The sequence below is a fragment of the Sorangium sp. So ce296 genome, from assembly GCF_051529605.1.
Taxonomy (GTDB): domain Bacteria; phylum Myxococcota_A; class Polyangia; order Polyangiales; family Polyangiaceae; genus Sorangium; species Sorangium cellulosum_D.
Window position 1 is genome coordinate 2,533,046 of the sequence record NZ_CP150325.1, and the last position, 57,671, is coordinate 2,590,716.

19 protein-coding genes (1 of these 19 cut by a window edge) are annotated in these 57,671 nt (G+C 71.7%); 6 read left to right on the plus strand and 13 right to left on the minus strand.

Translation table 11 applies throughout. From position 1 onward, the window contains the following. Window positions 1-1,533 carry the 3' portion of an ATP-binding protein gene (locus WME98_RS09705; protein WP_437951034.1) on the plus strand. 699 nt of this gene lie to the left of the window's left edge, so 1,533 of the gene's 2,232 nt are visible here — the last part of the coding sequence; its start codon lies off the left edge, out of view; its stop codon occupies window positions 1,531-1,533. 524 nt (window positions 1,534-2,057) lie between these two features. On the opposite strand, the gene WME98_RS09710 is transcribed toward WME98_RS09705, so the two are convergent. The 9 genes from WME98_RS09710 to WME98_RS09750 all read right to left on the minus strand — a co-directional run bounded on the left by WME98_RS09710 (window position 2,058) and on the right by WME98_RS09750 (window position 31,770). Continuing rightward, window positions 2,058-2,891, minus strand: coding sequence for a hypothetical protein (locus tag WME98_RS09710; protein WP_437951035.1), 834 nt, complete (start codon window positions 2,889-2,891; stop codon window positions 2,058-2,060). 1,063 nt (window positions 2,892-3,954) lie between these two features. Continuing rightward, window positions 3,955-4,239 carry a hypothetical protein gene (locus tag WME98_RS09715; protein WP_437951036.1) on the minus strand — a complete coding sequence of 95 codons (285 nt, stop codon included), beginning with the start codon at window positions 4,237-4,239 and terminating at the stop codon, window positions 3,955-3,957. Window positions 4,240-4,567: 328 nt separating this feature from the next. Further along, complete coding sequence (locus tag WME98_RS09720; RefSeq protein ID WP_437951037.1) at window positions 4,568-6,142, minus strand: tetratricopeptide repeat protein; 1,575 nt, start codon at window positions 6,140-6,142, stop codon at window positions 4,568-4,570. Between the two features lie 416 nt (window positions 6,143-6,558). Continuing rightward, on the minus strand, window positions 6,559-7,926 hold the full coding sequence (locus tag WME98_RS09725) for a hypothetical protein (protein ID WP_437951038.1): 1,368 nt from the start codon (window positions 7,924-7,926) through the stop codon (window positions 6,559-6,561). A gap of 198 nt (window positions 7,927-8,124) precedes the next feature. Then, window positions 8,125-10,386, minus strand: coding sequence for a DUF3160 domain-containing protein (locus tag WME98_RS09730; protein WP_437951039.1), 2,262 nt, complete (start codon window positions 10,384-10,386; stop codon window positions 8,125-8,127). Window positions 10,387-10,486: 100 nt separating this feature from the next. Further along, complete coding sequence (locus WME98_RS09735) at window positions 10,487-11,593, minus strand: PAS domain S-box protein (RefSeq protein ID WP_437951041.1); 1,107 nt, start codon at window positions 11,591-11,593, stop codon at window positions 10,487-10,489. Continuing rightward, complete coding sequence (locus WME98_RS09740) at window positions 11,590-11,997, minus strand: DUF7793 family protein (RefSeq protein ID WP_437951042.1); 408 nt, start codon at window positions 11,995-11,997, stop codon at window positions 11,590-11,592. Before WME98_RS09740 ends, WME98_RS09735 begins: the two co-directional genes overlap by 4 nt. A gap of 247 nt (window positions 11,998-12,244) precedes the next feature. Then, the gene (locus WME98_RS09745; protein ID WP_437951043.1) at window positions 12,245-16,213 is read right to left on the minus strand and encodes a type I polyketide synthase; all 3,969 of its coding nucleotides are present in this window, start codon (window positions 16,211-16,213) and stop codon (window positions 12,245-12,247) included. Continuing rightward, window positions 16,210-31,770 (minus strand): SDR family NAD(P)-dependent oxidoreductase, encoded by a 15,561-nt coding sequence (locus WME98_RS09750; protein ID WP_437951044.1) that lies wholly within the window; start codon window positions 31,768-31,770, stop codon window positions 16,210-16,212. The genes WME98_RS09745 and WME98_RS09750 overlap by 4 nt, the downstream gene beginning before the upstream one ends. An 850-nt stretch (window positions 31,771-32,620) precedes the next feature. Between WME98_RS09750 and WME98_RS09755 the strand changes: the two genes are divergently transcribed. The 5 genes from WME98_RS09755 to WME98_RS09775 all read left to right on the plus strand — a co-directional run bounded on the left by WME98_RS09755 (window position 32,621) and on the right by WME98_RS09775 (window position 38,828). Next, window positions 32,621-33,247 (plus strand): glutathione S-transferase family protein, encoded by a 627-nt coding sequence (locus tag WME98_RS09755; protein ID WP_437951046.1) that lies wholly within the window; start codon window positions 32,621-32,623, stop codon window positions 33,245-33,247. A 158-nt stretch (window positions 33,248-33,405) separates the two neighbouring features. Further along, entirely contained in the window at window positions 33,406-35,535 is a 2,130-nt protein-coding gene (locus tag WME98_RS09760; protein ID WP_437951048.1) for an ABC-F family ATP-binding cassette domain-containing protein, read from the plus strand. A 26-nt stretch (window positions 35,536-35,561) separates the two neighbouring features. Further along, the gene (locus WME98_RS09765; RefSeq protein ID WP_437951049.1) at window positions 35,562-36,365 is read left to right on the plus strand and encodes a glutaredoxin domain-containing protein; all 804 of its coding nucleotides are present in this window, start codon (window positions 35,562-35,564) and stop codon (window positions 36,363-36,365) included. Between the two features lie 502 nt (window positions 36,366-36,867). Beyond that, window positions 36,868-37,470, plus strand: coding sequence for a hypothetical protein (locus WME98_RS09770; protein WP_437951050.1), 603 nt, complete (start codon window positions 36,868-36,870; stop codon window positions 37,468-37,470). Beyond that, window positions 37,449-38,828: a hypothetical protein gene (locus WME98_RS09775; protein WP_437951052.1), complete on the plus strand. Its 1,380-nt coding sequence runs from the start codon at window positions 37,449-37,451 to the stop codon at window positions 38,826-38,828. Before WME98_RS09770 ends, WME98_RS09775 begins: the two co-directional genes overlap by 22 nt. 779 nt (window positions 38,829-39,607) lie before the next feature. Here the strand turns inward: WME98_RS09775 and WME98_RS09780 are convergent. The 4 genes from WME98_RS09780 to WME98_RS09795 form a co-directional block, all read right to left on the minus strand. Beyond that, complete coding sequence (locus WME98_RS09780; RefSeq protein WP_437951053.1) at window positions 39,608-40,012, minus strand: DUF6210 family protein; 405 nt, start codon at window positions 40,010-40,012, stop codon at window positions 39,608-39,610. 58 nt (window positions 40,013-40,070) lie between these two features. After that, complete coding sequence (locus WME98_RS09785; RefSeq protein WP_437951054.1) at window positions 40,071-47,381, minus strand: SpvB/TcaC N-terminal domain-containing protein; 7,311 nt, start codon at window positions 47,379-47,381, stop codon at window positions 40,071-40,073. A gap of 193 nt (window positions 47,382-47,574) precedes the next feature. Continuing rightward, on the minus strand, window positions 47,575-48,126 hold the full coding sequence (locus tag WME98_RS09790; protein ID WP_437951055.1) for a hypothetical protein: 552 nt from the start codon (window positions 48,124-48,126) through the stop codon (window positions 47,575-47,577). 46 nt (window positions 48,127-48,172) lie between these two features. Next, window positions 48,173-57,133 (minus strand): neuraminidase-like domain-containing protein, encoded by an 8,961-nt coding sequence (locus WME98_RS09795; protein ID WP_437951056.1) that lies wholly within the window; start codon window positions 57,131-57,133, stop codon window positions 48,173-48,175. Window positions 57,134-57,671 lie beyond the last annotated feature (538 nt).

Consider the following 57,671-nt stretch of genomic DNA (forward strand, 5'->3'; position numbering starts at 1 on the left):
GCCGTGGCGCGGATCTACGTCGACGGCGCGCTCGTCAACACGGCGCGGGCGCGCCTCCGCCGCGCCGCCGAGGTGCCGCTCCGGCTCCCGCCGTCGGGCGAGCTCTGCGGCGCGATCGAGCTCCTCGTGGGCCGGGGCGAAGGCGTCGAGCCGCAGCTCACGATCACCCAGAAGGGGCTCACGGTGGCGGCGCGGATCGACCCCTTCCCCGGCCCCGAGCTCGGGCTGCACCGGGAGCTCGCGCGCGCGATCACGGCGGCGGGCTTCGGCCTCGTCGCGGAGCTGCCGCTCGCGGTGCCGCTCAACAAGGGCCGCTCGGCGGTCGCGGCGAGCGCGTCCACGGCCGTCGAGGCGGCGCTCGTGGCCGCGTTCGAGCGCTTCATCCTGCGCGACGCCCTGTACGACCGCGAGCTCTTGCGCGCGGTGGATCACCGGCTCTCGTCGGTGCTCGACCGGCTCGTGCAGGCGGCGCTGCTCGGCGAGAGCGTCACGATCGCCTCCGCCCAGCCGGTGGACGAGCTCGATCCGGGCGCGCGCACCCCCACGGTGGCGGCCCCCGAGCAGGTCATCCGGTTCGCGAGCGGGCTGCTCGACGCGCCGCTCTTCCGGTCGATCGTGGTCGACGCCGGCCCGCGGCCCCCTGGGGCGGCGCTGTCCCCGCTGCTCGGCCAGCTCCACGCCCGGAGCGCGCCGCTCACGCTGCGCGAGCTGCTCAAGGCGCACCGGGACGGCGTGCTCCGCCCGCTCGAGGGCTCCCCGCCGGGGCCCGGGCGAAGCGCCGCCCGCGCGCCGCTCGGCGCCGCCGCGGCGCCCGAGGCTGCCGGGCGGGAGGCGCCCGGGGCGCGGCCGGGCGAGCTCGTGTACCTCGCGATCGACGAGCCGCTCGCGCAGGCGTTCTGGCGGCGGCTCGCGACCGAGGGCGCGGCCTCGCCGCCGCTCGCCGAGGCCGCCGCGGCGGCGCCGCAGCGGCCGGCGAGCGCGGCGCCGTGCCCGATGCCCCGCACCTCGCGCGACGCGCTCCTCTCGATCGCGGCCGAGGTGCCCGGCGTCCGCGCCGTGGCCGCGGCCATGACGGTCATCGAGCGGCTCGAGGCGGCGATCTCGGAGGCGGCAGACCTGCCGACGTCGCCGATCTGGGTGCACCAGGATCTCTACGGCCCCGACGAGATGGCGCACACCGACGGGAGCGGGATCAGCGTGAACCTCGCCTCGTCGCGGGTGCGGACGCTGCTCACGGCGGTGCTCCTGCGGGACGACGCGGTCGCGTTCACGGCGCTCACCGATCTGCTGCTCCACGAGAAGACGCACGTCTCGCTGGCGAGCTACGTCCCGCGCCCGACGGCCGAGCACGGCACGAGCTTCTACCGCCGCAAGGACTGGATGCGCCGCCGCCTGCTCGCCGCGATCGCGAGCGGCGCGGTCGCCGACCCGATGCGCTGGCTCGCGGTGGCGCGGCGCGGCCTCGCGAGCGCGGCGCTCCCGGCGCCGGCGGAGCTGTCGCGGGCGTTCCAGTCGGCCGCGGCGGCGGCGTGAGGGGCGGGCGGGGGGCGGCGCGCGCGGGGGGAGGCGTTCAGCGCGAGCCGAGGGGTGTCCGGCGGCGCCGGGGTGAATTGAAATTCAGACCGTGGCTGTCCGGAGCCTCGGGGGTGAATTGAATTCAAACCGGCGGCTGTCCGGAGCCTCGGGGGTGGATTGAAATTCAAACCGGCGGCTGTCCGGAGCCTCGGGGGTGAATTGAAATTCAAACCGGCGGCTGTCCGGAGGCGCCGGGGTGAATTGAAATTCAGACCGAGGCTGTCCGGAGCCTCGGGGGTGAATTGAAATTCAAACCGGCGGCTGTCCGGGGTGGTGCCCTACTTAGGGCAGACCTGCGCGCGACCTCTTGGCCGCCGCTCAGTTCGGCGTGACCTGCTCGTCATCATCCAGCCGGTCGATCTGATGCCGCTCCCCACGCTCGGGTGGTGTCCGGAGCCACACCGGCACCAGCCGCGTTGCGGATACCTGCACGGCACATTCCGGACACCATATTCCATTGAATGGCTCATGGGCGCCATCATCTATTTCGGAGCACTCACGATAGTGCCGAGCGTGCTATTGTTGGTCCAGTAGACGCGATCCGCATCTATGGTGATGCCTAATGCTGCTGCCTGGCGGTCGGTGACGGTTCCGATGACACCGTTTGGTAATGCCCGCATGATTCGACCTGAGTTCATGTCCGCCCAGTAGACGCCGGTACGGTCGGCGGCGATGCCCCGCGGGACCTCCCGTCCGCTAACGAGCGTCGTAACCTCCCCGCCGGTCTTGGCCACACGCATGACGGTTCCGATCGTGGGGGTCGTCCAGTAAACGTACGTGTCGTCGATCGCGATCTCGTACGGATCGCCTTGCTCGGTCGCGAGCGTAGTAAATGGGCCCTCGCCGGTGGATCCCTTGGGCGCGGACATGACACGGCCGCCGCGGTCTTGGACGGTCCAGTAAACACGGGTGTCGTCTACCGCGATAGCCCATGGCATCCCCGCGTCGCTCGAGATGGTCACGAGCGGTTCGCTGCCGTCTGAGTCCTTCCTCGCGCGGACCACGGGACCACCTTCGTTCGTCCAGTAGACAAAATCGTCGTCGATAGCTACGTGTAGCGGCTTCGGCTGTCCTGTAGCGATCGCGGTTGGCTCCTGGCCTCCGCCAACGGGCACCCTCATCACCTGGCCGGTGCTCCCGCTTTCGTCCCCACGGTTAACCCAGAAAACGTGGGCACCATCGGACTTGATGCCTATCGGCCCCCATTGGCGTGATGCGAGGGTGATTATGGTGTTGCCGCTGTGTGACCATTGCATCACGGAATCCCCTCCCCAATTGGTCCAGAACACGTTGCCTTCAGCGACGGCAACGTACATTGGCTCGTTCTGGTCGCGAGCGTGTGTGATTGTCGGACCGCAGACACTATCGTGACATACGTAGTCGCATAGAATGGCGCAAGTACCGCAGTGGTAGGCATCATTCGTTACGTTGGTCTCGCAGCCGTTGTCGGCGTTCCCGTCGCAGTCGACGTAGGTGTCTCCGCAGATCGGCGACTCGACAACCACGGGCCCACCGCCTCCGCTAGCGCCTCCTTCACCCGCGCCGCCGCTGCCTTGCGCTGGATCTCCGCCGATTCCACCAACCCCGGTCCCCTGCTCGCCGCCCGCGGCGCCACCGATGCCGCCCTGACCTCCGGGTCCGCTGCTATTTGCCGGGCCGCCTACGCCGCCGGTCCCTTCGGCCGCTGCGTACTCGTCCCAGTGTGCGCCGATGAACTGAGCGCAACCTACGGAAGTAGCCGCAGCCGCAACCCATAGCAGCATTGTCCACGCCGCCGCCGATGTCCTGCCCTGCATGACGCGGAGCATCTTGCGGCGCGCTATCGGCGTCAAGGTGTGGTTAGCGTACACGCTCGGAGATCCGCAAAGACGACCGAATCCACCGCGCGTGCCTCGGGTAGCTCCACGCGCTTCTTGATGCGTGCCCGCCGTGTTCCAGGATGAGCCGCACGCGCAGCCTGCGACCATACCACGGGCCCGCCGAGGTCCGGAGACCTCGACGAGCAGCACTCCTGGTGCCGCAAGCGCCAGAACAAGGTGGACGCCGCGAAGGACGACGCGGCGGCCGTCGGCGAGCAGTGGACATGGGCGGCGATCTGCCGCACCAGCAAGCTGATTATCGCGTGGCACGTCGGGAAGCGCGACCAGGAGAGCGCCGACGCGCTGGTCGAGGACGTGCGCGCGCGGCTCGTGGTGATGCCGCAGATCACGCCAGCACCGGTCCGGCTGGGTCGTCTCGCGTGCGTGCTGCGCGTCGAGGGCGTATCTTCCCGTGTGGAAAGGGTGTCCCATGCCCTCCAGCGCGACGCCCGCAAGCATGGGCATCGTGCCGCGCCTCGGAGACTGTGGCGGTCTCTGGGGCGTTCCGCTTTCTGGGGCTCTAGGGCTCGGTCTCCTTCGACTGGTTGTCCTCCTCGCGATGCGTCACGAGCCCCTTCTGGTCGCGGAGGTAGTACAGGATGCTGCGGACGGTCTTCCTGGGCTCCAGGCGCTCCATGGTCGTGCCAGCGACGCGCTGCCTTCGCGCGAGGCCGTACGTCGTGCTCGGGTGCGAGCCGTACTCGAAGTTGGTGATGGTCGTCTTCGAGACGTCCATCGCGGCGGCAAGGCATACCCAGCCGCCGAAGAGGGTGCGCAGGCTGCGCAGCGCAGCGCGGAGGCGCATGGCCTCCGCTGGCGTGAGGGACGTGGAACGGGGTCGGCGGGGCGCGGGCGCACCTTCGCCTTGCCTCGCATCAGGGTGGATGAGATACAGGTGCACTGTTCGGCTCCGGGTGAACGGGGTCGGACTACGCAGCCCGGTGCGTTGGCGCGCACGCGGGCTGCACTACTTCCGGCGGAGCCTAACCGCTCACGCGAGACTCGGAGTCAAACTAGGACAGGAGAAGGCTAATTAGGGCACCACCCAGTCCGGAGCCTCGGGGGTGAATTGAAATTTCAACCCCAGCCGTCGCGAGCAGGCCCTGGTGTGAGGACCCATACCGAACCGAGCTTCAGGCGTCGAGCCCGACAATGCGCAAGAGATGGGGCTCCGTTCCCCTCCGGACCGGATCCTGCTCCTCAAACTCGGCGCGGAGCGCGTCGAGGGCCTGCTGTGCCGTCTCGCGCGCGTCCGGCCGGCCGAGCGCCGCGCGGCTTTCGGCCAGCCGGCAGAGCGCCAGCACCCCATCGCACGAAGCGCTGCTGCCGTGAAGGCGCGCAATCTCCAGGGCCTTCGTGGCGAGCGGTTCGGCTTCCGCATGGCGCCCCTGCTCGGCGAGCATGTCAGCAAGCCCCGTCAGCATCTGGACGATGAGTTGCGGGCTCACGTGTGCCTCGAGCGCGAGCGCTTGACGTAGCTGGTCCTCGGCCTCGGCGAATCGCCCTTGCACGGCGAGGGCTTCCGCCAAAACCCGGTGCGCGACGAATTGCTTCCACAACGCTTCCTCGAGCGCGTGAGTCCGCATTCTTTCTCGAAGGCGCCGCTCGACCATCACAGCATCGAGCTCCGCGAGCTGCAACAACCATTCGAGTTGTTCCGACGTCATTGACTGTCGCTTATCCCAGTTCACGAGGCGCTCGAACAGGCGCTCGCCTTCGCCCGCTCGGCCTGCTGCCAACGCAGCTCGGGCAACTCGGAAGACAACCCTGTCGTAATACTCGTCGTTGCCTCCGATGAGCGTGTCGTCCTCCCGAATCTCATCCACGGCGCGAAGAGCGGCATCCACGTCGCGGTCGGCGAGGGCGTATTGCGCCGCAAGGATGCACTCGAAGAAGGTGCGCCGAGCCACGCTTCCCGTCGAGCCGGAGCCTCGCGTCGACCAGTACGCCGCGACGTCGTGCGCCTGAACGTTGCGCGCAGCCGCGATCATCGCATCCCACGCTTGCGCAGATACCGTTCCAGCGCGCAGCAGCGGTTCGACGTCTTCCATCGTCGCATCCAGGGTGGTGCTCACGCGCTCGCGGAGCCGCGCGAGCGTCGCGGCCCGCTCGCTCGCATGGCGCTTGCGCGCTCCTCTGTCCATCGCCAACGCGCGCCGCGCAGGCGGCGCGACCTCCAATCGCTCCTCGAGGACGAGCGACGAGGCTGATCTCCAGGCGAGCCGCGCGACCGCTGCGCCAGGGTCGCTGCTCTCGCGCGCCGCCTCCTCCACGGATGCGCTGCTCACGCCGGCCTTGAGCAGCGCGACCGCGAGCCGGATCGCCTCCGGCTCGAGGTCGAGGAGCGCGGCGAGCCGCCCGGGGGCCCGCGCGCCCGCGGCGCCGAGGACCTCCCTCGCGTAGTGGAGATTCATCAGCTGCCCGTGGACGAGCCAGTAGTCCTTCACGGGGGAGCGCAGCTCGTCATGGACGACCCGCGGCGCGTCCAGCACCACGCGCCCTCGCCGGCCCGCCTCGGCCATGGCCCACCGCACCCGGTAGAGGTCTCGCTCGCTGTAGATCTCCGACCACGCGAGCCAGCCGCGCCCCGCGCCCTTCGTGGCCTCGACCAGCGCGTCGTACGGGAGATCGGCGCGCACGCGGACGAGCGGGCGGCCGGGAAACGCCGCCTCGAACGACGCGTCGAGCTCCGGACCGCGCCAGCGCACGCCGGGCGCCCGGGCGCACAGCGCCGCCCGCAGGCCGAGGATCGCCTGCCGTGGAACGCCGCCGGGACACTCGAACCTCCGCGACGTCCAGTCGAGGAAGTCGGGCGCTTCCTTCGCCAGGGTCGCGGTCACCTCCGCCGTGCTCCACAGCACGACCTTGAGCCCGCGCTCGCGGAAGATCGGGCGCGTGTAGTTGAGCCAGAGCGCGTCCACCGCCCGCGCGGCGAGCACGACGAGCGCCCCGCGAGGCACGTCCTCGACGCGCGGCGCCTCGGTGAGGACATCCAGCTCCGGGTGCCCCACGGCGAGGCCGCGGACGAGCTCGCCGAGCCTGGCGTTCGTCGCATGGTCGACGAGCACGATGAGGCCTCGATCGATCCCGCGGAAGGCCCGCGCGATCCGATCCACCCACGGCGCTACAGGCGGACCTTGCTGATCATGAGCAGCGGGTGCGGGTAGAACCATTCCGACTCGTTGGGGTACGGCAGCAGCCGAGCGTACGTCAGGAGCTCCCGCGCCGTCTGGTTGTCGGGGAGCTCGTGCTTCGGATCGCGAGCGACGGACTCGAGCAGCGCGACGTGGCCCTTGTCGACACCTCCTTCGATCAGCTGGCGCGCCTCCTTGATCACCTCTTCGACCATCGCCTCCGTGGCCACGGGCGCCGCGTCGTCGTACCCGTAGTCGGCGAGCATTCGAATGGTCCTCACGAAGTCGCGCGCGCGACCGCCCGAGTAGTAGGCGAGCCGCTCCAGGAGCGGCTGCGGGACGAGGTGCTCCGCGCCCAGCCCGTGGACCCGGCGCTGGAACAGGTCGCGGAAGAAGGCCACGCCGGGGCCCGGTCGCGTCGGATCGGCGTGGTCGAGCACCGGGACGTTGTGGAGGATACGGGGCTTGAACCGCCGCACCTCGCTCGTGGCCAGGTGGTTTCTGAGCGCGAACGGAGCGCAGACGACGAGCGGAGCCTGCAGGCGGGCGAGCATCTGGGAATGCAGGAACAGCGCCTCGGCCCGCTCGAAGCTGACGATACGATCGAGCCCGTCGATGACGAAGAGCACCGGGCGACTCCACTGCCGGAACTCGCCCAGCAGCACGTTCACCCGATCGACGAGGCTCTGCATCAGCGGATCCTGGTCCTCGATCCGCCTCGTGTCCTTCTTCGCCATCGGCAGCGACCACTTGCCCGCGCTCGCGAGCTCGGCGAGCGACTTGACCACCGTCACCGCCGCCCCCGCCTCGGGCGCGAGGGCCGACGCCGCCGTCGACGCGAAGAGCACCATGGACTTCGCGGCGGCGAACACATCGATGCTCGGCGGCGCGGCGCCAGGCGGCAGCGCCACGCCGGCGAGCGCCGACCAGGCGTCAGCGAGCCCTTGAACGCTGTCCGGACTCCATCGATACCCTTGATCCTGCGCCGCCCGGATCAGCGCGACGCCGCAGAGAAAGCACACCTCCCAGGAGCTGATGTGCTGCAGCGCCTCGGTCGATCCGAAGGCGTTCTGGAAGTGGCGGACCAGATCGACGAACACCACGAGCTCGGCGCCCGCCCGGGCTCGCTCGTCGGCGATCCTCCACAGCTCGGTGCTCTTGCCCGTGCCGATCGTTCCAGACAGGAGGAACATCGGCGCGGTCCGCGGCGCGGCGGGGCGGTCCAGCTCCCGGAGGATCTTTCCGGCAGGGCTGTCCGTCCGGTCCGCGCGCCACTCGTCCGGGATCTGCCACTCTTCCACGTCGAAGCGCGTGCGTAGCTCGTTCCAGACGTCCCGCACCGACGTGCCCCTCACCATGCACCGACGCTACCACACGGCGTGCGACCTGCCCGGCGGAGAGCGCCGCGCGCTCGTCCGCGGCGCCCTCGTCGCGACGGCTCGACAGGCTGCACGCCAGGCCGTGATCGCCCTGTCGCACCGGCGCCCTCGGCCGGCACACCACGGCACACATCCCACGAAGGCCAGCTCGCGCCCGCGTGGCCCCGGGCCGCGCGATCAGCGGGCGACGATGTCCTTCATCCAGGCGACGTCGTCGGGGGTCGCCCCCACGATCTCGCCGGCCCACTGCTCGTCGGTCATGCGCTCGAAATTCCCGGTGATCTTCTCGAAGTACGACGACACGAGCCCCACGTACGCGCGCGGCGTGCCGCACGGGTCGGCGGTGACGACCATGAGCCGCGGCAGGCCGGTGCCCACGTGCAGCACGCGGCCGACCATCGCCCCGAGCTCGTCGGTCGGCTGGGTGTGCACGTCGGCGATCGTCGGGTCCTGCTTCGCGCCGAGGACGGGCTGGTAGAAGAGATCGGCATACCAGCCCTCGACGCCCTCGGGCGAGCCGCAGCCGTACTGGATCCGGACGGCCTGGTTGATAAAAGCGAGGTGCTCCTCGGTGAGGGGCAGCCCGGCGCGCTGGTTCTCCGCCATCTCGCCGAGCGTCGTCGCGACGCCCTGCAGCCGCGCGAAGTACGCCGACAGCGCCGTCTCGATCGCGGGAAAGGCCGATAGATCGAGCGACTCGACGACCCTGCCGCCGTGCTCGGCCAGCTCGGCGATGCGCGCGTAGAACGCCGGGTACGGGTCGACGTAGGCGTCCGGGAACTCGCACGTGGTGCCGCCCGTGTACGACTGCTTGGCGTAGAGGATCGTGTCGTGCCGGAGCTCCGCCCAGGAGGCGAGCTGCGTGTTGAGCAGGCGCCGGCCCCACGCCTCGGTCTTCGCCACCCCGGGCAGCCCCTCGGCCTCGGCGAGCGCCCGCGACGGCGACAGCTCGCGCAGCGCGCCGAGCCAGCGGTTGTAGAGGTTCTTGCCCCAGAAATCGGCCGGGTGCGCGTCGACGAGCACGCGCATCATGTGCAGGTCGGGCGCGTAGGAGAACTGCCCGAGCTCAGGCGCGAGCAGGAGGCCCGCGTGGTCGTTGCCGAGCGCGGCGAAGCCCACGTCGAGCGGGCTCGGCATCATGCGCTTGACGGCGCCGCCCTGCACCCGGTCGTAGACCACGTTCGAGAAGACGTGCGAGTCGACGACATACCGCTGGCCGAGCAGCGCGAAGCTCGCCGACAGGGGCAGCGTGCCCTTGTCGAGCCCGTTGATCATGATGTGGCTCGAGATCCGCTGCGCCCCGTAGCCCTTCTTCCCGACGACCGCGACGATCGTATCGTCCGCGACGCCGGCGAGGCCGGCGGCGTCGTCGAGGCCGAGGTCCGCGAGCAAGGCGTCGAGCTCGGGGAGCGTCATATAGTCGCTCTCGCCGACGAACGCCTGGATCGCGTCGTCGATGCGCGTGTAACGGTCGAGGGTCTTCCCCTCGGCGAGAGCGCGCAGCGCGTAAGCGCCCTCGAGCTGCCGCCGGTGGAAGACCTGCTCGCCGTTCTCCTGGGTCTCGAGGAAGCGGAAATCCACGCGGCCGAGCCACATCATGCTGCGGAAGTAGCGCCCGAGCTCGGGCGTGTCGGCGTAGTGGCCGCGCGGCTCGAACTGGGAGAAGTCCATGAGCCGGTCGACGCCGAAGAGGCGCACCTCGCCCACGCCCTGGTGGGCCTTGGCGCCCGCCACGAGCTCGTCGATCTTCGCCGCGTCGGCGCCCGCGACGGGCGCGACGGGCTCGTCGTTCAGGAGCGCGAGCGCCACGGCCGTGAAGAGGTCGGCGTCGGCGCGCGCCTCGGCGCCGAGCTCGCCGCCCGCGCCCGCCGCGAGCCGCGCGCGCATCTCCTCGAGCATCGTCCCGAGCTCGGAGGACAGCGAGGCGACCTCCAGGAGCTTCAGGATCGCGTCGTAGGAGCGGTGGACCGCGTACAGGATGGAGTCGGCCGACACGTAGAGCGGCAGGTCGAGCGCGTAGATGCTCTCGTAGCCGTACACGAAGGTCGGGAAGGTCCTCTTCTCGGAGATGACGAAGCCGTTCGCGGACAGCTTCGCGAGCTCGTCGTCGTCGAGCCGGAACGTGGAGCCCTGGATCAGCGACAGGTTGTCGGCGTCCGCGGGCGCGTACGAGAGGCCCGACGCGAAGTCGACGCGGTACTTCGAGGCGAAGTCCGCGGCGGTCATGCGCGCCGAGGACTCCCGCTCCGCGAGCAGCGCGCCGAGCTCCGCCTGCTGCTCGGGCCCGAGCGGCGCTGACGGCGATGTCGGCGACGGCGATGGCGGCTGCTCCGACGGCGCACCGCCGGCGTCGGACGGCGGCAGGCCATCGCTGGAGCAGCCGCCTGCAAAGGCCAGGAGGAGCGGGAGGATGGAAACGTGAAGGGACGTCCTGGGCATCGTGTTCCCCTTTCGGAGCGCGCCTCCCCGGAGGCGCGGCGAGCCCGACGCGGGCAAGGACGATGCCGCGCTCGCCGGCGCGGCATCGTGGCCTGTCAGGTCACGCCGGCTTCGGCTTCTGGAGCTGCTTCATGGCGTATCCGATGCCGGTCTGCAGCGAGCCAAACGTGTAAATGCCGCCGAGATTGAACTCGAGCTCCATGAGCGCCACCGCGACCTCCGGCCGGATGCCGGTCAGCACCACCTGGGCGCCGAGGAGCTTCACCGCCTTCACCGCGTTGACGATGCCCTGCACCGCCCGCGCGTCGATCTTCCGCACGCCGGTGATGTCGATGATGACGATCCGCGCCTCGCGCGCCACGACGCCGTTGAGCAGCGTCTCCATGATCTGGGTCGAGCGGCGATCGTCCACGGAGCCGATCACCGGCATGGCCAGGATCTGATCCGCGATCGGCATGAGCGGCGTCGAGAGCTCCTCGAGCAGGAGCGCCTGGGTCTGCACCACCTGCTCGAGGCGCTGGCGCTCCTCCTCCTCGAGGCGCTTGCGCTCGGTGAGATCGCGCGCGACGCAGACGAGCCCCTGGCTCTCCCCGAGGCCGCCGGTGATCACGGACGTCGAGAGGGAGACAGGGACGACCTCCCCCGTCTTCTTCTGGAACGCCGTCTCCTCCAGGAGGACGCTGCTCTCGTCGTCGCCCATGACGCAGGGGAACGCGCCCGGAAAGATGGTGCTGGCGGGCGCGCCGACGAGCTCCTCGGCGGTGTAGCCCGACAGGCGGCACGCCGCGGTGTTCACGCTGGTGATGGAGCCCGCCTTGTCCACGACGACGAGCAGATCGCTCATCGATTGGAGGATGTTGTCGACGTACTCCTTGGACACCACCCTGGAGGCGAGCTCCTCGGCCACCATGTTCAGGCCGAGCGCGAGCGCGTCCCAGGCGTCGCCTTGATCGCTGACCTGCGCCCGCTTCGTGAAGTCGAACGACACGATGGAGTTGAGCATCACCATGATGTCGTTGAGCCGGCGCTCCAGCCGCTCCTCCCTCGCCCGCCGCTCGATCATCTCCTGCACCAGCGCCTCGGCGGCGCGCTTCGCCAGGTCGATGCTGGCCTCGCCCGGGGCCTCGCCCAGCGCCGGATTCGCCCCGAGGAGGATCGAGCAAAGCTCGGCAACGCGAGAGTCGGTCGACGGCTCTCCTTCGCTCACGAGCGGAACCCTTTCAACCACTCGACCGCGGCCGCCTCGTCGGAGAAGATCTTGTACGGTTTGGCGCGCTTGCCGTGAATCGCGCTGAAGACCGCCAGCCAGATGTTCGCGATCGTCGTGCTCAAGGGCGAGTCGGCCAGCATCGCCACAGCAGGCCAGCTCGCCGTCGCCTCGGCGCTTCCGTAGTAGGACCGGGCGTCGCGCTCGATCACCTTCACGTGGGTGAGATCGACGAGCACCGGCCAGCGCCCGCCGCTGGTGGTCGAGTTGATACCGGCGATGACCTCGCGGGCGATCTGGAGCGTCTGTTGGGTCCCTGGCGCGAACTCGACCCGCACAATCCCGTTCGCATCGTCAAGCCAGATTCGTCCCGACGAGAAGGTTACCGCCGTGCTGTTCTCCATCCCTGTCCTCCTCACGCCGGCTGACCGCTCGAACGAGACCACCCAGCCGTGGCACCAGAGCGGCGGCTCCGCCCAGGTTGCCCCCCTGATCTCCTATCGTAATTCGATGGGGGCGTGTAGCGTTTCATTGCAGACGCATCAGGAACGCCGGCGCAGCTGCACACCCGAGCAGACACCGGGCGAAAGCTCACAGCGGCCTCCGATGTGCTCCGATCTGCCCTCGCCAGGCCTGACCGTCCCGCTCGCCTCAGCGGGGGCAGACGTCCGCGGCCCGCAAGCGCTCCCTGAGCCGCTCTGCCAGGACCCGGACGTGAGGCTCCCGGAGCATCGTGTGGTGAGATCCCGGGACATCATGGATCTCGATCGGCTGTGACGAGATCCCAGACATGGGCTGATAGAGGGCCCCGTAGGGCTCCGTCACCGGACCGAAGGGGCCGGGCGGCGGCTGCTGCGCTGCCCGGAAATAGACCACACGACCCCCATAACAGGGCATCGCGTAGGAGCGCGTGGCCCGCCCGTGAGCCGCCCCGAGCCGCTTGACCGCATCGGCGAAGCCCGGCGCCACGCCGCGCGCTGCGCCGAGGACGAGCCCCGTCAGCTCGCCCTCGTCGAGCCGGCGGAGCTCATCGTACGCCATCTCGGGGCGGGCCATCCTCGCGGTCTCGACGAGCTGCCACAGCCGGCGCTCACGGGTGCTCGGGCTCGCGATGTAGCCATCGATCATGGCCAGCAGGGCGACGCGCTCGCCGCACCGCACGAGCTGGTGCGCCATCTCGAACGCGACGAGCCCGCCGAGGGACCAGCCGCCGAGCAGGTAGGGGCCAGCCGGCCTCACGGACCGGATGGCCTCGAGATAACGCGCGGCCATGTCCTCGATCCGCTCATCGGGCGCGGCGCCATCGTCCAGCCCGATCGCCTGGAGGCCGTAGAAGGGCCGCTCCGTTCCCAGGTGGCGGGCGAGCTCGGTGTAGCAGAGCACCGGCCCGCCGAACGGGTGGACACAGAAGAACGGCGACCCCTCGCCAGCGGGCTGGATCGCGACGAGCGGCGACCTCGGTCGCGCTCCGCCATCCTGCCGGCCGCGCTCGCCGCCCGGCGTCGCGGGCAAGCTCAGCGCGTCCAGCGCGCGCTCGGCGAGCGCAGCGACGGTCGGATGCTCGAGCAGCAGGTTGACCGGCAGCTTGATGTCGAGGCCCTGCGCGATCCGGTCGCGGAGCTCCAGGCTCATCAGCGAGTCGAGCCCGAGGTCGAGCAGGCTCGCGCCCGGCGCGATCTTCTCCGGAGCGTCCAGCCCCAGCGTCTGCGCCGCGGAGGTCTTCAGCCACCCCTCGAGCACCCGCCGGCGCTCGTCGGGCGTCACCGCCCTGAGGCGCTCGACCAGGGCGACCGCCGCCGGCGCGCCCACGTCGACCGCCGCCGGCGCGCCGCCGGACGCGCGCGGCGCGACCGGGGCGTCCGGCGCCTCCGGTCGCTCGCGCTGGATCCAGTGCCGCGTCCGCTGCCAGGCATACGTCGGCAACGAGACGCAGCGCCCTCCCGCCGGGTAGAGGCGCTTCCAGGCGACGGCCTGGCCGTGCGCGTGGAGCGCCCCGAGCGACTGCAGCAGGCACCGCCGCGCCGGGTGCTCTCGCCGGAGCGAGAAGACCGCATGAGCGTCCGCCCCCCGCGCGGAGAAGCACTGCCGGAGGTGGCCAGAGAGGACGGGATGCGGGCCGACCTCGAGGAAGATCCGGTACCCCGCGGCCAGCGCCGCGTCCACGGCGCCCGCGAACCGCACCCGCTCTCTCATGTTCCTCGCCCAGTACGCCGGATCGAGCTCGCTCCCCGCGACCGGCGCGCCGGTCACCGTGCTGAACAGGGGCAGCGCCGCCCGCTGGGGAGAGAGCCCGGAGAGCGCGGCCTCGAGCTCGCGATCCAGCGGCGCCATCTGCGCGCTGTGGAACGCGTGGCTCACCGGGAGCAGGCGGCAATCCACCCCCTCCCCGCGCAGGCGGCGCAGCACGTCCGCGAGCGCCGCCTCGTCGCCAGCCAGCACGGCCGAGCGCGGATCGTTGACGGCCGCGATGGCGAGACGATCGCCCGCGCCCTCGAGGAGGCGCGCCGCCTCGTCGGCGGGCACCCCGACGAGGGCCATCTTTCCGAGCCCCTTCGTCCGCTGCATCAGGCGCCCGCGCAGCACCACCAGCCGGACGGCGTCCTCCAGGCTCAGGACGCCCGCGACGTGCGCGGCCGCGATCTCGCCGACGCTGTGCCCGATGACGGCGCCGGGCCGGACGTCCAGCGATCGCCAGAGCTCGGCCATCGCCACCTGGACGGCGAGGAGCGCCGGCTGCGCCACCTCGGTCTCCTGGAGGCGCGAGGTCGCCTCGGGCGCGTCGAGCTCGTCGAGGAGCGACCAGCCGGCGTGGCGCCGCACGAGCGCGTCGCAGGCCTCGAGCGCGGCGCGGTAGCTCGGCTCCTCCGCGAACAGCTCGCGGTGCATGCCGGCCCACTGCGATCCCTGCCCCGAGAACACGAAGGCCACCCGGACCCGCGCTCCCGGCTCCGCGACGCTCCGGGTCGCCCCCGGAGGCGCCTGCCCCTCGGCGCAGGCGTCGAGCGACGCCGCGAGCTCCTCCCGGGAGCTCCCGACCACGGCCAGGCGATGGCTGTGGTGGCTCCGCCGGACGCTCGCCGTGTAGGCGATGTCCGCGAGGCGCGGGGACGCGTCGGTGACAGGCTCGCGCAGGAGATCGCGGAACGCCCGCGCGGCCGCGACGAGCGCCTCCGGGGATCTCGCCGAGAGGGGCAAGAGGACGACCTCCGCCTCGCCCGCGGAGGCGGCGGCGCTCGGCGGCGCCTCCTCCAGGATCATGTGCGCGTTGGTCCCGCTCAGGCCGAACGCGCTCACGCCGGCGAGGCGGGCGGCGCCGCCCGCCTTCCACGCGAGCTTGCGCGTGGGGATGGCGAGCGACGTGCCCTCCAGCTTGATGCGCGGGTTGAGCGCCCGGAAGTGGAGGTTCGCCGGGATGGCGCCGTGCTGGAGGGCGAGCACCGCCTTGATCAGCCCCGCCACGCCGGCGGCCGCCTCGAGGTGGCCGATGTTCGTCTTCGCCGCCCCGAGCACACACGCGGCCTCGGTCGCGCGCGGCCTCCCCACGACCTGCGCGAGCGCCTCGACCTCGATCGGATCGCCGAGCGAGGTCCCCGTCCCGTGCGTCTCCACGTAACCGATCTCCGAGGCCTGCACCCCGGCGCTCTCCAGGGCCTTCTTCAGCATCGATTGCTGGGAGAGGACGTTGGGAGCGGTCATCCCCGTGGAGCGGCCGTCCTGGTTGACCGCCGAGCCGCGGATGACGGCGCAGATGGGATCGCCGTCGGCCTGCGCGTCGGAGAGCCGCTTCAGGAGCACGAGCCCGCACCCTTCGCCGCGAACGAAGCCGCTCGCCTCCGCGTCGAAGACCTTGCACCGGCCGTCCGGCGAGAGCGCCCCCGTCGTCGCGATGAGCCGCATCGTCACCGGCGACAGGAGGAGGTTGACGCCGCCCGCGAGGGCGAGCGAGCACTCGCCGCTCCGCAGGCTCTGGCACGCGAGGTGGACCGCGACGAGCGACGACGAGCACGCGGTGTCGACGGTCAGGCTCGGCCCCTGGAGGCCGAGCGTGTACGAGAGCCTGCCCGCGGGGAACGAGAAGAAGTTGCCCGTCATGGAGTGGATGTCCTGCGCGCCGGGCTCGAACGCGCCGCACAGGTGGGCGTAGTCGTTGCTGGTCATGCCCAGGAAGACGCCCGCGCTGGTGCCCGCGAGCCGCTCCGGGACCTGCCCGCCGCGCTCCAGGGCCTCCCAGGCCACCTCGAGCAGGAGGCGCTGCTGCGGATCCATGCGCTCCGCCTCGCGGGGCGAGATCCCGAAGAACCGAGCGTCGAACAGATCCACATCCCGGAGGAAGGCGCCCCAGCGGATCGCGCGCGCCCGCGGGTCCGGGGCCTCGTCGGGCGCCGGATCGAGGCGCCACCGCTCGGCGGGGATCTCCGTGACCGCGTCCACGCCGTCCTCGAGCAGCTGCCAGTAGGCCTCCGGCGTCGAGGCGCCGCCCGGGAGCCGGCACGCCATGCCGATGACGGCGATCGGCTCGGACCTGGCCCGCGCGAGGGCGTCCCGCTCGGCCCGGAGCTCCCGGATGGTGGCGATCGCTTGCCGCAAACGAGCCTCGTAATCCGTCACCGGCGCGCTCATAGCGATTTCCTCCCGCTGGCCAGAGTGAGCTCCTCGTCGAGGAGGCTCAGCAACGCACTTCCGTCGAGATCGCCGAGCGAGTCGGCGAAGGTCCTCTGGGTCACCTCCTCGGCCGGGGCGTCGGCCGCCTCGATCTCGGCGAGCAGGTGGTCGGCGAGCGACGCGATGTTCGGGTACGTGAACAGCAGCGTCGCCGAGAGGCTGAGCCCCAGGCTGGACTCGAGGCGGTTGCGGAACTCGAGGCTCGTCAGCGAGTCCATCCCGAGGCTGGCGAACACCTCGAGCGGCCCGACGGCGGCCGGATCCACGCGGAGCACGCGGCCGAGCTGCTCCTTCAGGTGCCCTTGCAGGCGGAACCGGCGCTCCTCGGGCGGCTCCCGCTCCAGCGCCTCGCGGACCCGGAGGATGTCCGACGACCTCGGCGCCGCGCGGGCGCGCTCGCGCGTGAGCCGCTCCCAGTAGCGCCACCGCGCGACGCTCGGGTAGGACTCGAGCCACCGGTGCACGTTGAACCGGACGACCGCGATCTGGGGCATGTCCGCCTCGAGCAGGCGCTCCAGCATCCGCAGCCCCTCCTCCTCGGTGAGGTTGTCCATCCCCCGGTCGCCCACGCGGCCCATGACATCGGCCTGCCGGGCCGCGATGCCCACGTCGGAGAAGAGGCCCCAGTCGATGCTCAGCGCGGGGAGCCCGAGCGCGCGCCGGTGATGCGCGAGGGCGTCCAGGAACACGCTCGCCGCGGTGTAGTTCCCGTTGCCCGGCGCGCCGAGCAGCGAGGCCACCGACGAGTACATCACGAAGAAATCGAGCGGCCTGCCCGCGGTCAGCTCGTGCAGGATCCACGCGCCGTGCATCTTCGGGGCCATGGTCGCCCAGAAGCGCTCGGCGCTCTGCTCCATCACGGTGCCGTCGGCGATGACCATGGCCGCGTGGACGACCCCGCGGAGCGGCGGCGCGCGCCGGTCGATCGCCGCGAGGAGCTCGGTGACGTGATCGCGACGCGACACGTCCGCCTGGGCCACGACCACCTGCGCGCCCTGCGCCTCGAGCGCGTCGATCGCGCGCCGCGCCGCTTCGGACGCGCCGCTGCGGCCCGCCAGCACGAGGTGGCGAGCGCCCCGGGCCACCATCCAGCGCGCCAGCGAGAGCCCGAGCCCCCCGAGCCCGCCGACGATGAGGTACGTGCCGTCCGGCCGCAGCGCGACGCCGCCGGCGCGCCGCTCCCGCAGCGCGGTGCGCGCCATCCGCGCGACGTAGCGCTCGCCCGCCCGGAGCGCGATGTGATCCTCGTCGTCCGTGGCGTCGAGCTCCCGCGCGAGCGAGGCGGCGTCCTCCGGCGCGCGCGCCGGGTCGAGGTCCACGCGCGTGCACCGGAGCTCCGGGTGCTCGGAGGCGAGCACGCGGCCGAAGCCGAGGAGCGGCGCCTGAGACACCGACACCGGCGCGGCCTCCTCCAGGGCCTGCGCGCCGCGGGTCACGAGCCACAGCCTCGGCGCGTCGCGCCACCCCCTGCGCACGAGCGCCTGCGCGAGGAACATCGCGCTCAGCGTCCCGAGGCGTTGATCCCGCTCCAGCGTCTCCAGCGTGACGCCGTCCGGGCCCTGCGCGTCCAGGCTCCACAGGTGCACGACGCCCCGGCACGCCGGGCCGCCGCCGAACGCGTCCTCGAGCAGGAACCGGAACGCCATCGGGTCTCGCGGGTCGAGCTCGTAGAGCCCGGACGCATGGCGCGCCGTGACCTCGCCGGTCACGGCGACGACGCAGGCGTCGCCCCGCGTTCGCAGGAGCTCCGCGAGCTCGGCGCCGGTGCCGGTCCGGTCCGCGAGCACGAGCCAGGCGCCACGGTGGGCGCGGCGGCCGTCGCCGTGCGCGGGCTCCGGCGCGCGGCGCTCCCACGCGACGGCGTACAGCAGCTCGTCGCCGTCGTCCGGCGCCGCGAGGCGCCCCTCGGGCCACGGCGCCCGGGGGGCCTCGTCGATCCAGTAGCGCTCTCGCTGGAAAGGGTACGTCGGCAGCGAGACGCAGCGGCCCCCCGACGGATGCTGGCGCTTCCAGTCCACCGGGTAGCCGTGCGCGTAGAGCGCGCCGAGCGCCTCCAGCAGGCTCCGCCGCTCGTCCCGCTCCCGCCGCATCGCCGGGAGCGCCGCGCCCCCGGGCTCCTTCGCGCGCAGCCCTTCCTCGATGGCGGGCGCCAGGATCGGGTGCGGGCTCATCTCGAGGAACAGCGTGGGTCCGCCCTCCGCGAGCCGCTGCACGGCGCCCGAGAACAGCACCGGGTCTCGCAGGTTCCGCGCCCAGTACTCCGGCCCGAGCTCCTCGCCGCGGCAGATCTCGCCGCTCACGGTCGAGCGCATGGGCACCCGCGCCGGCGCCGGCGCGAGCCCGTCGAGCGCCGCCCGCAGCTCCCCGAGGAGCGGCTCCACCTGCGGGCTGTGCGACGCGACGTCCACCTTCACGCGGCGGCAGAACACCCCGCGCCGCGCGAGCTCCGCGAGGATCTCGTCGAGCGCGAGGGGCTCGCCGGACAGCACCGTCGACCGCTCGCTGTTGCTCACCGCCACGGAGACGCGCCCCGCGTACCCGGACGTCATCTGCCGCGCCTGCTCCATGGGCAGCTCCACGAGCGCCATCGCCCCCGCGCCGCTGATCCGCCGCAGGAGCTTGCTCCGGCGGCAGATGACGCGCGCGGCGTCGTCCAGCGTCAGCGCGCCCGCGACGTGCGCCGCCGCCACCTCGCCCATGCTGTGCCCCACCACGGCGTCCGGCTCCACGCCCCACGCGCGGAAGAGCGCCGACAGGGCGATGCCGATCGCGAAGAGCGCCGGCTGCACGACGTCGATCTCCGCGAGGCGCGAGCGCTCCTCGCCCGCGTGGAGCTCCTCGAGCAGCGACCACCCCGTCTCGCGCGCGATCGCCGCGTCGCACGCGGTGAGGGCCTCGCGGAAGATCGGCTCCTCGGCGAGGAGCTGCCGCGCCATGCCCGGCCACTGCGAGCCCTGGCCCGGGAACACGAACACGACCCGCGGCCGCGCCGACGCGCGCGCGTCCCCGCGGGCGACGCCGGCGGCCTCCTCGCCCCGCCCGTAGGCCGCGAGCAGCCCGGCGAGCTCCTGCCGCGAGCCGCCGGCGACGGCCAGCCGATGCTCGTGGTGGCTGCGCCGCACGCTCGCGGTGTACGCGATGTCCGCGAGGTCCGCGGCGGCTCCAGCGGGGTCCTCGACCAAGAGCCGCCGGTACGCCTCCGCCAGGGCCGAGAGCGCGGCCGGGCTCTTCGCGGAGAGGGGGAGGAGCACGACGGACGCGCGGCCTTCCGGCGACGGCGGGGCGGGCGGCGGGGGCTCCTGCAGCACGACGTGCGCGTTGGTCCCGCTGATCCCGAAGGCGCTCACCCCCGCGATCCGCGGCGCGCCTCCGGACGGCCAGGGCAGCGGCTCCACCGGGACGGCGAACGGCGTGCCTTCGAGCGAGATCCGCGGGTTCAGCGTCTGGAAATGCAGGTGCTTCGGGATCGTCTCGTGGCGCAGCGCCAGCACGACCTTGATGAACCCCGCCACCCCCGCCGCCGCCTCCAGGTGGCCGATGTTGGTCTTCACCGAGCCGAGCCAGCACGGCGGCCCGTCGGGCCGCGGCCCGCCCAGCACCTCTTTCAGGGCCGTGAGCTCGATCGGATCCCCGAGGGAGGTGCCGGTGCCGTGGGCCTCGACGTAGCCCACCTGGGCCGGCGAGACGCGGGCGCTCTCCAGCGCCTGCCGCAGGAGCGCCTGCTGCGAGAGCACGTTCGGCGCCGTCAGCCCCGACGAGCGCCCGTCCTGGTTGACGGCCGAGCCGCGGACCAGCGCCCAGATCCTGTCGCCGTCCCGCTGCGCGTCCGAGAGCCGCTTGAGCACGACCATGCCGCAGCCCTCCGCCCGCACGTACCCGTTCGCGGCGGCGTCGAACGTCTTGCATCGACCGTCGGGCGAGAGCGCCTGGGTCTGGCCCATCAGGCACATCGTCAGCGGGGACAGGATGAGGCTGACGCCCCCCGCGATCGCCATGTCGCTCTCGCCGCTCCGGAGGCTCTGGCAGGCGAGGTGGAGCGCGACGAGCGAGGAGGAGCACGCCGTGTCCACCGTCATGCTCGGCCCCTCGAGGCCGAACACGTAGGACAGGCGCCCCGCGGCGGTGCTCGCCAGGGTTCCGGTCGCGCAGTAGGCGTCGAGCTGCCGGGGATCGAGCGAGGCGAAGCGGTGCTGGTAGTCCTGGACCGCCATGCCGATGAACACGCCGGTCCGGCTGCGGAGGAGCCGCTCGGCGGGCTGCCCAGCGTCCTCGAACGCCTCCCAGGCCACCTCGAGCAGGAGGCGCTGCTGCGGGTCGAGGCTCGTGGCCTCGCGCGGCGCGATCCCGAAGAAGCGCGCATCGAACCCGTCGACCCTGTCGAGCAGCCCGGCCCAGCGCGTTCCCGGCGGGCCGTCGGGGATCGCGTCGTCGGGCCACCGCGTCGCGGGGATCCGCTGGATCGCGTCGACGCCCTCCTCCAGCGCTCGCCAGAACGCCTCGGGGTCGCTTCCGCCTCCGGGCAGCCGGCACGCCAGGCCGACGACGGCGATCGGCTCGACCTCCTGCGCCGCCGCGGGCTGCGGCGCCGCGCTCGGGGACCGCGGCGCCGGCGGAGGCGACGCGGGCCGAGCGCCGGCGCCGGCGCCGAGCTGCTCGGCGAGGTACGCCGAGAGCCCGGCGACGTGGGGGTAGGTCCAGAGCAAGGTGGACGGCAGCGAGAGCCCCAGGCCGGCCTCCAGGCCATTGCGCAGCTCCAGGCTCATCAGCGAGTTGATGCCGAGATCGTTCAGCGGCACGTGCCGGTCGATGGATCCCGGTTCGAACCGCAGGACCCTGGCCGCGACCTGCCCGACGAAGCCCTCGATCAGCGACGGCCGCTCCTCCGGCGTCGCGCCGTCGAGCGCCGCGCGGAAGCGCGCGGCCTCGGGCGCGCGCGGCTTCGCGCGATCGCCCTCCTTGCGCAGGCGCTCCCAGAAGGGCGACGCGGCGGCGGTCGGGTAGAACTCGAGCCACTGGCGCAGGTCGAACCTCAGGACGCCGGCCCGAGCCGCCCCTCCCCCGAGCAGGCGCTCGAGCGCGGCCAGCGCGTCCGCCTCCGTGAGGAGCCCGGTCCCCCCGCGCGGGAGGCGCGCCGCGGCGCCGTGGTGCGCCTCCGCCGGGGTCTCCTCGGCGAAGAGGCCCCAGTCGACGCTCAGCGCGGGCAACCCCCTGGAGCGCCGGTGGTGCGCGAGCGCGCCGAGGAACGCGTCGGCCGCCGCGGAGCCCGCGTCGCCAGGAGCTCCGAGGAGCGGCATCGCCGAGGCGTGCAGGAGGAAGAGGTCGAGCGGCCTGTCCGCGGTCAGCGCGTGCAGGTTCCACGCTCCGCGCGCCCGCGAGGCCGCCGCGATCCAGGAGCGGCGCGCGTCGCGCTCCGGCGCGGGGCCGCCCGCGGCCGGCTCCGCGTAGACGACCCCCCGGAGCACGCCGAACCGCTGCTCGACCGCCGCCACGACCTCGGCCGCCCGCGACGGCTCGGCCACGTCGACCTCGGCCACGACCACCCGAGCGCCCGCCGCTTCCATCGCGGCGATCGCGCTCCGGGCTGCCTCCGTCGCGCCGCCCTCGCCGGTGAGCAGGAGGTGGCGGGCGCCCTTCTCCACCATCCACCGCGCGAGCGAGAGGCCGAACCCCTCGATGCCTCCGGCGATCAGGTAACCTCCGTCGGCGCGGAAGCTCGCGCTCGCGCCGGGGCTGGTCCCGGGGACGCCGCGCTCGAGCCGCGCCACGTACCGCGCCTCGCCGCGCAGCGCGATCCGGTCCTCGCGATCGGCCGCGTCGAGCTCCCGGAGCAGCGCGGCGGCCTCGCCCGATGCGGGGGTCGGGCCCAGGTCGACGCGCTTGCACCGGAGCGCCGCGTGCTCGGCCGAGAGCACGCCGCCCACGCCCCAGAGCGGCGCCTGGGCCACGGACACCGGCGCCGGCTCGGCCACGGCCTGCGCGCCGCGGGTGACGAGCCAGAGCTGCGGCGCGTCGCGCCACCCCCTGCGCGAGAGCGCCTGCGCCAGCACGTGCGCGCTCAGGCCTGCGCGGCGCAGGTCTCGCTCGAGCGTCTCCGGCGTCGTCGCCTCCGCCGCCGCGGCGTCCAGGCCGAGGAGATGCACGACGCCCCGGCACGCCGCGTCGCCCTGGAATGCGTCGTCCAGCAGCGCCGAGAGCGCCGCGCTGTCCGAGGGGTCGACCTCGTAGCGCCCGTCCCCGAGGCGCGCATAGCGCTCCCCCGGAACGGCGCGCACGCACGCGTCGCCCCGCTGGCCGAGGAGCGCGGCAACCTCCTCACCCGTACCGTCCCGATCCAGGAGCAGGAGCCAGGCGCCGCGCGACGCGCGAGGGGCGGCGGGCGGGCGCGCGGGCTCGCTGCGATGCCAGGCGACGGCGTAGAGCAGCTCCTCCGTGATCCCGGGCGCCTCGAGGGTCGCCGAGCGCGCGGGCGCGCCCCCCTCGATCCAGTACCGCTCCCGCTGCCAGGGATACGCCGGCAGCGGGACGCAGCGCCCGCCCGACGGATACTGCAGCTTCCAGCGCACCGGATAGCCGTGGGCGTAGAGGGCTCCGAGCGCCTGCAGCACGCTCCGCCGCTCTCCCTGGTCGCGCCGCATCGTGGGGAGCGCCTTCCCCCCCGTGCCCCGCTCGGACAGGAGCTGCTGGAGGTTCGCCAGGAGCACCGGGTGCGGGCCGATCTCCAGGAAGATCTCGTGGCCGTCCGCCCACGCCGCGGAGACGGCCCGGGCGAGCTGCACCGGCTCACGGACGTTCCGCGCCCAGTACCCCGCGTCGAGCGGCTCGCCCTCGAGGCGCGCGCCCGTCACGGTGCTGTACATCGCGATCGACGCCCGGCCCGCCGCGACCTCCCCCAGCGCGCCCCGGAAGTCGCGCTGCAGGGGCTCCATGTGCGGGCTGTGGGAGGCGTAGTTGACCCGCAGCATGCGGCAGGGCACCTGCCTCGCCTGCAGGCTCGCCACCACCTCCTCGAGCGCGGCCGCGTCGCCGGAGAGCACCACGGAGCGAGCGTCGTTGATCGCCGCGATCGAGATCCGGTCCGCGCGCCCCTCCAGGACGGCCGCGGCCTCGTCCTCGGACAGCGCCACGGAGGCCATCTTCCCGAGGCCCGTGGCGCGCTGCGTGATCCGCCCGCGGATCGCCACGATCCGGATCGCCTCGTCCAGGCTCAGGACGCCGGCGACGTGCGCGGCCGCCACCTCGCCGACGCTGTGGCCGATCACGGCGTCGGGCGTGACGCCCAGCGTCCGCAAGAGCGCCGAAAGGGCCACCTGCACGGCGAAGATCGCCGGCTGAGTGACCTCCGTCTCATCCAGCCGCGAGGTCGCCTCGGGGGCGGCGAGCTCGGCGAGCAGCGAGAAGCCCGCGTGCCGCTGCACGAGCGGCTCGCACGCCTCGATCGCCGCGCGGAAGGCGGGCTCCTCGGCGAGGAGCTCTCGGCCCATCCCCAGCCACTGCGAGCCCTGCCCGGAGAACACGAACACCACCTGGGGCTGCCACCCGAGCACCGTCTGCCCGCTCGCCGCGGCGGGGTGCGCTTCGCCCCGCGCGTGCGCGCCGAGCGCCTCGGCGAGCTCCTCGCGGGACCGGCCCACCACCGCGAGCCGGAACTCGTGGTGGCGGCGCCGCACGCTCGCCGTGTACGCGATGTCCGCGAGCCGCGCGTCGGGCGGCGCGCCGCCGAGGAAGCGCTCGTAGGCCTCGGCCAGGGCGGCGAGCGCCCGGGGGGACCTCGCCGACAGGGGCAGCAGCGTGAGCGGGGCGTCCGGGAGCGCGGGCGGCTCGGGGACCTCGGGCGCCTCCTCCAGCACGAGGTGGGCGTTGGTCCCGCTCATCCCGAACGAGCTCACGCCCGCGCGGCGGGGACGCTCCCCGCGGCGCCACGGCTCGGCCGCCGTGGTCACCTCGATCGGGAGCTCGGCCCACGGGATGCGCGGGTTGAGCGCGCGCGCGTGCAGCTGCGCCGGCAGCGCGCCGTGCCCCAGCGACAGCACCACCTTCATCACGCCGGCCACGCCCGCCGCCGACTCGAGGTGGCCGATGTTCGTCTTCACCGACCCGATCTTGAGCGGCCGGTCGCCGGGCCTCCCCTCGCCGTAGACCGCCGCGAGCGCCTCGACCTCGATGGGATCGCCGAGCGCCGTCCCGGTGCCGTGCGCCTCGACGTAATCGATGTCGCCGGGCGAGAGCCCCGCGATCGAGAGCGCCGCGCGCACGACCGCCTCCTGCGCCTTGCCGTTCGGCACGGTGATGCCGGCGCTGCGGCCGTCGCTGTTCACGGCCGAGCCGCGGATCACCGCCAGGATGCGATCGCCGTCGCGCGCCGCGTCCGACAGGCGCTTCAGCACGACCATGCCGCAGCCCTCGCCGCGGCCATACCCGTCCGCGTCCGCGGAGAACGTCTTGCACCGCCCGTCCGGCGCCAGCGCGTGGAGGCGCGACAGGTACACGCCGAGGTGCGGGGCGAGCATCAGCTGGACCCCGCCCGCGACCGCCACCCGGCACTCGCCCGCCCACAGGCTCCGGCACGCGAGGTGGATCGCCGTCAGCGACGACGAGCACGCCGTGTCGACGGCCATGCTCGGCCCCTCGAGCCCGAGCGCGTGCGAGAGCCGGCCCGCGGAGAAGCTCGTGAACGTCCCCGAGAGCGTGTAGGCGTCCAGCGCCTCGAGATCCGCGTGCGTCCGCTGCAGGATGCCGTAGTCGCTCGGCCCGATCCCGACGAAGACGCCCGTCAGCGGCTGCTCGCCGGGCACCACGCCCGCGTCCTCCATGGCCTCCCAGATGACCTCGAGCAGCAGCCGGTGCTGCGGATCGAGGTGGATCGCCTCCCGCGGCGCGATCCCGAAGAAGCGCGCGTCGAACCGATCCGGCGCCGCGGCCAGGAAGCCGCCCTCCCGGACGTACATCTTGCCGGCCGCGTCCGGATCGGGGTCGTAGTACGCCGCGGCGTCCCAGCGGTCCGCCGGGATCGGCGCCACGGCGTCGACCCGCTGCTCGAGCAGCCGCCAGAACTCCTCCGGGGTCTCGACGCCGCCCGGCAAGCGGCACCCCATCCCCACGATCGCGATCGGCTCGTCGCCGGCCACGGCGCGCCCGCCGACGTCGCTCGACGCCGCGCCGCCCGCGCCGTCCGCGCCCGCGCGCTCCTCGGCCTCCGGAGGCGCGGCGTCGCCCGGCAGGCTCGGCGACAGCTCCTCGAGCAGGAAGTCGGTCATCGCGACGACGTTCGGGTGGTTGAACGTCACGCTCGACGACAGCGTCCGGCCGAGCGCGCGGCCCAGGCGCTGGCACAGATCCACGGCCATCAGCGAATCCATGCCGAGCTCGAAGAAGCCCCGGGTCGGGCTCACCTCGTCGGCCTCGGCGAACCCCAGCGTCTCGGCGACCGAGGCCTGGATCCGCCGCTGGAGCATCCGGCGCCGCTCCCGCGGCGGCGCCGCCGCGAGCTCGCCGAGGAGCGCGGGCGCGGCGTCGCCCGGCGCGGGCGCGGCGTCGCCCGGCGCGGGCGCCGTGGCGCGCGGCATCTCGGAGAGCAGCGGGCGCGGGCCGCTGCTCTCGACCACCGCGCAGAACCTCGGCCAGTCGACGTCGGCCACGACCACCTGCGCCGCCCCGGCGGTCATGCAGAAGGACAGCGCCGCCATGGCCTGCTCCGGGCCGAAGGACCGCACCCCGCGCTCCTCGAGCGACGCGATCGCGGAGGTCGCCATGCCGCCGCCGCGCCACGGCCCGAAGCTCACGGCGACCGCGGGCGCCCCGGCGGCGCGGCGCGCGCGGACGAGCGCGTCCTGGAACGCGTTCGCCGCCGCGTAGCCGGCCTGCCGCGCCGAGCCCCACACCGCGGCGATCGACGTGAAGCAGACGAACGCGTCGAGGGGCCGGCCGCGCGTCAGCGCGTCGAGCGCCGCGGTCCCGTGGACCTTCGGCGCGAGCACCCGGCGGAGCCCCGCGCCGTCGAGGGCCGAGAGCGGCGTCTGGTCGGAGACGCCCGCCAGGTGAAACACCGCGGAGAGCGGCGGCAGCCGGGCGTCGATGTCCGCGAGCACGGCGGCCATCGCCGCCGCGTCGGCCACGTCGGCCTGCGCGACGGTCACGCGCGCCCCGAGCGCCTCGAGCGACGCGAGGAAGTCGCGGTCGTCGGCCGACGCGCCCCTGCGGCTCGTGAGCACGAGGTGCCGCGCGCCCCGCTGCGCCGCCCACCGCGCGACATGCCTGCCCAGCGCGCCGAGGCCCCCGGTGATGAGCGCCGTGCCCGACGTGGACCAGGCCGGCGCTCCGTCCCGCGCCCCGTCCGGCGCTCCGGCGCAGCGCACGAGCCGCTCCACGTACCGCCCCGACGCCCGGAGCGCGACGTGGTCCTCGCCGTCGGGGCTCAGCACCTGCGCGGCGAGCGCGGCGATGTCGTGCTCCCCGGCGGAAGGCGGCAGGTCGACGAGCCCTCCCCAGACCTCCGGGTGCTCGAGCGCCAGGGTCCGGCCGAGCCCCCAGAGCGCCGCCTGCGCGGGCGCCGTGACCGGGTCGCCCGCGCCCACCGACACCGCCCCGCGGGTCACGAACCAGAGCCGCGGCCGCTCGCCCTGCCCCGCCTGCAGGGCGGCGCGCAGCAAGCCCGGCGCGCTCTCGACGCCCCGCGCGAGCGCGGCGTCCAGCGCGTCCTCGCCCTCCGGCGCGCCGTCGAGGCTCCACAGGTGGACCACGCCGCGCACGGGCCCGCGCTCGGCCGCGCGCTCCGCCCACCACGCCGCGAGGCCCTCGGGCGCCTCGGGCGTCGAACCACCCGTCCACGCCTGCCCCGCCGCGCTCCCCAGGCGGAGCCGGGAGCAGGTCGCGCCCGCCGCCTCGAGCGCGTCGGCCAGCCTGTCGCCGGTGCCACCCTCGTCGACGAGCGCGACCCAGTGCCCGGGCTCGGCCGGGCGCGCGCGCGGCGCGAGGGGCGCCGGCTTCCACGAGAGCTCGTGGAGCCAGGGCTGGATCTCCGCCTCCGCACGCGCCTGATCCGCCCTCGCCCGCAGCGCGTCGAGCACCCGGCCGACGACGCCGAGCTCCTCGGCCGAGAGCGCCGCCGAGAGCCCGAGCTGCGCCGCGAACGCCGCCGCGTCGGCCGACCGGAGGAGCGACGGCAGCGCCGCCGCGGGCGCGCCCTTCGCCTCGCGCCGCGCGTCCGCGGGCGCCTCCAGCCAGTACCGCTTGCGCTGCCACGGATACCCCGGCAAGGACACGCAGCGCCCGCCCGCCGGTGCCATCCGGGCCCAGTCGACCCGGCACCCGCGCGTGTGGAGGGCGCCCAGCGACTCGAGCAGGCAGCGCCGCGCGTCGCGGCCCCGGCGCAAGGTCGGGGCGACCAGCCCGTCGACCCCGCGCGCCGCGAGGCACCGCCGCACGTTGGCCGAGAGCACGGGGTGCGGCCCCATCTCCACGAAGATCCGGTGCCCGGCGGTCACGGCGCCGTCGATCGCGCGCGCGAGCAGCACCGGCTCCCGGACGTTCCTCGCCCAGTACGACGCGTCGAGCGCCTCGCCGTCGATGCCCTCGCCCGTCACGGTGCTCACCAGCGTCCGGTCCGCGCGGCCCCGCGCGATCTCCCCGAGCGCGCTCGCGAGCTCCTCGCGGAACGGATCCATCTGCGGGCTGTGGAACGCGTAGTTCACCGGCAGCTCGCGGCACTCGACCCCGGCGCGCCGGAGCTCCGCCACCACCTCGCCGAGCGCCGCCGCTTCGCCGGACAGCACGACCGAGCCCGGGTCGTTGACGGCGGCGATCGAGAGCCGCCCCTCGTGGCCTTCGAGCGCGCGCGCCGCCTGCTCCGGGGACGTCTGGACCGAGGCCATCTTCCCCAGGCCGGTCGCGCGCTGCATGATCCGCCCGCGGTGGTGGACGATGCGCACCGCCTCCTCGAGGGGGATCGCCCCCGCGACGTGCGCCGCCGCGATCTCCCCGACGCTGTGGCCGATCACGGCGTCCGCGGCGATCCCCCAGGCGTCGAGGAGCGCGGCGAGCGCGACCTCCACCGCGAACAGCGCGGCCTGCGCGACCTGCGTCTCCTGCAGGCGCGACGAGGCCTCCGGCGCCTCGATCTCTTTCAGCAGCGACCAGCCGGCGAGCGGCGCGAGCAGCCGGTCGCACGCCTCGAGCGCGTCGCGGAAGACGGGCTCCTGCCGGAGGAGCGCCCGCCCCATGCCCGGCCATTGCGACCCCTGGCCCGAGAACACGAGCACCACCGAGGGGCGCTGCCCCGCCGGCGCCTCGCCCAGCGCGGCGCCGGCGCGCGCGGCGCCCCCGCGCGCGAGGTCGTCGAGGGCGCCGGCCATCTCCTCGTGCGAGCCGCCCACGACCGCCAGCCGGTGCTCGAGGTGGCTGCGCCGGACGCTCGCCGTGTAGCAGACGTCGCGCAGCGGGGGGCTCTCCGGCGAGCGCAGCCGGGACGCCGACGCGCGCGCCAGGTCGAGGAGCGCGGGCCTGGAGCGCGCCGAGAGCACGAGCAGCTCGGGCGCGGCGGGCTCGCCCGCGTCCGCCGGGCTCGAGGCCGCTTCCGGCCCGGCAGCGCGCGGCTCCCCGAGCGGCGCCGGCAGGGCGTCCGCCGCGCCGAGCGGCGCCGGCAGGGCCGCCGCGGCGGGCGGAGCCACCTTTCGCCACGCGACGGGCGCGCCGAGCATGTAGAGCTCGCCCAGCGAGCCGAGCAGGCACGCCCGGGCCGGCTCGTCCCGCCGCAGCGACGGCAGCGCGACGCCGCTCCGCTCCTTCCTGGCGAGGCTCGACGCGACGGCGTGGGCGAGGACGGGGTGAGGATCGAGCTCGAGGAAGACGCTGAACCCATCGTCGATCAGGCGATCGAGCGCGGCGTCGAGGCGCACCGGCTCCCGCAGGTTGCGGGCCCAGTACGCGGCGTCCTGCGCCGCGCCGTCGAGCCGCGCCCCCGTCACCGTCGAGTAGATCGGCGCCCCGCCCCCGCGCGGCGCGATCCCCTGCAGGGCGCGCGCGAGCTCGGGGCACAGCGCGTCCATGTGCGGGCTGTGCGAGGCGTAATCCATCCGGACCTGCCGGCCCGTCACCCCCTGCTCGGCGAGCGCCTGGAGCAGCGCCTCGAGCGCCGCCGGCTCGCCCGAGATCAGGGTGGATCCCGGGCTGTTGCTCCCCGCGAGGAAGAGGCGGCCCTCGTGGCCGGCGAGCGCGCGCGCCGCGTCGTCGGCGGAGAGCTCCACGACGGCCACGGCGCCCGAGCCGCTCTGCTGCCGGACGAGCCTGCCCATCGCGCAGATGACCGCGGCGGCGTCCTCGAGGCTCAGCGCGCCGGCGACGCACGCCGCCGCGACCTCGCCGATGCTCTGCCCCACCACCGCGTCCGGCTCGATGCCCCACGAGCGCCACAGCGCCGCCAGCGCGACCTGGATCGCGAAGATGGCCGGCTGGACGACGTCGGCCTCCTCGAGCAGGCGCCCGTCGCCCGCCGCCAGCGCGGCGAGCGGCGAGAAGCTCGCGTGCGGCCGCATCGCCGCGTCGCACCGCTCGAGGGTCGACCGGAAGACGGGCTCCTCGAGCAGCAGATCGCGCCCCATGGGGAGCCACTGCGAGCCGTGCCCGCCGAAGACGAAGGCGATCTTCGGCCGCGCGCCGGCCGCCTTGCCGAGCGAGCCGCCCGGCTGCGCGCACCCGGCCAGCAGCGCGTCGAGGCGCGCGGCGAGATCGCCGTGGGAGGAGACGGTGAGCGCGAGCCGGTGCTCCCCGCCGCTGAGCCGCGCCGCGGCCGCGCCGCAGAGCGCCTGCACGGAGGGCCGCTCGCCGCCCTCGCCGCCCTCGGTGACGAGCGCATGGACGCGCCGGCAGAGGGCCGCGAGCTCCTCGGCGCTCGGCGCGGACAGCGGCAGGAGGTGCGCCTCGCGGCCCCGGGGCGCCTCGAGCACGACGTGGCAGTTGGTCCCGCCGAAGCCGAAGGAGCTGACGCCGGCCAGCGCCGGCCCGCGCTCCTTCTTGGGCCACGGCTCCGTCGCGCGCTGCACCGAGAGCCGCAGCTCGTCGAAGGGAATGTGCGGGTTCGGCTGCTCGAAGTGGAGGCTCGGCTGGAGCGTGAGGCGCCGCATCGAGAGCGCGACGCGGATGAGCCCCGCCACGCCCGCGGCGCCCTCGAGGTGGCCGATGTTCGTCTTGACCGACCCGATCCGGAGCGGCCGCTCCGGCGGGCGATCCGCGCACAGCACGGCGCTGAGCGCCTTCGCCTCGATGGGGTCCCCGAGGATGGTGCCAGTGCCGTGGGCCTCGACGTAATCGACCTCTTCCGGCCGCACCCCCGCGCGCGCGTAGGCCTCGCGGAGGAGGGCCTCCTGCGCCTTCGGGTTCGGCGCGGAGAGCCCGTTGCTGAGCCCGTCGTTGTTGACGGCGCTGCCGCGGATCACGCAGTAGATGGGGTCGCCCGCCGCGAGCGCGCGGGAGAGCGGCTTCAGCACCACCACGCCGCCGCCCTCGCCGCGGGCATACCCGTCCGCGCGCGCGTCGAACGCCTTCGAGCGGCCGTCGGGCGCGAGCGCCCCGAATTTGGAGATGGCGACCATGCTCTCGGGGGCGACGATCAGGTTCACGCCCCCGGCGAGGGCGAGGTCGCACTCGCCGAGCCGCAGGCTCTGGCACGCGAGGTGGACCGCGACGAGCGACGAGGAGCAGGCCGTGTTCACGTGCAGGCTCGGCCCCTCCAGGCCGAGCGCATAAGAGACCCGGGCGGCGAGGATGCTGAGGTCCTGCCCGGCGGCCGTATGCTGGACGATCGCGTCGATGGGGCCGCCGTTCACGCGCGCGTAATCGCCCCACATGGCGCCGAAGAACACGCCGGTCTGGCTGCCCTCGAGCGATCGCGGGGGCACGCCGGCGTCCTCCAGCGACTCCCACGCGAGCTCCAGCAGCAGCCGTTGCTGGGGATCCATCTGGACGGCCTCGCGCGGCGAGATGTCGAAGAACTGCGGATCGAAGAGATCCACCCGGTCGAGGAACCCACCGCGGCGCGCGCTCATTTTCCCGGGAGCGCCGCGATCGGCGCTGTAGAGCGCGTCGACGTCCCACCGCCCCGGGGGGATGTCGGAGGTCGCGTCCACGCCGCCCCGCAGGAGCCGCCAGAAGGCGTCCGGGTCCGGCGCCTGCGGGAACCGGCAGGCGACGCCGATGACGGCGATGGGCTCCGGGCCCAGCGCCGCGTCGCCCGCGCGCGCGCCCCGCGGAGCGGGCGATAGCCCCGGCCCCTCGGCCACATAACGAGAGAGCCGCTCGATCGTCGGGCACTCCCATATCAGCGTGGGGTGGAGCCGGCGCCCGATGGCCTCCCCCAGCGCGGCGATCAGGCCCATCGCAGCGGTGGAGTCGAGCCCACAATCGGTGAACCGCGCGCCGGGCTCGATCGACCCTGGCGACACGCCCGAGCGCTCCGCGATCCTCTCCGTGAGCCATCGCTGGATCTCAGCAATGGTGGAGAGCTGCGTCCGTGATTCGCGCGACATAGCCGTCTCCTTCAGGCAGAGCGTAAAAACATCGCCTCTGAGGAAAGCTTCGTTGCTCGCAGGATCTCAGGGCTCAGACGCCGAACGCGCAGCGCCTCGCCATAACGACCGTTACAGGAAATAAGTCGCTTACGCAAGGTTAGTAAAATGTGTTGCCCGTCAGTAATCAAACGAACGTCCGTGAATACGCGGGCAGAGCTCAACGACGATCGGTGCAGTCTCGGTGGATCGACTCAAGTCCACCTATCTGGCTGTCGATCCGCGTCGCGGCGACCTCGGAGGGGCTCACGGGCTTGCCGGAGCGGGCGCCCTGCGCCGCGCTCCCGGCGGGAGGCGAGGCAGTGGTGCGCTTCCGGGCGCCTCGGGCGCCCTGGCCCTCAGCGCGAATTATCGTCGAGCAGTGACGTACAGATTACAAGCTACTGGAACAGCACGAGCGCGCCATTGTCAATCATCTCCGCACCTTGCAGCGAATGGCGGGCGACTCCGACAAAAGGAGCTGATGTGCGCTTCATCCCCTCATCCAGTCATCCAGCCTCGCTGCTCGGGAGCGGGATGCTGAATGGCATGGTTCGAGTGCGGCCCCTTCAGCGCCCGGGCCGCCGGAGCGGCGCCCCACAGGCACGCGGCCGCCGCCGCCCGACTCGGCGGGCCTCCCCGCCGGAGGCCAGGACCGCGGAGGACCGTCCATCTCGGCAGCCCCAAAACCGCCGTCGGATTCTTGCTCCACACGGCAAATGCCGCGCATCTGTGTCGGCAGCGGGATCGGAGCCAGCCTGGCGTTGCGTCGCATGCCGCGCGTGACTCTGGCGACTCGGATCCACTACAAGGGGCGCCGGAGGCCAACACCATGTCCATCACGTTCTACTACTCCCCGCAGTCCAGCGCGGGTCGCATCCTCGTATCGCTCGCCGAGCTCGGCGTCCCCTACGAGGGCGTCCGGCTCGACCTGCGCGCCGGCGACCAGAGGAAGCCGGAGTTTCTCGCCATCAACCCGAATGGCAAGGTGCCGACCATCGTGATCGACGGCACCCCGGTGTTCGAGTCGGTGGCGATCCAGATCGCCCTCGGCGAGCGCTACGGCGTGCAGAAGGGCCTGTGGCCGGCGCCCGGCTCGCCCGAGCAGCTCACGGCGCTGAGCTGGCTCGTGTGGGGCCAGGTCAGCCTCACCGGCGCGCTGTTCCGCTACATGGCGAACACGAGCGACTACTTCCCCAAGGAGATGCACCACGAGAAGCAAGCCGAGCACGCCTTGACCGAGCTGCGCGGCCTGCTCCGCATCCTCGACGAGCGCCTCGCCGGCCGCCCCTACCTCCTCGGCGAGCGCTGTACCCTCGTGGATCTCGACCTCGCGGCCATGCTCGGCTGGGGCCTGATGGCGGCCAAGATCGACTACGCCGAGCAGAAGAACCTGCAGGGCTGGCTCGGCCGCATCATGGAGCGCCCGGCCATCAAGGCGGCGATGGCCCAGACCTGAGCCCCGGGCGCCTCGCTCGCCGGGCGGGCGAGGCGCCCCCTCCCCGACGCCCGCGCGCGGCCGGGGACGGGGCGGTCTTCCACGTCGTCCGGCGCGGCGTCGGGCCAGGCGCCCCGCGCGCCTTGCGCGCGCCCGACGCATGCTAGAACTCGGCCGCAATGACGGTCCTCCAGGTCGCCGACCTCAGCTTCGGTTACGGCGCCGACAAGCTCTTCCAGGGCATCACCTTTTCCCTGGAGCAAGGCCAGCGCGCCGCGCTCGTCGCCCCGAACGGCGCCGGCAAATCGACGCTGCTCCGCCTCGTCGCCCGCGAGCTCACCCCCGACACGGGCTCGGTCGTGATCCGCAAGGGGATCCGGGTCGCTTACTTCCGGCAGTCGCACGAGCTCCACGCCGAGGGCACGGTGCTCGACGCCTTCCTCTCCGGGTTCTCCGAGGTCCTCGAGCTGCGCCACGCCCTCACCGCGGCGCAGCACGCCGCGGCCAGCGGCAGCGAGGCCGACCTCGCCCGGCTCAGCGACCTCACCGATCGCTACCACATCGCCGGCGGCGACGACCTCGAGCGCCGCGTCGAGATCATCGCGGCCCACCTCGGCTTCACGCCGGCCGACATGGATCGCCCCGTCGCGAGCCTGTCCGGCGGCGAGCGCGGGCGCCTGCAGCTCGGCGTCGTGCTCGCCATCGAGCCCGACCTGCTCCTGCTCGACGAGCCCACGAACCACCTCGACATCGAGACGATCACCTGGCTCGAGAAGCACCTCGCGGGCCTCGCCGGCGCGCTGCTCTGCGTCTCGCACGACCGCGCCTTCCTCGACGCCGTCTGCCCGAACACCATGGAGCTCGGCCACCGCAGCTTCCGGACCTACCCGCTCAAGTACAGCGACTACGCGGTCGCGCGCGAGGAAGACCTCGCCCGGGAGCGCGAGCTCGCCGAGCGGCAGGAGGCGTTCGTCGCCAAGACCGAGGACTTCATCCGGCGCAACATCGCCGGCCAGAAGACGAAGCAGGCGCAGAGCCGGCGCAAGATGCTGGAGAAGCTCGAGACCATCGATCGGCCGGAGGACGTCTGGGCGGTCGCCGAGAAGGTCCGGTTCCGGTTCGCGCCCGCCCCGCGCAGCGGGGACATCGTGCTCGACGCGCGCGGGCTCGGCGCGAGCCGCGGCGGGCGCACGCTCTTCTCCGGCGTGGACCTCCTCCTCCGCCGCGGCGACCGCGTCGGCGTCGTCGGCCCGAACGGGACCGGCAAGTCGACGCTGCTGAAGCTGCTCGCCGGCGCGGGCGCGCCCGAGGACGCGGGCGAGGTGCGGCGCGGGACGAACCTGTGCCAGGGCTACTTCGACCAGCACCTCGGCTCGCTCGACCCGTCGAAGACCGCGGTGGAGGAGATCCGCACCGTCCGCGCCGACATGAACGTCGACGCGACCCGCCAGTACCTCTCGCGCTTCCGCTTCTACGGCGACGACGCGCTCCGGAAGGTCCAGGGCTTCTCGGGCGGCGAGCGGAGCCGGCTCGCGCTCGCGAAGCTCTTGCTCGAGCCGCGCAACCTGCTCTTCCTCGACGAGCCGACGAACCACCTCGACATCCCCGCCGCCGAGATCCTCGAGGAGGCGCTGACCGGCTTCGAGGGCACGGTCGTGCTCGTGTCGCACGACCGGCGGTTCCTGGAGCAGGTGACGACGCGCATCGTCGCGGTGCGCGAGGGGAGCGTGGACATCTATCCCGGCGGCTTCCGCGACTACCGCGACAACCTCGAGAAGCTCGCGGCCGAGGCGGCGGCGCGCGAAGCGGACGAGCGCGACGCCGGGCGCGGGCCGGCCGGGGGCGGCCGTGGGGCGCAGAGGGCCGCGGGAGCGCCCGCGCCGCAGAGGGCCGCGGGCGCGCCGGCGCCGCGCGAGGAGGCGGCGCGGGGCGCCGCGGCCGACAGGGGCGCGAAGCCTGGCCGCGCGGTGCGGCGGAGCGGCGCCACGATGCCGCCTCCGGACGAGGCGGGCGCGGGGGACGCGGCGGCGCGCAAGCGGACGTTCGAGAGCGACAAGGCGGCGGCGCGGGCGGCGGAGCGCAAGCGCAAGCGGGTGAAGGAGCTCGAGGCGGAGATCGCGGCCGGCGAGGCGAAGCTCGCCGAGATGCGCGAGGAGCTGAAGAGGGACCCCGGCGGCGACTGGGCGAAGCTGGCCGAGAAGGCGCGCGAGGAGCAGGCGCTCGCGAAGCGCGTCGACGCGGCGATGACCGAGTGGATGGCGCTCAGCGAGGAGCTGGGGGCGTCGGCGACCGCGGGGGGCGGGGCGTGACGGGCGGGGGGCGGGGGGCGCGCGGCGTGAGCGGCGCGGGCGGCGTGAGCGGCGCGGGCGGCGCGCGGGGCGCGGGCGGCGCGGCGGCAGGCGCCCGGCGCGCGGCGGTCCTGCTCGCGCTCGCCGCGGCGGCGCTGGCGCCGGCGTGCAAGGAGCCGCGCGACGACGGCACCGCCCCGGCGCAGGCCCCCGCCGAGCTGCCGCCGCTCGAGCTGCGCGACGACACGGCGAACCTGATGCTCACGTGGATCGACGAGAAGGGCGACACGCACGTCGAGCTCCGCCCGGCCGACGTGCCGGCCGAGGGCCGCGCGATGGTGCGCGCCATGCTCTCGGACCGGACCGAGGGCACGCGCGACGTGTTCTACGTCGCGGATCTGACGCAGAAGCGCCCGGACGGCACGTACGCGGTCCGGACGATGCCGCGGCGAGAGTGGGAGTCGCTGCTGGAGAAGCGGCGCGCCGAGCACGTCGCGAAAACGGCGCCCCCGCCCGCGGCGGCGCCGGGCCCCGGCGGCTCCGCGGGCGCGGGGGCGCCGGCGGCGCCGGGCCAGCTCGCCGGCGTGACCGTGATCATCTACGGCGCCTCGTGGTGCAAGCCGTGCCACCAGGCCGCGGACTACCTGCGCGCGAAGGGCGTCGCCGCCATCGTGAAGGACATCGAGGAAGACCCGGCCGCGGCCGCCGAGATGCAGGACAAGCTCGCGAAGAGCCACCAGCGCGGGGGCAGCATCCCGATCATCGACGTGCGGGGGCAGATCCTCGTGGGGTACAGCCCGCACGCGCTCGACCAGGCGCTCGCGCGGGCGGCGCGCGGGACGACGCTCTGAGGCGGCGGGGAGCGGGGCGGCGGGAGATCCGGGCTGCGGGGACCGCCGGCCCGGGGCGCTGCCTGCGCAGGCCACGAGCGCCGCGCGCCCGGAGGTGACGTCCTCCGGGCGCCGGCGAGGTACCGAGAGCGGGGCGACGCCGCGATCAGGCGCCTGATCCACCCGCAGGAGGCCCCACGTAGAAGGCTCCCTTCGGAGAGCGGGCGCGCAGCTCAGTCGCCGCGGGTGAACCAACGCGCACTTGCAAGCGGGATCCAGTCCCGCCGCTCGAAGCACTTGGAGTAGTGCTCCGCGAAGTCCCTGACATTCTTCCCGTCCTGATAAATCCCAAACAGCACATGTCCGTCCTCGATCGAGAAGACAGTTCGGACGCCTAGCACCAAACGCCCCCGATCCCTTCGGAGCATTCACCGACGACTTCCGCCTCAACGCATGATCGTCGCCTGAGCCTGGCTGCTGCAGGCTTTCGTCGCTGTGGGATGCTCGTCGTAGGGAGGGCATCATGACGACGGACACGGCGACGACACAGGCGAGCGAGGCGCCGCAGCAGGCGTGGGTACGCTGGCAGCGCGAGCATGCGGACGTGCTGGAGGGGTCGACACGGTCGGAGCAAGTGCTGCTGGAGGCGGCGGTGCGGTTTGGGGCCGCCATCGCGGCCCAGCCGATCCTGTTGCGCGTCGCAGCTTATTTCCTCCTGCATGCGGACATGGGCCTGACCGCAGCGCAAGTGGGCGCGGCGGTCGGTCGCACCGACCGGGCCATGCGCACCGTGCGCACGCTCTCGGCCCACCAGATGCTCGAATCGATCTGGGCGGAGCTCGGGCGGCACCGGCAACCGCGGCTGCGCCCGGAGCATGCCGGTCCGATCGCGAAGTACCTCGTCGACCATCCGCGATGCACTCAGCCCGAGATGGTCGCGTTCATCGCGCGCGAGCTCGGTGTCGAGATCGAGCAGCAGACGCTCCGCCGGTTTCTCGACGCCTACGGCCTGTACGTCTTTCGCCCGGAGCACGATCGCGCGGAGGCGCATGTCGCGCGCCCCACCTCATCGGGCGCACCCATTTCGGGGGCGCCTTCCTCCTGTTGCCGGCCGCGCTCGCCCTGAGCCGCGCCGCGGAGCGCACGCTGGCCAGGGCGCTGGGAAGCGCGGACAAGGCGCGGCGCCTTGCGCTGTCGCTGTTCTTCCGCGCGGCCTTGGGCATCGAGCGCATTTTTCACTTCGAGACCCTCGACGATCCGGGCTTCGCGATCCTGTCCGGCGGCAAGAAGGTCATCTCTCGGTCTCGCCTCGGTGGGCTGGTGCGCGCGGTGACGACCGAAGGGGTCAAGAGGCTCACGCGCGCCACCGAGGCGTGGGGCGCGCTGCGAAACCGCAGGGTGACACTGAGCCTCGACGAGCACGTCGTCGCCCGCTTCACGCGCAAGTTCAAGATCCCGAAGGGCTTTCATACCCTCCGCAACAAGAAGATGCGCGCCGAGAAGCTCTTCTTCCTGCACTGGCCCCAGGCGCGCCGTTTCCTCGGGCTCGTTGTTACCCGCGGCAACGGCAAGCTGATCGATCAGACCCTCGGCTTCCTCCGCGCTGTGCGTCGGTGCGTCCGAGTCCGTCAGCTGCGCTTGATCATCGACGCAGGCGCATCCGCCACCAACGAAGGTCTCCGGCGCCTCGACCGCTTTGGCAAGACCGTGTTCTTGAGCCGCGCGCCTCGTCGGCCGGGCTACGTCGACGCCTGGAAGCGATTGCCGCGAACGCGCTTCACCCCCTACGAGGAGCCCGGCCGGTACAAGGGCGCCAAGCTCAAGAGGATCGAGCTCGCCGAGACGACCACCACGATCCGCGGCATCGCTCGGCCCCTGCGTACCGTGGTCGTGCGCGAGCACGCGATGAAGGGCAAGGACCGCTGGCACGCGCTCTTCATCTTGCACGACACCACCACGCCGGCCCTGGAGCTGCTGCACGAGTACCGCACTCGCCAGCACCACGAGCAGGGCCACCGCATCGGCGTGCACGACCTCTGGCTCGACACGTCGGCGAGCGGTTATCCCAAGCGCGGCCGTCCCGACCGCCCCGGATTTCGCCAAGGACCGCTCGCGCTCTGCGCCTGGCTCGCCGCGCTCGCCTGGGACGCGCTCCGCGCCTTGGGCGACGCTCTGCCCCCCCGCTTCCACTTCGCCCACCCGCGCACGCTGCGGCGCTGGGTCCTGATGCGCGACGCCGACCTGATCCTCACGCCCTCGCACCTGCTCGTCGTGCTGGCCTTCCTGCCGCGTCGAGCCTGGCTCCGCCCGCTGGTCCAACGCTTCAACGCGGCAGAGATCGGCTTGCCGTGGCTCGGCGGGCGCCGCGTCGTGATGGGGTTCGCTGCCAGGGGTCGCACGCCGTCAGACGCACGGCCTGTGCTGCCAAATACCGCGGAAGCGGGTTCTGGCAGCGCGAAGGGCTGTGGGAGCGTTTGGTGCTAGCGCTCGCGAGAGCCATTTCGCCAGACCATCACCGACAATCTCCTTCAGCGCCACGCCCATATCCGTCGAAACAGCATCAACGTCCACGTCCAACGAAAACGTGCAAACATCAAGCTCCAGCCAGATCGGATTATCATCCTGGAGCTGATGAGAGCGAGAGCGATTCTCAACCTCTACTCTTCTTACTCAGCCATTTCCTGAACCCGGCTGGATCTAAATGATATCGCGACGGCGATAAATGATATCGCGACGGCGATGAGCCAGCTGAATTCTCTTTCCAACCGGCGGCCATCTTGGGCGTTCCACACCCCCGAGAGCGGAGGTCCGTTCTCGAGGACCAATCGTCGCCGCTCGCCGCTTGCGTTGATGATTTCATTGTGTCCGCTCGATCCTTTCTGCCCCCGCCGTGGAGATCGCGGATATCGACCGTTGTATCGGAGAGCGCCGACAGCGACACCTCTTCGGTCTTTCCGCCGCTGCCCCAGACGATGCGAAGGCTCGTTATGAGAACCCAATCCTCATCGGACCGAAGCAGTCCGACAGTAGGCTCCTCGGGTGCTTGAGATCTCGCGCACGCAAGAAGCTTATCTCTGGTACGTGACAAAAAGATGAGGACCCAGGTAGCCGCCTGAGCCCTCGAATGTCGCGACGTGGCGGTGCAAGAGGCGTCAAAGCTCTGTGCAAGCCGACCAGAAGGGCAACAAAACGTCACGCTGTTGGAAAGACGGTGCACGGCGGCGACAGAGCGCAAGCCAGGCGGCAAGCGCGCTGCACGCCGCTCAGTCGCTATTAGGCCATGTCAACACTCCTCTTGCACTACCGAATCCGCGAATCGGACCAAAATATGTCCCAGCAACATCTGACGCGCTGCTATCAGGTGAGTCGACGAGCACGTACACCCAAGCTTCCCAGGAGTGGCCCAAGCGCGCGCGGTCCACTTTCAAGAACCTTGCTCCGGGCTCCGAAGCAAGGAGCGCATCGATCGTATCTGCGACTTCGTCCGTAATACCTTCTCGCCCCGACGGATACGGGCAATTCTGGATGCGTTGCGCAGTCTCATCACTCAGATCGAGTGGAGAAAGCACGCCCTCCAGCTCTGCCTGCCAACAAACCACGCCTCCCACCTGATTCTGATACACCACGCCGCTCGGGTGCTCGACGACAAGCATTATCTCGTCAGGCATGTCCCATAGTATTACTTGTTTCATTACCGCGCTCCCAGTCCTCGTTTGTGCCACCCAATCAATGTCCTGCATATGGGTTCGGCGGATGAATAACCGCGTTCAGGTGGACGCCTTGCTTCCTGGCCTCATCATAAAACTTTCTGTCGCTGCTGATCGTCCGTATACCCAGCTTATCACCTGTACCGAAGGCAATCCTGTCAACAGGGCCCAGAATTTTCTGCTTCTTATTCGACGGCGCCTGAAGATTCATGACGCGTGCCGACGGATCATCACGGATTACCGTGACACGCGCGAGCAGCGCGGCTGCGAGAGTCTGCTCGGTGGCTCCGGCAGCCTTGATGGGACCCGCCAGAAACTCATTGATCACAGACTCCGTTGCCACCAGATTCTTGTCAGCCAGAAACGCGTTCAACCCGAGCGTTATCCACGGGTCTCGCAACGACGAGGCTGCAACCAGTGTCCCCGTATCGAGGTTCACCGTTTCGCGATTTTGGCGTCGTCTCTGCTCATCGTCCTGAGACTGAGGCTCAGGCTGAGACTGAGATGACGGCGACGGCGACGGCGACGGTGACGGCGACGGCGACGGCGACGGCGACGGCGACGGCGATGGTGACGGTGACGGTGACGGCGACGGCGACGGCGACGGCGACGGCGACGGTGACGGTGACGGCTGCGACGGCGAAGTCGGTCCGACCTCGGCGGTAGGAGCCAGAGGGTTGCCACGAAGATGCCGCTGCAGAGGAAACGCCGCGTCAGTGGACGGCATGCCCCACGGGTTTCCATAGCGAGCGATGGACGCCGATCGCTGCATGTGGATGTTCGTCGTCAGGGCCATGCTGCCGATGACACTGGCCGCGTAAGCTCCCACTGCGCCGCTGGCGAAGCCTAATTCTACAGCCGGTGCCCCGACCGCTGCGACCTGTGGGCCCGCGGCAGGCGCTCCTCCTGAGAGCACCTTCGCAGCTCCCCATTTCGCCGCAGCGCGCGCGAGCGCCGACTTCGCAGCCTCGACGACCTGAGGAGTGCCCAAGTTCGGCGCAGCTTGCTTCCCCGTCGGATCGGTCAGGATTACGGGATTCGATCGCACATAGCAATATAGATTGGGCCCGTCGACCATCCCCGCGGGATCCGCGCTCGCCCATCTCCCGAGCCACGGCGCGTAGTAGCGCGCCCCGTAGTAATAGAGCCCCGTCTCCTCGTCCTTCTCCTTACCCGTATAGCGATACCGCCTCTGGCTCACGTCCACCGCGCTGCTGGTCGACCAGTACGCCGTCGTCCCGTAGGGATGATACTCCTCGTACCCGATCACCAGCCCCGCCCCGTCGACCTCCAGCGACGCCGACCCGAGGTGATTGTCGAGCTGGTAGCGCACCCGCGGCGTCACCGTGAACGGCCCCGACGTGTCCACCGTCTTCGTCTCCACCATCGCAACCCGCCGCGCGCCATCCATCACATGCAGCGTCTGCCGCTCCAGCACCAGCCCAGACCCGTTGCGCCTGCGGTACACCTCGTAGCCGCCGAGATAGATGCGCTCGTCCACAAGCCCGCTGTGCTCCCAGACCTTGCGCACGCGCTGCCCCGCAGCATCGTAGTCGTAATAGACATCGCCGCCGCCGCCGAGATCCGCGCTCCGCACCTGGTCGTTCTCGTCCCAGGTCAGCGCCGTGATGTGCGGCATCGACGTCATGTTGCCGTGCGCGTCATGCGCATAGGTGCTGAACGGCCCGTTCTCCGGGTCCCCGGTCGTGCTCGTCAGCCGGTTGGTCGCCGTCTCGTACGCGTACCAACGCGTCCAGCTCCCCGTCCCCGCCTGGTGCACCATCCTGTCCAGGTTGCCCACCGCGTCGTAAACGTACTGCTCCGTATAGTTCCTCAGCGCCTGCGGGTTGTTCGGGTGCGGCAGCGACTGGAGCGGCAGGTCGTTCTGGTCGCGCGGCGCGTCCGACAGCCCGCCCGCGTGCTCCCGCCCCGTCGCCTCGATCAGCCGGTAGACCGCGTCGTACACGTACCGCGCGCTCGGCGACACCACATCGTTGTTGAAGAACACCGTCTGCTGCGCGCTGTCCCCGATCTCCACGATGTTCCCGACCGGGTCGTACACGTACCTCAGGTTCTGCAGCACCGTGCTGTCCGAGGTCCGCGTCGTCTTCAGGCGCGTGAGCCGGTACGTCAGCGGGTCATACGTATAATCGGTGAAGGTGCCGTTGCCGTACTCGATCCGCTCACGCTGCCCCTTCGCGTCGTAGTCGATGTCGTCCACAAACGTCGTCCACGCCACCGCGCCGCGGATCCGCGCCTCCACCCGCTCCAGCAGCCCCGCCTCGTTGTACGTCGGCTTCACCTCGCTCGCGTCCGGCGCCGTCACGCTCGTCGGCCGGTTCAGCGCGTCGTACGCCGTCTGCGTCCCGAAGCTCTCGAGCTCCAATAGCGGCTCGGCCGCCGTCGCGATGGCGGACACATCCGTCAGCCCCGCCAGCACCGACCAGTCGGCGTCCGCGTGCACGTCGCTGCGCAGCCGCCGCGACGCCTGCAGCACGTTGCCCTTGAAGTCGTACGCCTGGCTCGTCACCACACCCGCGCCATCATACACCTGGTACGGCCGACCGCGCAGGTTCTGCGCCGTCGCTTGCGGATGCGCTTCGCCATAGACGTAACGGCGCACCACCCGCTCGCTGCCCGAGCCCAGCTGCACGTGCTCGTGCGTCGGCCGGCGCAGCCCATCGTACGACGAGCGGTAGGCGAACCCTCGCCCGTTCCACGCCCGCAGCCGCTGTCCGGTCGCGCCCGCCAGCATCCGCCGCTCCCCGCCGTCGTTGCTGTTCTGATACAGCAGCTGCCCGCCAAGCCCGAACCGATGCTGCATCGCCACATTGCCGCGCGCGTCGGTGATCGCGAGCGGCTGACCCTCGATATCGAGCGTCGTCTGGGTGACGTACTGCCCTTCAGCCCCGTTGTCCGCCACGGCGCGGAACACCCGCCCCAGCGCGTCCAGGTGGCTCACCGCCGGCGTCCCGGCGTGCGCCGCCGCGAGCTCCGCCGCCCGCCGCTCCGGGTCGCCCGCAGCCAGCGCCTGCCGCGCCGCGTACCACGTGCTCTCCAGCACCGTATCGTTCGGATCGTGCGACGTCTGCTTCCACGCATCGAACTCCACACGGGAGAACGTGCCGTTCGGCAGGTCGGTCCGGATGAGCCGGCCGAGCGGATCGTACCGCAGGATCGGCGTGACCCCCCACTCCACGAGCTCCGCTTCGTCCTCGTACTCGTAAGTCGCGCTGAAGAACGGCTCGTACTGCTTGACCGGATTGCCCTTGTTGTCCAGCACCGTGCGCCCGGTGCCGACCCAGCGCGGCGTCGCATGCGAGAAGACCAGGTCGCCCTGCGCGTCGTGCACCAGCGCGCCGGTCCCGTCGCGCTCGGGCGCCAGCCCCGGCTCCGCATTCACCTTGCGCAGCACCTCGTTGCCCGAACCGTCGGAGTACGTGTACGTGTCCAGCCAGCGCGTGTTGCCCGCGCCGTGCTGCTCGCGGGCGCGGGCGTGCACCACGTTCGGCTTGCCGGTGCTCTGGAATCGCTCCAGATCGTAGGTGAACGTGGCCGTCGGATCCTCGGGCGTGTCGCCCTCGCCGCCGCCCGGCTTGCCCATCACCGCCAAGAGCGTGACCCTGCCCAGCGCGTCGAAGCGCACCTCGCTCACGTTGCCGTTGGCATCGGTGAGCTGCCGCGGGGTGAGGACGCGGTAGTCGGGCACGGCAATCACGGCGTTGCTCAGCGGATCCGTCACCTGGGTCACGAGCAGGCGATACGCGTCATAGACCACCTGCGACGTGTTGCCGAACGGATCGACGAACGCCGTCGGCTGGTAGAAGTGGGCCGCCGAGGGCACCACCCGCCCCGAGGACACCCAGGTGTCCGGATCGCCCGACAGTTGCAGATAGCCGCCCTCCGCGAGCACGCCGCTCGTGACGCTGGCTCCGAACACCGATGCGATCAGCGAGGGGGTGAGGATCTTGGCGTAGCTCTCATACGGCAACGCCCTGCTGCCGACCTCGCCGAACGGCAGCGGCCCCGCGAGATCGTCGCTCCAGTACCGCATGCGCGTGTGCTGCAACAGGCGCTTCTCGAACGATCCGCTCGGCGTCCCGTCGTAAGCGAGGTCCGCCGCGCCATCTGCCGCGTCGAGGACGTCCTGGAACACGAGCACCCCGTCCGAGCCGAGCGGCAGGCCGTGCAGCTCGTAGGTGAGGCTCTCGATCGGGACCCCGATCCGGTAAGCACCTTCCTGCTCCGGGATCTGGTGCACCACGTCGTTCTCCGTCAGCGTCGCCTTCCCCTGCTCCTGCTCGGGGAACGCCGCCCACGCCGCCCGGCGGCGATACCCGATCTGCGCCGTCCGCTTGACCGCCCCCTGGTTGTCGACCTCCAGCGTGAGCGCGTGCGCGACGCGCGGATCGCTCTCGTTGCGTTCGTAATGGTACTCCAGCGCCTCGCGCGGATGGGCGAAGAACACAGCGTGCGCACGGTCCACCGCGGGCTGGAGCCGCCGGATCCCGTAGCTGCTCTCCGTGACGACATACGGACGCGGCTCCTCCGCCGAGCCGTCGAGCGCATAAACCTCCTGGCGGAGGGGCCGCCCCTTGAGCGCCCGGCACGCCTCGCGCATCTCCACGGCACTGAGCCCCTCGGCAAGCACCGTATCCTCCAGGCGAACCGCCCCTGCGTCGCCCGCGTAATACTCGCTCTCGTACCGCGCCGAGATCTTCGCCCCCTCGATCCAGGCGCCCGTGTGGAACCACGTCTTCGTCAGCACCGGCGGCAGGTGCAGCTCGGGATCGGCGTTCGCCGCGGGCGGCTCGAAGCCCGTCCCGCTGAACGCCGAGAACGACTCCGTGTCCCGCTGCTCCACCATGCCGAAGCCGCGCATCTCCCGCTCCACCCCGTCGTAGTCGCCGTGGTGGTAAGCATACGTCGTCACGAAGCGATGCCGCGAGACCGCGTCGAACACCTCCACGCGCTCGATGACGTGCACCACGAACGGCAGCCGCGTCACCCACGGGCGGCCCGCCGCCTGGTCGGCGAGGTAGAACTTCGTCGACGGGGCATACGTCACCGTCGTCGTCTTGCCGAGGTTGTTGGCGACCGACGTCAACAGATGCGGCTTCTTGCTCCCGAGCAGATCGATGTAGCGCACCGCCGGGCGCGCCCCGGGCAGCGACGAGGCCCACACCAGGCACCCGGTCCCGGAGCCGAGCAGGTCGATCACGTCGACCGCCGCCAGCTCGCTCACGTCCGGCAGCCGCGGCAGGATCACCGGCGCGGCCAGCGTGTTGCCGGCGTTGTTCGCATAGAAACGTACGCCGTCCGGGTGCAGGTAAACGACGTCGGTCGTCCCCGAGCCGTCCACGTCCGCGAGGCGGATGCGCTTCGGGTCGAAGCGGCCCTCGTGGTCGAACCGCATGCTGCCGCCCATCTGCACCTTGGCGCCGAAGCGGCAATGACCGAGGTTGGGCCAGTAACACACGTTGCCGTTCCGGATCCGCACCAGGTCGACAAGCCCGTCCCCGCTCATGTCGGCCAGGAAGATGCTCTGCGCCGCGTCGGCGAAGACGAGCGACGGCCCGCGCTCCTCGTCGCTCGGCCGCGCGATCGTGATCGGCCGGTCGAAGCCGCCCTTCGCAAGCGACGGATACCACGTGAACGTGTCAGGCCCCGTGATCAGGATGTCCTCGTGCCCGTCGCCGTTCAGGTCGACGAGGCGGACGTTCGGATCGCTCCAGTCGACGTTCGGCTGCGACGCGAACGGGCGGAACGGCGCCCAACCAGCGTCCGTGCGGTCGAAGTAGCCCGCCACCGGCCACTCGAACACCACCATCTCCTTGCGCCCGTCAGCGTCGATGTCGAGCAGCTGCCCGCCGTTCAGGACCGCCGGCCGCGACGGCAGCGGCCGCGCCGGGGACAGGACGCCCCCGCCGAGGTTCTGCTTGTAATACAGCGCTTCGCCCTCCTCGATCAGCACGCCGGGCAGCGCCTCTCCGTCGAGATCCACCCACCTCCGCCCGGATCCCATCGTTCCGCCGGGCAGGTCGCGCAGACTCTCGGGGTCGAGCGACTTCACCTCGCGGTGAATCACCGGCTCGCTGTACGTCAGCGCGATCGGCGGGAGCGCCTCGCGGCTGTACGCCTGCGTCTGCGGATCGCGGACATAGCCGGCCTGCGTCGCGGTGGCGAGCCGCGTCAGGTAAGCGTTCTCCGCATACGTGAGGTCGAGCGACCGCACGAGGCACGGCGCCTCGCCGAGCTCGGACATCCGGTGAAACATCAGCACGCGACGGCAGAGCCGGTACGTGCGGATCTCGAAGCCGGCGCGGTACACCGAGAACGGGTCCTGGCGGACCGGCCACGAAGCGCTCTCCTGGGGCGTGGGCGCCTCGGCGTCGTGCTCGCCGTAATCGAAGACGACCTCGAACAGGCTGCTCTCCGCGTCGCCCGGCACGGTGTTCCCGTAACGCACGCGCTTGAGATAGCGGTTCGCGACCGCCGCGCGGCCCGCGTGGCGGTGGCTCTCCGCCGCCTCGTTGCGCGCCACGCCGGTCAGGTCCTCCGCCTTGTACGCGTAGGCCACGACATTGCCCTTGTCGTCCCGGGTCTCCTCCAGCAGCCACGAGAAGATCCGCGCCGGCCTGGCGGGGTCGGCGATCCGCGCCTCCGGGCTCCGCCCGTAGACGCTCATGACGTTGTCCGGCGTCGTCGCCGTCCAGTACACGTTCCCGCTCGCCTTGACCTCGCGGCGCTCGATCCGCGCGAACGCGCCCTCGACGCGGGGGCGGTAGCGGATCACCCGCTCGTCCTCCGTCTCGTACCGGTCGAGCTCGGCGCCGTCGAGCGACCGCGCGGGCACCAGATCCTCCGCGCCGGACAGGACGAACACGTCGCTCTCGTGAGCGTCGTCGTAACGCGGAAGGCCCTTGTCGGTCTTTCGCGCGATGCGCGGGATCGACAGCTGCCAGCCGGCGCCGAACGGGCCGTTGCCAGCCCCGGAGTCGTACGTCACCGCCATCGCCGGCCCGAACCCGGCGCGGCCGGGGCTCAGCGGCAGCGGGATCGAGAACGACCCCGTGCCCGTCACCGGGTTCGCGGAGAATTTCTCATCCACCCCGCGGATCGCGCCGCCGCCCTTCGGCAGCGCGGGCGCGGGCAGCTCCGGCGCCTTGGGCGCGCCGGGGAGGCCCTTCGGAGCCTCCGTGTTTTGACTGGACCCCGCCCGAGCGACGGACGCGGGGTCTCGGCTCTTGCCGTGCGCTCCGGCGTCCGGCGCGGCCGGTGATGCTGCCTGCGCAGCGGTGGTTTCCTTCTTGGGCTCACGAGCGTTCATCCGTCTCCCTCTTCCCACGGCAAGGGGCGGCCCACGCGCCCGGAGCGCATCGCTCCGGCACCACGGCGTCGGCCGCCGAATCCGTGAGCGGCGCCGGGCCAGCGCCGCTCACGGACGGTTCGAGCTCTCCACGGCCCTGTCCTCGTCGCCCGGTACCCCCCGGGACAAGGGCTCGTCCCCTCGGCGGGCAGCGCTACTTGTAGAACAGGTTCACGATGACCGAGTTCGCCGTGGGAGCCGTATTGTCGGTGTCGCTCACGCCGGCGGTCGCGCGGAGGCCGATGCCGATCGTGAACGCGATGCCGTTCGTGTGCTCGACCGAGGTGATCTGCCCGGCAGGGACGTAGAGCGTCATGACGAGGGAGCCGTTGCTCATGTTGCCCGGGGCCTCCGTCATGTTATAGAGCTTTACGTAGACCCCGCTCGCTCCCGTGTTGGAGATGTGCCAGCCGAACACCTGCCCAGGGGAGTCCTTGAGGTTCACCCCCGTGGTGCCCGGGCTCAAGGTGCGGTAGATCGAGAGCCCACCTGCGGTGGCCGGCTTCACGTGGACCGCGCCGACGATGTTGGTGCCGGCCGGGAGCGCCCCGACCAGGCCCGCCGGCAGCGGGTTGCTCTGCGAGACGTCGACGGCGGTGCCGTCCGCGCCCGTCTGCACCTTGGCGCGCAGGACATGGACGCCGAGGATCTCGTCGGTGGCGAGGATCGTGCCCGCGCCCTGAGGAAGCGTGATGTTGTCCGACATGGATACTGACTCCTTGGTGAAAGATTGCTGGGGTTATCTCCCGCGCTCACGCCGACGCGAAGCCGTACTCGCAGAGCAGATAGATGTCCTGGAGCGTGTCGTTGAGCCGGCCGTCCTCCGTCCTGAGCTCGCTCACGATCGCGCCGACTTGATTTGGGCTCGCGCTGAGCGTCCAGGTGCCGAGCTCCTGCTCGCCGTTCTGCAGGCTAGCGCTCACGCTGGCCCCCGTGTCGCGGTCGTGGCTGCTGTCCGGGAACGCCTCGAGAGTCGGCGTGTCCGGCTGCGTCGCGCCTGGCCGCACCACGGTGACCTGGAGCTTGCCTTGAGTGTCGCCGTGCTTCCAATAAGACTTCTTCCCGTTCCACCGCGCATAGAGCGTGTAGCTCGTCAGCGCGATCTTCTGCTTCGCCGGCACGTAGGGGAACATCTCCGGCGTGAGCGGGATGGAGAGCTGCTGGGGCACGGCGTCGTCCGACGGCACCGCCATGAAGCGGGCCCACTCGACCGGCAGCTCGGACCGCAGGCTGAAGAGCCGGCGCCGCTTCGGCGCGTTGGCGCTGACGCTGTAATGCGTCCTCGCCACGCCCGCGAGGCTGCCGTCCGAGCGCGCCGTGTACCGGATGTGCAGGATCACGTCGCTCACCGCCCCGATGTCGAAGCGGTTGTTCGCCGCAGGGAGCTCGATCTTGTAGGTGCCGATCACGCCCGCGCCCTCGAACGGGAGATACCGCTCGTCGCGCAGGTTCGGCTCGAACAGGCCCGCGTCGTTGGCCCCTCCGCTCGTCGCGATCACGTTGGTGACCGGCACGAGATCCGTCCGGAAATTCGTCGGGTGCGTATAGGAGTCGCTCACCTGCGCCCTGCTGCGCACGCTCGTGTTGCTCAGCGTGAGCGTGCAGCTGACGCCCGCGTACGGGCCGGTCACGGTCGGGATCGTGATGGCGACCGACTTGATGCGCCGGAGGTAGTGGCCCGGGTAGTCGAGATCGAACAGCTCCTCCTTCAACTCCACGTCGCAGGTGCCGGTCTCCCGGAGCTGCATGAGCTGCTCGGGCGCGACCTCGGCGAGCGAGACGTGCTTCACGAGCTCGGCCTCTCGCGGCGTCTGCTCCAGGAACGCGACCTCCAGGCGGCGGAGGTCGTGCTGGAGCCGCTCGCCCGCGAGCAGGCCCTGCTTCAGGCTGTCCCAGGCGCCGAAGCGCACCATGGCGTGCGTGCCGTCGGCCGTGCCGAGCTCGAACCGGAGCGCCCGCTCTGCCCGCTTCGCCATGTCGTAGGCGAGCGTGTACGCCTGGTAGTGGACGGTCGACAGCTCCGCCACCATCCAGTCGTACAGCTCCTCGGTCGTGCGCTTCCTCTCCATCAGGAACGCGAGCACCTCGCGCGCCTGCTCGGTCTGGCGCTCGTGGTTCCTGAGCTCCACCTCCGCCACCGCGACGCGGATCTTCGCGCCGACGATCTGCTTCTCCAGCCCTTGCATCTCCTTCGCCGCGAGCCGCTCCTGCAGCGCCCACTCCTCGGCGCGCCGCTCGTATCCGGCCAGCGTGGACGCGATCGACGCGCCCTCGCGCAGCCCACTGGCGACCATGGAGAGCGCGTGCGAAGCCGCCTCGATCGGCGCGCCCGACGCCTGCCCGCCGATCGTGGTGGTCGCCACCGGGCTCCCGAACGCGCCGGCGCCGCCGAACGTTATCGGAGGGATGGCCTCCACGGCGGGCGCGATGGCGGCGATCGCCTGCGCGACGAGCCCGAGCTCCATGCCAAAGACGCTCATGGCCAGCGCCGCCTGCTCCGCTGCGCTGATCCGCGCCAGGCCCGCGTAGTGGTCGCGGCGGAGCTTCGCCACCTCGTGCGACCGCTCCAGCGCCGCCAGGTTCGCCTGGGCCTCCTTGACCTGTTGCGCCCTGATCTCACGCACCGCCGCGAGCAGCTCGAGCTCGTGGCCCGAGCGGAGCCGAGCGATCGCCTCGCCGTCCTTCTTCTCCATGGCGGCGAGCAGCGCGGCGCCGAGCCCGGCCACCGCGGAGCAGAACTCCATCGCCTTCGCGTGCAGCACCTGGAAGCGGTAGGGGAGCCGCGGGGCGCTCGCCTCGTTGAGCACCGTCGCGAGATCCACGCCGAGCGCCCTGGCCTGCACGAGCAGCATCGGATCGATGGGCGGCTCGAAGAGGGGCAGCGTCCGGACCACACCCTCGATGTTCATCGAGTGTCGGATCTTGAAGAGCCGATCCGCGACCGTGTCCCAGAGCGGCGCGAGCGCCTCGTCGCGGGGCACGCAGAAGTAGAGCTCGCCGAGATCCGGCACGGGCGCCTGGAGCGGCTTGCTCGGCAGCTTCTGCAGCGACTTGAACTTGACGCTCTCGAGCTCGACGCGGGACCGAGACTGGACCACCGGGTCGGAGAGGTCGCCGAGCCCCGCCGCCTCGAGCTGCCAGTAATTCCGCGGCGTCGTGGTGTCCTTCCGCTCGCTGCGCCGCGGGCGCCGGCCGAGGAGGTTGCCGGCGAGGACATAGAGCTGCGTCGCCTCGTTGATCGACTCGATGGTCTCGCGCCGGAAGAGCTGATCGCCCCACGCGATCAGGTTCTCGACGTACTTCATCACCACCGCCTTCTGGTAGGCGATCGGCCGCATCCGCGCGACGAGGTGCGGATTGAACGGGTCCTTCCGCCACGCCTCGATCTGCGCGGCGAGATCGTCCCGCTCCTCGCCGCCCCCCTCGTTCGTCAGGATGCCGCCGAGAAGGGTGGCCATCGGGCCCTGCTCCGACGCGGGGAGCTCCCGGAGCTCGTCCTCGATCGAGGCGAGGTCCTTGTTCTCGCGGAACGGCCGCACGTTCCAGAAGCGCCCGGGCGCCGGGTCGGGGTCGCCCGTCGTCGGGTCGAAGATGAAGTGGAACCAGCGCTGCGCCTCCGCGTGCCGGCCGCTCTGCATCAGCCGCAGCGCGATCAGGAGCGGCGCGTGGAAGAACAGCTCCCAGTTGTAGAGCGAGTACGCGCCCTGGACCGAGAAGTCGACGTCGTCCTTCGGATACGACTCGTGCACGTTGCTGGGGTCCGGGTCGTACGTCTCCTCGAAGAACTCGCGGGAGCTGAGCTGGAGCGGCTTGGGCCGGTGGAGCGACCACTTGAGCAGCCCGTCCACCCCGGCGCGTTGCAGCTCCTTTCGGAACAGGCAGGCGTAGGGGTGATAGAAAGACGTGAACCGGTAGAGCTTCGCCTCCTCGGTCGTCAGCACGACGTACGGCCCCTCGGACGTCGTCGCCCAATCGACCAGGTCGGCGCCCGCGCGCAAGGCGAGCGCCTCGTCCCGCTTGCCGACATCGGCGAACGCCGTGCTCCTCGGCCGCGCCTTGTCCGCCTGTTCGAGCTTGATGTACGTGGACAGGACGAGCTCGGCCAGGAACGTCGACCGGGCGTCCTTGTAGAAGAAGAACGGCGCCCCCTGGACCACGGTGTCGACCTTGCCGCCGTAATTGATCTCGCGCGGGAGGAGCACGCGAAAGGGCTCGACCTGCCGGAGCAGCGTGATCTGCCGCCTGAAGCCGTCGAGCTCCATCGGGACGGCGAGCTCGGTCGCCCAGTCGTTGGAGATCGCGTGTTGCCGGCGGAGGACCGTATCCCTGGGCACCGCCGGATCGAAGTGGTGGACATACTCGTAGCTCTGGACGGTCACCGCCTCATCGGTCCCCTCCAGCACACCGCAGCCGCTCCGCGCGAAGTGCCCGAAACGGTACGCGAAGCCCGGGGCCCACCTCACCGCGATCTCGAGCGGCCCGTCGGGGGTGTAACGCTCGATCATCAGCGAGTTGTACTCGGGGAACAGCGCCATCGGCGCCGACACCTCCCTGCCTGCGCTCATGCGCCGCTCGCCCCAAGCCCCGTTCCGGCGCTCGCTCCACGCGAGGCGGATGTACCACCGCGAGGAGGCGGTCTTCCCCGGCTGGCTCGTGTCGCTGGGGATCTCCTGGTATGAATCGGGGCGCTCCTCGAGGATCGGCCAGAAGAGGTGCGGGCGTCGGTCCTCCACGACGATCAGGAGGTTCTCCGCCTCGATGTCGAGATCGATGGGCTCCCATGCGGTCCACATCAGCCCGTCGACCCGCGTGCGGTAGAAATACTTGTACGGCTTCACCGCGGTGCGGCCCACGACATGGAGTACGTCGATGGGCAGGTGGGTGTCGTCGCCGTCCTCCTTCTGGTGGTACGACGCCATGATCTCGAGGTTCGCGACCTCGTCGAGCCGGTCGAGGTACCGCGCGAACGCGCGCTCCGCGGCGTCGTCGGTGATGTCCTTCTGCCGGAGCTCGTCCTCGAGGGCCTTGAAGAACGGGGACTTGTCGTCGCGCACCGACGGGTCGACGTACAGCTCGGTCTGGAGGAGCACCTTACGGCTCGCCTCCCAGACGCGGTAGCTCTTCCGCCACGCCCACTCGCGCGCCGCCTCCTCCGGGAGCGTCAGCTCTTCCGCCTCCAGGTTCATGAGCGCGCGCTGCACGAACGTCTGCACCGAACCGATGGCTTGCTTCAGGCGCGAGGTGATCACCGCGGGGCTCGTCTCGACGTCCACGAGGAGCTCGGCGAACAGCTCGTCGCTGTCCTCGTGTCCCCGCTTCGCCACGAGGTAGGCCACCATCACGGCCCGGAGCCGCTCGCGCAGCACGTCGCGCAACGGCGGCGCCACCCGCGCCCACTCGGCGTCGGAGTACTTCGCCTTCGTGGCCCGGAGAACCTCGCTGGCCAGGCGGGCGGGATCGCTGCTCAGGTTCGTGACCCACAAGCTAGCCTTGGCGATGGAGATGCCGAGGCGTCGCGTGGCCGACATCACGTGGCGCGCGCTCAGCAGGTCCCGCGCGTGGAGGGCGGGATTGTCCGGGGAGAGCAGGAGACCGTAATAGGTTGTCAGGTCGACGGTCTCGGCTGCCGACCAGCCCATGAGGGCTGCGAGCGCTGCGGAATCGCTCACGAACATGCTCGCGAGCGACGGGCTCGATCCCACGAGGTGGGGGCGGAGCGCGACGAGATCCACGAGCCGCTCCCACGCCGCGAACAGGTCCGAGCCGGTGGCCTGGGTCGGCTCGCGCGGCAGGGCGTCGAGGTCGAGGACCGGCGCGGCGCCGGGGCCGGCGCCCGGGTCGACGAGGAACATCCGCTCGATCTCTTCGGCGCTCAGGCCGAGCCGCTGCACGAGCGCCGCGGCCTTGGCCAGGTGCCGGTAGGCGGCGAGCTGCGCGGCGAGCAGGCCGGGGTCCTCGTCGAGCGACGGGGGCGGCGAGGCGGTGAGCGAGAACGCGCTGCCAAGCGGCGCCGGCTCCGGGCCGCCGGTCGTGAGGATATCGGTGACGAGGAGGTGCGTGGACCGCGCGTCGAGCTTCAGCGCGGCGCCGAGCTGGTCCTCGATGAGGGCCGCCTCGGCCGCGCTGTCCGGGGCGCCGTTCTTTGCGCGCAGCGCGAGGAGCGAGCCGAAGAGCTGGTCGAGCACGGGCTTACTCGCCTCGTCCGTCACGGAGATCTGCGAGCGAATCGAGGGGCGCCCCCGGAAGACGACCTCGAGGTCGGCCGGCGACAGCCCCGAGCGCCGGACGCGCTCGACCGTGTCCAGGAAGCGCAGCGTTTGCTCGGGATTGTCGACGTCGAACGGCTTGTTGCTGCTCAGGGTGTAGAGCTCGATGAAATCGCGCACCGACAGCCGCGCCGCGCGCGCAAGGGTGACGATGCGGTGGAGCGCCGCGATGGCCGACAGCGCAGGGAACATCGTGGTCACGGGGACGAGGACGGGGAGATCGAAGCCCGAGTCCACAGTGAGGAGGGAGAGCTCCTCCCGGCTCATGCGGAGGGCGGCGAGGACCGCGGGCGTGTGGCTGATGATCAGGTCCGAGGACGAGAGGCTGGCGACCGACGGCAGCGCGAGCGCGGCGTCGACCGGGTTGGTGACGGCCTTGTTCTGGAAGAGCTCCTCGTAGAACGAGGGCGTCTTGCCCCCGTCGCGGCGCTGGGTATCGAGCGGGCCGAACCAGCTCGCGAGCACCGAGATGGGCAACGAGATGCCCCGCTCGGTGCGCAGCGCCTGGATCACCGCGATCACGCGCAGCGCGCGGTCGTTCACGAGGTTGGTGCCGCTGGGCGCGCAGGCGGCGAGCACCTGATCGAGCTCGCGGATCGACCAGCCGAGGCGCTGCTGGAGCCGGACGAAGCGGTGCATCGTGGCCAGCGCGCTCGACACGTTCGTCAGGCCGGTGACGCTCTGCTCCTCGATCTTGCAGCTCCCTGCGGGCTGGATCGCCGGCGACCCGAAGCGATCGAGCACGGAGCTCTCGACCAGATCGAGCAGCGCGTCGTGGGACAGGCCGGTGCGCGCGAGGAGCTCCGGCACCTGGAGCAGCGGGCCGGGGAGCGTGGCGTTCGCGGCGAGGCCCCAGGCCGCCGCTGTCGTCAGGCCGCCCATGTTGCCGACGATCACCGCATGCTCGCTCGGGGAAAGGCCGAGCCGCTCGACGGCTCTGGCCGTGAAGTCTCCCAGCTGCGGGGATACAAGGCTCATATCCATCGACGCCATGAACGTATGGAGCGGCATGCCGAGGTGCTCGAAGTACACCTGGGTCTCGTGCCGGCGGCGGTCGTACGGTAGGGCGAAGGGAAAGTAGCTGGTCAGCAGCCGGGTGTCGGCGGTGCTCTGCCATGCCTCCTCGCCGCTGGGCGGGTTCGGCATGGCCGCGAGCTGCTCGGCGGTGCCGACGGTGGCGATGTGCTCCGGGAAGGCGAGCGGCGTCTGGCCCTCGCTCGCGATCGCATGGACGAGGATCTCGTTCACCAGGTCCACGTACGGCAGCGGCGTGTCGGCGTTCTCGCAGGTGAGATCGATGTGCCCGATGTCCGGGCGCCGCCCGGGGAGCGACGGCGTCGAGCCCGGCGCGCTGCCGAGGAGCAGCTCCTTCGCAGTCCACTTGGAGCTGCCGCTCTTCGTGATCTTGGAGTCGTACCGATCGAGGAAGTGGAGCACATCGGCGAGGTACGCCGCCGGCCCGTACACCGAGGTGCAGTGCGCGCACGCGCACGCGTCGGGCGAGCCGAAAAGGTTCGCGTAGGTCGCGAAGGCGTCGGGCGACTCGCTCGCGCGGCTCTCCTGGTCGGGCAGGGCGAAGGCCGACCTCGGGTTGTAAAGTGGGCTGAACTTGAGGGCGAGCGCCGTCGCCTGGTCGGCGGCGGCCCGCGCCTTGTCGTGGATGTCGGCCGCGATCGCATCGCCGCCGAGGGCTGTGCCGTGCTCGGCGATGAACCGAGCTCGGCCCGTCCGGGCGATCGCCCGAGCCGACGTGAGCCCGGCGTCGAGGAGCACCTTCGCCTCACCGTACTTGGGGGTGAGCCGGTGGAGCCGCTCGACGGCCTTGAGCTCCAGCGCGGCGGCGGTCGGATTGGAGATGCCCGAGAGCGCGTTCGGGTGCGACGCGAGGTAGTCGCCGACGCGGGTCTTGCCGAGCTCGAACGAAGAGTTGTTGTTGAAGAACGTGGTCAGACCGCTCGCGCCGGCCGCGGCGATGTCCGAGGCGACGGCCTTCGTCGGGAACGCCACTTCCATCGCGCGCCGGAGGACCTTCGCGTACGCCGCGCGCTTCTCGGCGACCGTCGCGCCAGGCGTGTCAGCCGGGAAGTTGATCGGCGACCCGTTGCGCACGAGGGCGAGGATCGCGATCCAGTCGGCCTCGCTGTAGGCTGCCAGGTCCTTGAAGGCGGTGATCTGGCCGCCCTGCTTGCGCGCCCACAGCTCGTCGATGAGCGGGAAGTGATAGCGCGTCAGCGTGCCGAGCTGCAGCGCGAGCTGGGTCGACGGGATGACGCCGGCGCCCTGGAACGAGGGGCGCGTCGCGAGCTCGGCCCACAAGGCCTCGGGCGGGCCCTCGTGATTCAGGAACGCGGTGAGGAACTCGGACCGGAGGCTCTGGGTCGGCAGCGCCTTGGCGAGCAGCTGGCCGAGGTTGCCGGTCTGGCCCGCGGGCGGCGGGTCGTCGAGGGCCGTCTGGACGGCCTCGGAGATGATGAGATCGATGCGGCTGTCGGCCTCGGCGCTGTGGCCAGGGATGAGGTTATCATCGAACGCTTCGACAAGCGCGCGGCGCAGCACGGCGCGGGGGTAGGCCAGGAACTTGCGTTTGGTGGTCGGCAGTCCCTTGCGGGCGAACGGGTAAAAAAATCCGGAGAACTCGGAGACGCCAACGGACAGGAGGGCCTCGGCCCCCTTGAGCGCCTCGATCTCCAGGCGCCCCACCCCTGTCGCCTTCGTGAGGAACTCGACGTCGTTATCATCGATCCCGGCGAGATCCACGCCCAGCGTATGGACCTCGGTGCGGGCCCTGAGCTTCGTCAGCTCCGATGGAGCCGGGTTGCCCCCGAACAGGCTGGCGGTCAGATCGATGACGGCGGTCGATGGGGCGCGGAAGAACACCCCGGTGCCGCCGACCTCCTGTTCTTGACTGTTGAAGATGCGCAGCTTGAGGTTCGGCTGGTGCTTGCCGGCGCGTTCGAGGCTCGTGTACTCGATCTTGTAATGCCCCGAGGAGTCCGTCTGGCCCGACCCGATCACGTCGACGGACGACAGGTTCACATCGTAGGCGCGCACCACCATGTTGGTGGCTGGGTCGCCATTCGGGGTCCGCACCGTGCCGCGCACGACCGAGGGGGCCGGCGCGCGCTGGGTCGAGGTCACCGCGGGGTCCACCTCGACGCGGATGGTGACGGGCTCGTGCGACACGCTCCACTGCGTGTGGCGCATGACGAGCTCGGCGCCGCCCGACGTGAAGGCGCGGAGCGTGAGCACCGGCAATCGCCCCTGGAAGAAGCGATCCAGGAGGGCCTGTTCGAGCGCCATCTCGAAATCGCCGTTCTGGTCGGTCACGGCGACGGCGATGAGATCGGTCGTGACTTTCGCGCTGTCCCACGCCTCGACCCGCACGTCGGCGACCCCGCGTTCGCTCTTGGCTCGGACGACTCGACCGGAGAGTTGATACGTGCTCATGGGAGCTCCCTTCGATGCCATGGTCAAGAATCTCCAGATCTGGCGCAGTGTTCAGCCGCCGCAGTCGATGCGCCTTGTCGCCGACGGTGAGCAGCGGAGGAGACGACGAGGAGAGCCGGCCCTGGAGCCTGCGGCACGATGACTCGCGCGCCGCTCGCTCCGCGCGATCCACCCTCTCGCGCGTGCGCGAGACATCAGTTATTGCCTGTCGATCCCCTCTTCAGCCCTGCGCGCGCCAGCGGCCCACCGCGGACGCCCCTGCAGGACGTGATTTCAACTACCACGGCACGTCTCGTTGGAAAGCTCGAAACACGTCCCCGCCATTCGATGATCCCGGGGTATGTCCACGCGTTACGCGCAATGGCCGATCGTCTGTATCTTGCTGTTACCGGCCGAGCGCGGCCGCATGGCTGCGGCCATGGGCTCACGCACGCACGGAAAGCGCGGTGTCGTCTGACGCACACGCACCCATGACGCGCCCTCACCGGCGCCTCGCGCACGGCGTCACGTCGCCCCGGTCACACCCCGGCGACATCTC

Bases quoted from the DNA above. Each gene is read 5' to 3' on its own strand.
- WME98_RS09710 (WP_437951035.1), bottom strand. From the start codon at position 2,891: ATGTACGTTGCCGTCGCTGAAGGCAACGTGTTCTGGACCAATTGGGGA.
- WME98_RS09795 (WP_437951056.1), bottom strand. From the start codon at position 57,133: ATGAGCACGTATCAACTCTCCGGTCGAGTCGTCCGAGCCAAGAGCGAA.
- WME98_RS09780 (WP_437951053.1), bottom strand. From the start codon at position 40,012: ATGCCTGACGAGATAATGCTTGTCGTCGAGCACCCGAGCGGCGTGGTG.
- WME98_RS09750 (WP_437951044.1), bottom strand. From the start codon at position 31,770: ATGTCGCGCGAATCACGGACGCAGCTCTCCACCATTGCTGAGATCCAG.
- WME98_RS09785 (WP_437951054.1), bottom strand. From the start codon at position 47,381: ATGAACGCTCGTGAGCCCAAGAAGGAAACCACCGCTGCGCAGGCAGCA.
- WME98_RS09755 (WP_437951046.1), top strand. From the start codon at position 32,621: ATGTCCATCACGTTCTACTACTCCCCGCAGTCCAGCGCGGGTCGCATC.
- WME98_RS09770 (WP_437951050.1), top strand. From the start codon at position 36,868: ATGACGACGGACACGGCGACGACACAGGCGAGCGAGGCGCCGCAGCAG.
- WME98_RS09725 (WP_437951038.1), bottom strand. From the start codon at position 7,926: ATGGTGAGGGGCACGTCGGTGCGGGACGTCTGGAACGAGCTACGCACG.
- WME98_RS09730 (WP_437951039.1), bottom strand. From the start codon at position 10,386: ATGCCCAGGACGTCCCTTCACGTTTCCATCCTCCCGCTCCTCCTGGCC.
- WME98_RS09740 (WP_437951042.1), bottom strand. From the start codon at position 11,997: ATGGAGAACAGCACGGCGGTAACCTTCTCGTCGGGACGAATCTGGCTT.
- WME98_RS09745 (WP_437951043.1), bottom strand. From the start codon at position 16,213: ATGAGCGCGCCGGTGACGGATTACGAGGCTCGTTTGCGGCAAGCGATC.
- WME98_RS09760 (WP_437951048.1), top strand. From the start codon at position 33,406: ATGACGGTCCTCCAGGTCGCCGACCTCAGCTTCGGTTACGGCGCCGAC.
- WME98_RS09715 (WP_437951036.1), bottom strand. From the start codon at position 4,239: ATGCGCCTCCGCGCTGCGCTGCGCAGCCTGCGCACCCTCTTCGGCGGC.
- WME98_RS09790 (WP_437951055.1), bottom strand. From the start codon at position 48,126: ATGTCGGACAACATCACGCTTCCTCAGGGCGCGGGCACGATCCTCGCC.